This window comes from Ructibacterium sp. SJQ-7 (assembly GCF_054696575.1).
Genome location: NZ_CP195193.1, coordinates 2,825,164 through 2,882,834, shown reverse-complemented (window position 1 = coordinate 2,882,834; position 57,671 = coordinate 2,825,164). Strand labels below are relative to the sequence as shown.

Below are 57,671 nucleotides of genomic sequence, written 5' to 3'. Positions count from 1 at the left end.
TTTTGTTATAACAACAGTTTTAAATTTCATAATTTTATCCCTTTCATAGAGTGCTATTTTATAAATACGCAAGATTTTTTTAAATATGTCGAAAAAATTTTCAAAAAAAGCTTGCAATTACGCTTAAACTGTGGTATAATTTTGTAGTTATTACGGATAGTCCTCTGCCTCGGTCGGCACGAATGTCCCAGATTATTAAGGAGGATTTAATGATGAACACACAAGAAATCATTAACGCTTTGACAAAAGACCAAATCAGAACAGATTTACCTGAACTTGTAGTTGGTAACAACGTAAAGGTTTACCAAAGAATCGTCGAAGGTTCTCGTACAAGAACTCAGATGTTTGAAGGTACAATCATCAAAGTACAGGGCGGCGGTATCGCTCAAACTTTCACAGTAAGAAGAGTTTCTTACGGCGTAGGCGTTGAAAAGACATGGCCTGTTAACTCACCTAACATTGAAAAGATTGAAGTTTCAAGAAAAGGTAAAGTTAGACGTGCAAGACTATTCTATCTTCGTGACAGAGTTGGTAAAGCAGCAAAAGTTAAGGAAAGAATCTAATTTCCTTATAATACGAAAAGGGGCATTTCGGTGTCCCCTTTTTTGTCTTTAAAAATTAACATTTTATTCATTGTAACTTGAATATAAATGTAGTATAATCATTTTATATAGTATGTCAGGAGGAAGAAAAAATGAGTGAACAAGAAGGAAAGAACGAAAACGTAACAAAAACAACTGCTAAGGACGATAAAAAGACAAGCCTTGCAAGAGAAATTTGGGAATGGGTATATACACTTGCTATCGCAATAGTAATTGCTATGCTTATCAAAGGCTTTATATTTGACATTGTACGTGTAGACGGTTCAAGTATGTTCCCTACACTTGTAGATAACGACAGACTTATAGTTACAAAACTCGGCTACACTCCGAAACAAGGTGATATTATCATTCTTGACAGTGAATACAAAAACCGTGAAGAATACTTTGACAGATTGGCTGAATCAAAAGACAAAGAAGAACTTTCTTCATTTGAAAAATTCTTTGCACAAGGCAGTATGCCTTCAAATCTTAAGAAAAAGTATTATGTTAAGAGAATAATCGCCATGCCGGGTCAAACAATAGACTTGGTTGACGGTAAAGTATATGTTGACGGTGAAATGCTTGACGAGCCTTATTATGACGGTTTGACAACTTCAATAGATCCTACCGTTGAATATCCTATCACCGTGGACGATGACTGTGTATTTGTTATGGGTGACAACAGAACCCGCAGTAAGGACAGCCGTTCATCAGAACTCGGTCAAGTTCCTTTCAAAGCAATTTTAGGTAAGTCACAAGTCAGAATATGGCCTTTATCGGATATAGGTCTTACTAAATAATTAACGAGGTACTTATGCAGAATTTACAATGGTATCCCGGTCATATGGCGAAAACACGCCGTTTGATTGAGGCAAATCTTAAATTAATTGACGTTGTTGTTGAAATATTGGACGCACGTATTCCCTTTTCGGGACGTAATCCGCATTTTGACGATATTATAAAAAACAAACCGAGACTGCTTGTTTTAAACAAAGCCGACCTTGCAGATAAAAACAGAACAAAACTGTGGATTGATTGGTATGCAGAGCAAGGTCTTAAGGTTATTCCGATAAGCTGTACGACAGGTATGGGCATTAATACGGTGCTTGCAGAGGCTCGCGCACTTATACAGGATAAAATTGACCGTGAAAGAGAAAGAGGCCGAAACCGAACTTTAAAAATAATGATGGTCGGTATTCCGAATGTAGGAAAATCAAGTCTTATAAACCGTCTTATCGGTAAGGCAAGCACAAAAACAGGCGACAAACCGGGTGTTACACGCGGTAAGCAGTGGCTTAGAATTAAAGGTGACGCGGAACTTCTTGATACTCCCGGTATTCTTCCGCCGAAATTCGAGGACCAAACAGTTGCCGTAAAACTTGCTTACACAGGCGCTATAAAAGACGAAATAATGAACACTGAACTTCTTGCCTATTCCCTATGCGATTATCTACGTGACAATTATCCGAACGAACTTTGTACACGATACAAACTTGATACGGTCGAGGGGCTTAAGGGATATGAAGTGTTGGAGAAAATCGGTAAAAAACGCGGCTTTGTTATTTCGGGCGGTGAAATTGATATGGAGCGTGCCGCAAATATGGTACTTGACGAACTGCGCGGTGCAAAAATCGGTCACATAACCCTTGAAACTCCGTCACAATTAAATGAACAGGAATAAACGAAAAAGAGGAACGCATCAAAAACGTTCCTCTTAAAATTTGTTTTCAAAAGAAAAACGCCCTTTTTCTTAAAGGACGCTTAATTTTCAAGCTACATTATTTAATGATAAACTTATCAAGTTCTTCCATAAACTTATCGCAGTCATCAGAATGTACTTCAACCTTAATAGGCTTAGACAAATCCAAGCTGAAGATACCCATGATAGATTTTGCATCAACGACATATCTACCTGATGTCAAGTCTACATCGAAGTCATACTTACTTACGATATTCACGAAATCTTTTACGTCATTAATAGAGCTTAGTAATAAATCAAATGTTTTCATAATTTTATTCCTCCTTATTTCATGCGTGAAGCCTATTTGTATATGTAATCTCTTACATTACCTATAATACAATTTTTTTCTGAAAAAGTCAATAGCTATTGCGTTTTTAAAAAAAATTTTATATAATAATACTAATGTCGTTAAGGTATTTTTAACGATATTGTCAAAAGATATACTTGAAAGGTTGAAAAGATGAAAAAAGCAGCATTTTATACACTTGGTTGCAAGGTTAATCAATATGAAACAGAGGCTATGGCGGAATTATTTGCCGATAGCGGCTATGAAATAAAAGAATTTACCGAAGTTGCGGACGTGTATGTTATAAACACCTGTTCCGTAACAAATATGGGTGACAGAAAATCACGTCAAATTATTCGTCGTGCAAAAAAACTTAATCCGAATGCAGTTATAGCCGTTACGGGCTGTTATGCTCAAACCGCGCCTGACGAAGTTCTTGCCATTGAGGGTGTTAATCTTGTACTCGGCACAAAAGACAGAAAGAACATTGTTACGCTTGTTGAAGAACTTAACACCGAATCAAACATTAATCACGTTTCGGATATAATGAGTAACCACGAATTTGAAGAACTTCAAATAAAGCAATATTCAAACAGAACCCGTGCATTTATTAAAATTCAAGAGGGCTGCAATCAGTTTTGTTCTTACTGCATTATCCCATATGCCAGAGGTCCTGTTCGCAGTAGAGCAAAAGATGATGTTGTAAGAGAAATCAAGGAGCTTGCACACAACGGCTTTAAAGAGATTATCCTTGTCGGTATTCATGTTGCGTCATATGGTGTCGATCTCGGCAACACAACTCTTGAAAGTTTAATTATGGACGTTGACAAGATTGACGGCGTTGAGCGTATACGTCTTTCTTCTATTGAGCCGATGACTTTAAATCAGGAATTTATAGACAGTATTAAGGATTCTAAAAAGCTGTGCCACCACTTCCATATATCGCTCCAATCCGGTTGTGACGAAACATTAAAACGTATGAACAGAAAGTATACAACAGCTCAATTTAAAGGCATTGTGGACGGTTTAAGAGAGGCATTTAACGATGTTGCAATCACTACCGATATAATGGTCGGTTTTCCTGATGAAAGTGATGAAGAATTTAATAAAACAGTTGAATTTGTACGCAATATAAAATTTGCCGACGCCCATGTTTTCCAATATTCGCAACGTCGCGGAACACCTGCCGCAAAACGTCCAAACCAAATTTCACCTGACGTAAAAGAAAAGCGAAGTAAAATAATAATCGCCGAAACACAGAAAACGCGTGATGAATTTATAAATCGTTTTATAGGCAAAACAATGCGTGTACTTTTTGAACAACCTGCAAAAGACGGACTTTTTGAGGGTAAAACAGATAATTACATTACAGTCCACGCACCGTCCGATATAGATTTAAACGACCAATTCAGAAATGTTCTTCTTGAAAGAAACGAAAACGGAATTGTTATCGGAAAAATAGTTGAATAGTAAAAGGCTGATGATTTTGAAGTGAACCCCAAAATTTAGACAAAATTAAATATTAACTTGCTTGTGAATGAGTTCGGTATTGAGTGTGTGAGATTATTTCTGTAAATTTGAGTGTGTGAGATTATTTCTGTAAATTTAATTTTTCTATGATAAAATACTTAGTTTTATTTTGGCAGATAAGCAAAATTCAGCTTATCTGCCTTTTTGTAATATAGCACGGATTTTCTTCCGCGTCAAGAGCGGTCTTGTAAAAGACCGTATTTTTTACACTATATAAATATAAAAATATATGCTAAACAAGTCGTCCATCATACATAATTGACAGTTCTCCGTAAACTCTGCCCCAATTTCTAAGTGGCATTGTCCACTTCTTTGTTGCTTCAAAGGTTGCCAAATACAGTGCCTTTAAAAGGGCTGTATCGCTCGGAAATACGCTCCTTTGGCTATTCAATCGACGAAGTACGCTATTAAGGCTTTCTATTGCATTTGTTGTATACATAACTTTTCTGACTTCTGCTGAAAATTTGAACATCGGTGATAAAACATCCCAATTTTCTTCCCATCTTCTCATCGCATTAGGATACTTTTCTTGCCATTTTTTTGTGACACTCTGCATACGTTCGTATCCGCTTTCTTCGTTCGGTGCATGGTATATACTCTTTAAATCATTTGCAAATGCTTTTTTGTCTTTTTCCGCTACATATTTCAATGTATTGCGCACTTGATGGACAATGCAACGCTGATACTCCGTATTTGGATAGGCTGCTGCTATTGATTCCTTTATCCCTGATAAACCGTCTGCACATAATATTAATATATCTCTAACACCACGATTTTTGAGTTCATTTAAAACTCCCAGCCAATATTTCGCACTCTCATTTTCGCCAATGGTTATGCTTAAAACTTCCTTCTTACCCTCGTCATTTACACCAAGAATTATGTATGCAGCTATCTTTTTCACTATATGCTCATCACGAACCGAAAAGTGGATTGCATCAATGAAAACTATCGGATACACAGCTGATAAAGGGCGTTGTTGCCATTCTTCTATTTGAGGTAATATTTTATTTGTAACTGCGGTTACCATACTTTCGCTTACCTCAAAACCATATATATCTTCCACAATATCAGAAATTTGTCTTGTTGTCATGCCCTTTGCAGACATAGCAATGATTTTTTGTTCTATTGCTGATATGTCCTTCTTTCGTTTAGGGACTATCTGCGGTTCAAAATCACCGTCACGGTCTTGTGGAACATCAATAGGTATCTCGCCATAAGAACTACGAAGTTTTTTGTGTTTTACTCCATTTCGATAATTCGGATTGTCACTGCGTTCATATTCGTCATAGCCTAAATGTTCATCCAGTTCAGCTTCCATCATTTCCTGAATAGTACCGCCTAACAGATCCTTTAGTGCCTCTTGAATATCTTCTGCTGTCTTGATGTTGTATTCCTGAATCAATCCGGCAATGATATTCTTCTTTCCTTCACTCATTCTTTCTCGTCTACGTCTTGCCATAAAAAAATTCCTCCTATGATTTATTTATATTCTATCATAGAAGGATTATTTTTTACAGACTTTTTCTCACACTCTCTCGGTATTGTACCGGACTCATTCCTTTTAGCTTTAAAGAAATTCTTTCATTGTTGTAATAATCAATATATCTTTTTAATTCATCTATGAAAGCTTTGACACTTTCAAATTTTTCACCATAAAACATTTCAACTTTCAATCTTCCGAAGAAGTTTTCCATCGCACCGTTGTCCATACAATTTCCTTTTCTAGACATACTTTGTACAATATTGTGTTCTGACAGTAAACGTTGATATTCCGAATGTTGGTATTGCCAACCTTGGTCAGAATGGAATAATGGTTTCGCATTAGCGGGCAGCTTTTTGAATAAACCATCAAGCATTTCTCTAATTTGCTGCAAATTTGGACTTAATGAAATTGAGTATGACACAATTTCTCGATTATACAAATCCATTACAGGTGACAAATATACTTTATCATTACACACTTTAAATTCAGTTACATCAGTTGCTAGTTTTTCAAAAGGTTTTGTAGCTGTAAATTCTCTTTTAAGTAAGTTGTCGGCTATTTTGCCGATTTCTCCTTTGTATGAACGATATTTACTGTTTTTGCGTTGTTTTCCTTTGAGATTAAGTTCTTTCATCAGTTTCAACACAGTTTTATGGTTAATTGTATATCCTTTTTGTCTTAATACAATTAAGATTCTGCGGTAGCCGTATCTGCCTTTATTAGCTAAAAATATATATAGTATTTCTTGTTTCTCTTTCTTGTATTTATCTTTGATTGGATGTTGTATATAGTAATAAAAGGTACTACGGGCTAAACCTGATAATTGCAGCAAGTCTTTTAACGGATATTTTTGCCTTAATTCATTGACTATTGCTGCTTTTTCTCTTCTTTTAACATTCTTTTCCGAACTAAGGCACTGAGTTTTTTTAAGTATTCATTCTCCATTCTTAATCGCTGATTTTCGGCAATTAAATCTTCTTCAATTTTCTTATCAAGTTTGGGTGGACGACCTTTTGCTATTCCATCTACTTTACTGGCTCTACCTCGTCTTTCTTTCATCAGACCTTCGGCTCCTTCTTCCAAGAATATGCGTTCCCATTTCGATATTACATCATGTTTAACATCGTATTTTCTCTCTGTTTCCATTATACCCAAATGGTTTTCTCGCATATCCATTATAACAGATAGTTTGAATTCTGGCGAGTGTTTTCTATATTTTTGCCCTTTCTTTGCCATAAAAATATGCACCTCCAAAAGTGTCTAACTTTTGGGGTGCATATCATTTTTGTCATCAGCCTTTATTTTATATCTCTGCAAATTCAAATACAACAGTTGAAAAATCTTTCATTTCATAATTGGCTCTTATACCGTGATACATCAGAAAATCACCGCTGTAAACTTTACCTGTAAATGTATTTCTATATTGTTTATTCGTATCAAGTCCCTGTAATTTAACTTTTTCACTCTTTGTTTGTGCAACCGCAAGCACTTTGCAAGCCATAACAAATATATGCTTTTTATCCTTTGAAACCACTTCCCAACTGCAATAATTCGTTTCATACGGATTTATCAATCTGTACAAGTCACCGTTACACATAAGGTCTTGTATTCTCTTTTCAAATTTAATCTGTGCTTTGATTTCTTCAAATTCTTCATCGGACATCTTTGTAACGTCAAGCTCATATCCGAATGTTCCGCAATATGCAACATCTGCCCTTGTTTTTAAAGACGTATCACGTCCGCATTGATGATTTGGCGACGCTGTTACATGAGAAGATATGCTGTAAACAGGATAACACATTGAAGTCGAATACTGCATTTTAAGTCTTGCTATTGCGTCCGAATTGTCACTCGTCCATATTTGCGGCATATATGCAAGCACTCCCGCGTCAAATCTACCGCCGCCGGCACTGCAGCCCTCAAATAAAATATTAGGGAATTTTTCGGTTATTGCGGACATTATTTTATAGTAACCGAGCGTGTATTCGTGATTATATCCCAATCTCGGCATATCTGTAAGCTGTCTGTTCATATCCCACTTCACATACTCAATATTTGCATTTGCAAGTATATCGCTCACCGCATTTATAACATATTCGCAAACCTCATCTCTGCTCAAATCAAGCACCATTTGATTTCTTGACTGAACTCCTTCTCTTTCGTCAATATGAATTGCCCAATCGGGATGTTCTCTGTATAAATCCGAATCCGGACTTATCATTTCAGGTTCAAACCACAAACCGAATTTCATACCGATTTTATTTATTTTTTCCGCCAATCCGTCTATACCCGACGGTAATTTATCATAATTAACTTTCCAATCGCCCAGACTGCACGTATCATTGTTCCTCTTTCCGAACCAACCATCATCAAGCACGAACAGCTCAACACCCGCCTGATGAGCCTTTTCAGCCATTTGAAGTAACTTTTCTTCGGTAAAATCAAAGTATGTACCCTCCCAATTATTTATAAGGATAGGACGTTTTTTGTTTACCCATTTACTTCTCATCAAATTGTTTCTGAAAACGTCGTGATACTCTCTTGTCATAGCACCGATACCGCTGTCGGAATAACAAATTACAGACTGCGGTGTACAAAAGCTTTCGTTCGGTTCTAAAATCCATTCAAACTGATGCGGATTAATTCCCTGTTGTACTCTTAAATTGCCGAATTGGTCTATTTTTGCGACTGTGGAATGATTACCGCTGTATACAAGTGAAAATCCGTAAACTTCGCCATGTGTTTCGTCCGCGCCAACCGAAGTAATCATTGAAAACGGATTTAACTGATGTCCGCTTCCGCCTCTTGCATTTTCGACTTCAGCTTTCATTCCCATTTCAAGCTTTGTTCTGTGCATTGCTCTCTCACGTCCCCACGAACCTGCAAAATGTATCATTTCATAGTCGTCCATAGGTAAATCAATACTTGCCGAATACGCACTCAAAAGCTTAATATCGCTGTCTGATTTATTTATAATTACAGTATGTCTGGCGATTATATTGTACTCGTCAAATACCGTATAATACAAATGCACTTCCAAGTCGATAATTTCATCATATAATACAACTTCAAGCGTATCAGCTTTTTTATTCTTATTGAAAAGACAAGGCATACCGTCGGTTTGAACCGCACATTCGTTATGAATTATATAGTCTTTCACCGCAAGTCTTGAAACTGCATTTCCGAATTTATTTACAACTTGATATGCCGGATTTCTCAAGTCAGAATAGCCGTAAGACGGATATTCCTGCGGATAATTGTCAAGACAAAATCTGTTTGAAACAAACCCCCACTTTTCTTCCCATTCTTCTTTCATTTGCGAATAATCAATATCCGTTATCTTTTTTCCGAAATGAAAATTCAAAAGGTCTCCGTCCTCGTTTTCAAACATTATATAACTTATATCTCTGCCGATAAGGTGCGTTGTTTTTCCGTTTCTGACAATCATTTTTATATCCTCCTGTGTTTTTTGTGATATTATAATATCACTTTATTTACGAAAACAGAATATCAAAGTGTTGACAGTATGTGTCTAAATGTGATATTCTACAAATAGGAGTTGAGTAAAATGAATTGTTTTATAAATACATATTACGCATATACAAAGTTTATTCCTACCGATATTTATCCCGTACAATACGGCGAAGAACAATGCAATAGAAATCATTCGTTCGGACCATGTGTACGAAGTAACTATCTGTTGCATTATGTTTACAGCGGTAAAGGTATTTTTCAAACAGAAAATAACACATATCATCTTCATAAAGGGCAGATGTTCCTTATATCGCCAAATCAGCTTACATATTATAAAGCCGATGACAGCGACCCTTGGTTGTATCGATGGATTGAATTTAACGGAAGTATGTCGCAGTCAATTTTAAAGTCTGTCAGTCTTAATGAAAGCACACCGATTTATACCGATGATGAGAATAATTCGGTCGGCAATGCACTCTGTAATATTATTTCGTCCGGAGAAATGTGTTTTGAATTGCTCATGCAAAAATTTTGGAATTTCATTTACTGCCTTACAGACGGCGAACAAATTAATACCGTCAGCAATGCCGAAGAATATATTCAAAAAGCAGAAACATTTATAAAAACAAATGTTCATAAAAAAATATCCGTTTCGGATGTCGCAAAATATATCGGAATTGACAGAAGTTATCTGACAAGACTTTTTAATGAATATAAAAAAACAAGTCCGCAAAACTATATTATTTCACTTAAAATGAATACCGCGGCATTGTATTTAAAAAACACAAACGCGTCCGTGACCGAAACTGCCCAAAGCGTGGGCTACTATGATACTCATATCTTTAACAAAACTTTCAAAAAACAATTCGGTGTTCCCCCTACCACCTGGCGTCAAAAACAAATTTGGGAACAATCTATTATTGGGAAATAAAAAAATCGGAATGGAGCGTAGTCCATTTTGAACCATTTGTGCCACAGTCACTTTCTCGCAAAAAAGGTGGTAGCGACTGTGAGCCGTCGTGAGTGCGTTTACAAGCGAACAGGTGAACCGAGCGGGCGTTTTTGCGACTAAGGAGGAATGACGCAGTGTTATGACTGATTTTTCTACATAGAAAAATCGGAATGGAGCGTAGTCCATTCCGATGTGGTACTCCCGACCAGAGTCGAACTGGTGACTAACCCTTAGGAGGGGTTTATTATATCCACTTAACTACGAGAGCAAAACACTATTAACATACCAATATATTATATAATATTTCAAAGCCGATTTCAAGTATTTTCTTATTTCTTTCTTGCAATCACGACAAATCTTTCATTTGACGTATGATACGCACACGTTGAAAGTGTTATAAGGCTATCGCCGTACACTGTATTTACGCCTGTATCATAAAACGAACGTGACTTTGCCTGAGTGACATATTCATTAAATCGCTCCTCCGACTCTATATCCGCATAATCGTAATACTTAAATTCATTACTTGCACCGACTTTAGTCGTAAACGCGGACACAATCTCATATTCGCCCTTATCGTACAAAGTATCATACATTATATTTTTATGAGCGTCATAAAAGCTTTTATCCTCATAATCGGCAAGTGACGCAAACATTGTACCGTTCTTCATATTATGTGCATAAATAATTTTATTCACCGATTCGTCATTCGACTGATAATCAAGAAAAGGTATACCGCTGAATTGATATTCCTTATTAAAATTCTTATGCAAATAAAATTCATTGTCGCTATACTTTACCACAGGATAATCGACAGGTGTATCGGGAATTTTTATCCACCCTGCCATATCATTATTCTGCTGATATAACGAGTAATAACATTCAAGCATACCGTTATCTGCACGTTTATCAATATAACCGTCCGTTGCGTCTGCACGTTCCGTTTTCTCAACCACTTTTTTCAATTCATCAAAACCGCTTTCAGCCTTATGTGAATCATAAAAATATTTTCCGAGATAACCGCAGCACCCTACAAATATCAAAATTAAAAGGACCTGTATGACAGTAAGTCGTTTTTTCACTATCATACACGCCCTTTCACTTTAGTTTAGTTGTTTTTTCTCTTTTTAATTTCGATAAACACAAAAGCACCTGCCGCAAGAATACCAACTGAAACCAATGCTACGATAGGAGTGTTGTCCCCTGTCTTAGGATTGTTCTTTGACGGTTTAGCCGTTGTTTTCGGTGTGGCTGTCGGCTTTGTTGTAGCTTTTGTCGATGAACTTGCTGTTGAGGTTGCTTTCGGTTTTGCGGTCGCAGTTGCAGTATACGGTGTGAATTTAGTTTCAGATTCAACCTTTATCTTTTCACCGTCTGTCAAATTTATAAGATATTCCTCAACCCCATTTGCAGATGAATTTTTATCCTTTAATGCGATTGTTGATTTTAATTCACCGTTTTCTGTGTAAACATGAACTTTTCCGTTACCTGTCATAGTATATCTGCCCGGGTCAATATCTTCACCGCAAATATATTCGCCCTGTGCCAATGTAACAACACCGTTTTTATCCTCTTTTACAGACGGATTAGTTGTTTCCTTTGCTGTTACTTCCGTTGTCGGTGCAGTTGTTTCTTTTGCAACTTCTTCTGTAGCCTTTGGTGTCTCGGCAGTCTCTGTTTTTTTCACGCTTGAAACAATGCTCCAATCAAGTTTTTCAGCATATTGTGCCGCGTCAGAATTTTTCAAGGACTTATTTACCGATACCGTTACATTTATAATTTTGTTTTCAGTATTCGCAGAACTGTTCATTGTTCCCAACGGAATATCTTTATATGTACCGTTATCCGTTTTAGAGTCGTCATTCGCATACGAATAAATAAGCTTATTGTTTGAATCCGTTACTTTTATATTATAATAATTCAAAGCGTTGTATTCGTCAGGTGACGGTGTTTTTAACGCCTCAGGTTTTACATCGTTTGACGTTTTTTCCGACATAGACAATCTCAATTTAAAATCTACCGGATCACCCTCTGCACTTTCGCTTGATATTGTAAGAGTCTGAACAACAGACGACTGTTTAGACAAATCGTCAAGTTTTGTCATCAACGGCTTTATCGATCTCACAGTTTCGCCCAACTGATCGGGTGCATATTCATATGTAACAGGGGTTGACTTACTGTCATTATTTTTTATAGATACGCTTGAATTTGGTGACGCAAATACAGATACCGACATACATATTGTCATAACTGCCGCAATCATACCCGAAAGCACTTTTTTCATAATTCTCGCTCCTTATATTTACTTTAATATTTTCTTCATACTACATATAGTATATCACATTCTTTTTTAATTGTCACTACTGTAATTGTTAATTTATTGTTACGAATATTGTTATATTCCGCATTTTATGGTATAATCAATTAAAACGAGGAGGTATAAAATGAGTTCAGATTCAAATTACGAAAAACTTTCCGATGAATTACAAAACAAAATAAATACAGAACTTTTTGACGGCAACGGTTTTAAGGATAACGCAATCCGACGTATTGACAAGGAACACGACAGAGCCACTCTTTGGCGGCCTGCGTTTGTGCGTGACGTTGAAAAAATTATGCACAGTCCGTATTACAACCGCTATGCCGACAAAACACAGGTATTTTCTTTCTATAAAAACGATGATATTTCGCACCGTGCTCTGCACGTTCAGCTTGTTTCAAGAATTGCGCGAAATATAGGCAGAATGCTTGGTCTTGACCTTGATTTAATAGAGGCTGTCGCACTCGGTCATGACATAGGTCACACACCGTTCGGTCACGCGGGCGAAAAATTCTTAAACGAATCATATCATGCAAATACAGGACGATATTTCAATCACAACGTACACAGTGTGCGTGTGCTTGATAAAATATTTAACCTCAACATCAGCCTTCAAACACTTGACGGAATACTTTGTCACAACGGTGAGTTCGAGTGCAAAGAATACCGTCCGTCAAAGCTTGATAATTTCAAGGATTTTGACGCAAAGGTTGAAGAATGTTATATTGACCAATCCGCAATAGACCGACTTGTACCGTCTACGCTTGAAGGTTGTGTTGTCAGAATTTCGGATATGATTGCTTATATCGGAAAAGACCGCCAAGACGCTATAAAAACCAAGCTGATTGACAGTGAAAGTGTTTTTGCCGAAAGTGAAATAGGCAAATACAATGCGGCTATTATAAATAATCTTATTGTAAATATCGTTGAAAACAGTTACGGCAAAGATTTTATACAACTTGACGAAAAGCACTATCAAGCACTAAAAAACAGTAAAAAAGACAATTTCCGCGTTATATATCAAAACAGCAAAATTTCTGACGTATACGACAAAACTATTGAACCGATGTTTGAGGAAATATACAATAAGTTGCTTTATGATTTAAAAAATGACATAAAATCATCGCCGATATTCAAACATCATATTGAATTAATCGACTACTCAAACAGATTTTCGGGATACGAATATACAAAAAACAGTGATTTTAATGATATTGTGACGGATTATATCGCAAGTATGACAGACGACTATTTTATCGACTTATATGAGTATTTATTTAATAAACAAGCACCCGTAAAATATATATCATACTTCGATAATGTTTAAAAATCAGAGATATTTTTAAAAAGATTTTATTTTTCTATTGAATTTTTACAATTAATAGTGTATAATATATTTAACATTGTTTGAATACAATGTTACGTTCATATACAATAACGCCACCGATAATAAAATCGGTGGCGTTATTGTTTTATCTTATTTTTTCCCAAGTTCTTTTGACTTATTCATACAACCTACCATTGCGTCAATGATACTGTTTCTGAACCCGTCTTTTTCAAGTATTGCAACTGCGTCTATTGTAGTTCCGGCAGGTGAGCAAACCATATCTTTCAATTCACCCGGGTGTTTGCCTGTTTCAAGTACCATCTTTGCACTTCCAAGTACTGCTTGTGCGGCGAATGTATATGCCTGACTTCTCGGCATACCGCCTATAACAGCTGCGTCTGCCATTGCCTCAATCATCATAAACACATAAGCAGGTGACGAACCGCTGACAGCCGTTACGGCGTCCATAAGATTTTCCGATACTACTTCACCTTTACCAAAGCTGTTAAACACGTTTACAACTACATCTGTTTCTTCTTTTGTAACATTGCTGTTCGGTGTCAATGCCGCCATTCCCTCGCCGACTAAAGCCGGTGTATTAGGCATTACACGCACAAGTTTAATATTATGTTCAAAAGCCTTTTCAATCGTTTCTATCGCCTGTCCTGCGACTATTGAAACGATTACTGTATTATCTGAAACACTGTTTTTGATTTCATCAATCACACCATATAAAAACTGCGGTTTTACACACAAAAACAATACATCAGCTTTATCTGCCGTTTCTTTATTGTCCGATGTCACTTTAACACCGTATTTTTCATTAATATTCTTTAATGCCTGCTCATTTTTATCCGAAACAATTACGTTTTCAGGACTTGCTATATCAGAATTAATAATTCCGCCGATTATAGCACCGCCCATATTTCCGCTGCCTATAAATCCAAAAATCATAATATCCTCCTGTATTTAAAAATTTTTATAAAAAATACCGGACGAAATATTTCGTCCGGTACTTAAACACGCAATTAAACCGGATATGTCTTATTTTCCATATCCACTAAATCTGCATCAATTTTATATTTCTGAGCACGTCTATATTCAAAGAATTTAACGGCAACTTGACCGAACAATGCATATGACAATACGTCTTCAGGCTGTTCAATCCATTCTGCACATTCTTTCTTCATCTGTTCAAGCTCAGGCTTTAATAGGTCAGCCGGACGACAAGTAATTCTCTTTTCGTCGCCGATAATCTTCTTAACGATTTCGTCAGAGATTTCAGCAGGGCACTTACCATATTCGCCTCTTACAAGACCTTTTGATTCCTTAGAAACCATTTTGTATCTTTCACCCATAAGCACGTTAAGTACTGCCTGTGTACCGACAATCTGTGATGACGGTGTAACAAGCGGAGGATAACCGAAGTCTGCACGAACACGAGGTACTTCTTTAAGCACTTCATCATATGCGTCTTCTCTGCCCTGTTGCTTAAGCTGTGATACAAGGTTTGAAAGCATACCGCCCGGAACTTGATACTTAAGAGTATTAACGTCAACACCCATAACCTTAGTGTTCATAAGACCGCTCTTAATGTATTCTTCTCTTAGCGGCTTGAAGTAGTCGCAGATTTCGATAAGCTTATCCAAATCGTAACCTGTATCGTACTCTGTACCTTGAAGAGCCGCAACCATAGGCTCTGTAGGCGGTTGTGATGTACCCATAGCCAACGGTGACATAGCACAGTCGATTACGTCTACACCTGCCTCAATAGCCTTTAGGTAAACCATTGAAGCCTCACCGCTTGTGTAGTGAGTATGAAGTTGAATAGGAATCTTAACTTCTTCTTTCATCATCTTTACAAGGTCATATGTTACATATGGTCTTAAAAGACCTGCCATATCCTTGATACAGATTGAGTCTGCACCCATTTCTTCAAGCTGCTTAGCCATTTTAACGAACTTTTCGTTTGTATGGAATTCACTTGTTGTGTAACAAACTGTAGCCTGTACATGACCTTTTTCTTTCTTACAAGCCTTGATAGCACATTCAAGGTTTCTGACGTCGTTAAGAGCGTCAAAAATTCTTAGTATATCAACACCGTTTGCGATTGACTTTTGAACAAAATATTCAACTATATCATCAGCATAGTGTCTGTAACCAAGTATGTTTTGTCCTCTGAAAAGCATTTGGATAGGGGTCTTTTTAGCTCTATCCTTAATCTTTCTCAATCTTTCCCAAGGATCCTCGTTAAGGAATCTTAGGCAGGCATCGAATGTAGCTCCTCCCCATGCCTCAAGCGAATGATAACCGATGTTATCAAGCTTTTCTACAATAGGAAGAATCTGCTCTGTTGTCATTCTTGTAGCAATAAGTGACTGATGAGCATCTCTTAGGACTGTTTCTGTAATTTCTACAGCTTTCTTTCCCTTTGCCATTTATATTTCACTCCTTTATTATCTGTTTAATTAAAGATTTCCGAACATTGCAAGGAATACACCTGCCGCAACGGCAGAACCGATAACTCCGGCAACGTTAGGACCCATAGCGTGCATCAAAAGGAAGTTAGAAGGATTTTCCTTCTGTCCTACTGTTTGAGATACACGGGCAGCCATAGGAACGGCTGAAACGCCGGCACTTCCGATAAGCGGATTAACCTTACCTTTTGTTACCCAGCACATAATATCACCCAAGAACAAGCCGCCTACTGTTGAGAAACAGAATGCGATAAGTCCAAGTACGATAATACCGATTGTCTGTGCTGATAGGAAGCTTGACGCTGTTGCAGTAGCACCTACTGTAACACCAAGGAACAAAGTTATGATATTCATAAGTTCGTTCTGTGCCATCTTTGTAAGTCTTTCAACAACGCCTGATTCTTTCATAAGGTTACCAAGCATTAGACAACCTACAAGTGACACTGCGTCAGGGATTATAAGTGCAACGATAATTGTAACGATGATTGGGAACAAGATTTTTTCTGTTTTTGAAACAGGTCTTAATTGTTCCATAACAATCATTCTGTCTTTTTTACGAGTCATAAGTTTCATAATAGGCGGTTGAATTACAGGAATCAATGCCATATATGAATATGCCGCAACGGCGATTGCCGGCAGCAATGCCGGTGCAAGTGATTTTGTAACGTAAATAGCCGTAGGACCGTCGGCACCACCGATGATACCTATTGATGCCGCTTCTTTGATACCGAAATTGATTGACGGTACAAGAGCGCTTAGAACAAGAGCACCTACAAATGTAAAGAATACACCGAACTGCGCAGCCGCACCAAGAAGAATACTCTTTGGATTGGCAATTAGCGGACCGAAGTCTGTCATACAACCGATACCGACGAAAATAAGCGGAGGATAAATACCAAGCTTAACTCCGAGATACAATAGGTCAAGCAGACCGCCATGCTGACAGATATATCCGACATTAATATATTTTCCGTCCGTCATATACTCCGGATTCGTAAAAAATTCCGTGTGCATCATAATAGCACTTGAATCCTTAATCATCGGTAAGTTTGACAAAAGCATACCGAACGCAATCGGAAGTAGCAATAACGGCTCGAATTTTTTTACTATTGCAAGATACAGAAGTACGCAAGCTATCGCAATCATTATAATTGTCTTAACGGCGTCAATGCCACCGCTTGAAATAAGTGCGTAAAGACCTGTATTCTGCAAAAAGTTTGCAAAACTTTCTAACACTTTATTGTCACCACTTTCTATAATTTAGTCGTGACTGTATTAGTTTACTGAAACTATTACGTCACCGCTGTTTACACTGTCACCTGCTGATACGCTGATACCTGCAACTGTTCCGTCTACACCGGCGAAAATTTCGTTTTCCATCTTCATTGCCTCAAGTACGGCAACAAGTGTTCCGGCCTCAACTTTATCACCAACGTTTACCTTTACAGATACGATTGTACCAGGCATTGGAGCAGTTACTTGCTTAGCACCTGCAACAGGAGCAGCTTTCGGTGCAGCCTTTGGAGCCGGTGCAGCTTTTGGTGCAGGAGCGGCTGTTTGAACAGGAGCCGGTGCAGGAGTTGATACTCCGCCTACTTCTTCTACGTCAACTTCGTATGATTTTCCATTTACTGAAATATTAAATTTTCTCATTTAGGTTTTGCCTCCTTTAGAATCTATTATTAATTGTTTCGGTTACACCCGCCTTATTCCAAGCAGGCATTTTATTGTCTGTTCTTCTGTATGACTTAATTCTTAGGTTATACGTTGAAGTATTTAGACTTGCGGCAACTGCGGCTGTCAATACTGCGATAAGTTCTTCTTCGTCTGTATCGTCTGCCGTTTCTTCCTCTACAGGTGCGGCTTGAGCCGGTGCTGCAGCAGGAGCTGCCTGTGTTTTAGGCTTTTTATAGAATATAACCTTGAAAAGCGAAAGCACTATCATAAGTATGATAAGTACGGCGAAAACTATTGCCAAACCTATAACTGTTGTTTGTCCTCCCATTGCCAACGCTTCACTTAATGACAGGTTCTGACCTGTCAATAATGCTTCTGAATACATACTAAAAATCTCCTTTCACAATTAAACAGGAAGATTTCCATGCTTTTTAGCCGGTCTTGAATCACGCTTTGATGCAAGCATTTCAAGTGCGGCGATTATTCTCGGTCTTGTTGAATCAGGTTCGATTACATCGTCAACATAACCACGCTTTGCAGCCTCGTAAGGTGATGCAAACTTATTTCTGTATTCCTGAATCTTTTCATTTCTTGTAGTAACAGGATCAGAGCTTTCCTTAATATCATTCTTGAAAATGATGTTAGCTGCACCTTCAGGACCCATAACAGCGATTTCTGCCGTCGGCCATGCCATTACTATATCAGCACCAAGATGTTTTGAATTCATTGCTATGTATGCACCGCCGTAAGCTTTTCTCAAGATTACGTTAATCTTTGGAACTGTAGCCTCTGAGAATGCGTAAAGCAACTTAGCACCGTGTCTGATAATACCGTTTTGTTCCTGTTCAACGCCAGGGAAATAACCCGGTACGTCTGTAAGAGTAACAAGAGGAATATTAAAGCTGTCGCAGAAACGTACAAATCTTGCTGCTTTGTCTGATGAGTTAACATCAAGTGAACCTGCCATAACCTTAGGCTGATTTGCAACGATACCGATAACCTGTCCGTTCATTCTTGCAAAACCTATTACAATATTCTTTGCAAAGCCTTCCTGTACTTCAAAGAAGTCGCCGTTATCAACAAGTTCGGCGATAACTTCCTTAACGTCATAAGCCTTACCCGAATCGTCAGGAACGATTGTTGTAAGTTTTTCTGAAAGACGATTAATTTCGTCATTTGTAGGTTCGTAAGGAGCCTCTTCAAGATTGTTTGCAGGTAAGTATGAAAGCAACTTTCTGATTTTTGCGATACATTCTTCGTCATTTGCCGCCTTAAAGTGTGCAACACCCGACTTTGAAGTATGTGTATCAGCGCCGCCAAGTTCTTCGCTTGTTACATTTTCACCTGTAACAGAACTGATTACCTGCGGACCTGTTATAAACATCTGACTTGTCTTTTCAACCATAAAGATAAAGTCTGTAATAGCCGGTGAATAAACAGCACCGCCTGCACATGGTCCCATAATTACAGAAATCTGAGGAATTACACCGCTGTTTACAGTGTTTCTGAAGAATATATCTCCGAAACCTGAAAGAGCGTCTATACCTTCTTGAATTCTTGCTCCGCCCGAATCGTTCATTCCGATTATCGGAGCACCCATCTTTGCCGCCATATCCATGACTTTGCAAATTTTCTTTGCGTGCATTTCTCCAAGTGAGCCACCGATTACTGTAAAGTCTTGAGCGTAAACGTAAACAAGACGTCCGTCAACCGTACCGTAACCTGTAACAACTCCTTCACCCGGAGCCTCAACACAATCCATACCGAACTCGGTACATCTGTGAGTTACAAAAGCATCAATTTCAACGAAACTGCCTTCATCCAAAAGAGCATTAATTCTCTCTCTTGCTGTCAGCTTTCCGGAATCATGCTGCTTTTTGATTTTTACTTCTCCGCCGCCGTTATTTATTACACTTCTGCGGTATTGAAGTTCAGTCAATTTATCAACTGTTCCCATGTTTTAACCTCCATTGTTTGTAGATTAGAGATAAATTTTAAAAAAATATACCTAAAGTATATTATACCTTAACCGCAATTTTTTTTCAATCATTTTTATTTCTTTTTTCACAAGTTAGCTTTCAAAAAATATCGACAAATATCCCCTTAAATTTGTATATGATACACAAAAGAGGCTGTTGACAAAATGTCAACAGCCTCTTTTTAAGAATTCATCAAATAATTTACTTCGTGACTTGTCAGATGACGCCATCTTCCAAGCGGAAGATTACCGAGTTCCACGTTGCCTATCTTAATTCTCTGCAAGCCGACAACCGTACAGCCGATTGCCGCAAACATTTTACGAACCTGTCTGTTTTTACCCTCGTGAATTGTTATTTTAATATATGTGTGTCCGTCTACCGCGTCAAGTATTTCAGCCTCCGCCGGTGATGTTTTGAAATCATCAATATAAACACCGTTTCTCAGCTTATTGATACCGCTTATCGTTATACCGCCCTTTATCGTTGCAATATAAGTCTTATCGGTATGGAACTTAGGGTGCGTGACTTTGTATGTGAAGTCACCGTCATTTGTAAGCAAAAGCAATCCCTCGGTTTCATAGTCAAGTCGTCCGACAGGAAAAATTCTTACGTCACCCAAATCTTCTTTTATAAGGTCAACAACAGTCGGTCGGTCAAATTGGTCTTTTGCGGTTGAAACATATCCGACAGGCTTATTAAGCATTATATAATACTTCTTGTTTTTAAGCTTTATCGGCTTATCGTCAACGGATACATTGTCTGCACCGATTTCGATTTTTACGCCTTGTTCCGTTATTTTCTTGCCGTTTACCTTAACTCTGCCCTCTTGTATCATAGTTTCTGCGGCACGTCTTGACGCAACACCGCTCATTGCTATATATTTTTGTAATCTTACTATCTCTCCCATTTTTTCTCCTTTCATTTATACCAACAATATTTTCGCAACTCTTATAAAACTGCTGAAAAAACTGTTTTTCAATCTTATATTGCTTACTCCGTAAATATCGTTTTCCGAAATAATATCAACTTCACCGATGCTCACTCCGTCACACACAATTTCAAGCCACCCCACTTTTTCGCCTTGATTTATAGGTGCTTGTAAGTCATTTGATATATGCGATATAACTTCTACCTGCGTTTTCTGATGTTCTTTAAACGGTATTGTAAAGTCACTCGCCGCAACCATTGAATAATCTTTTCCGTCAATATTCGTAACCTTTACTGTATCGCCCTGCTCTATAAGTTTTTTCGGATAATGTTCCGAAAATGCGTAATCAAGCATTTTCGCGTGGTCATTCCAATCGTTCGGATCATTCAAAGTCACCGCTATAAACTCCATTCCGTCCCTCTGTGCAGACGATACAAGACATCTGCCCGTTGACTTTGTAAAGCCTGTTTTTATGCCGTTTGCTCCCTCATACAGACTTAGCATTTTATTGTGGTTTGAAAAATAAAGTATTTCATCTGAATTTAATGCCTGTACTTGCGCAGTCTGCGTTGCGACTATTTCCCGAAACTGCGGCAGCGTCATTGCATATCTTGCAATAAGTGCAAGATTGTAAACCGTTGTGTAATGTTCCGGATTGTCAAGTCCGCTCGGATTCATAAAATGCGTATTGCCGAGTCCGAGTTCTTCCGCTTTTTCATTCATCAGCTCCGCAAATGATTCCTCACTTCCCGCCACATGTTCGGCTATCGCTACCGCCGCGTCATTTCCGGAATTAAGCATTAAACCGTAAAGCAAATCTTTCATATAATATTGATTTCCCTCAGATATGTATGCCGCCGAACCCTCTTGATTTGCCGCCGTCGCACTCACACCAACAATTTCGTCCATATTACAACGTTCAATAGCAACAATGGCTGTCATTATTTTAGTTGTGCTTGCCATTGCATGTTTTTGGTTCATATTTTTTGAAAATACAACATCACCCGTCAACGCATTTATAACGCACGCACACTCGGCAGATTCCGCCATTGCAAAAGCACTTAACTGTGAAAAAGTAATTATAGTCATAATAACAAGTGCCAAAATTTTTTTCATTAAAAAACATCTCCACAAAAAATATTTATTTTAATTGACAAAACTCTTTTTTATTGGTATAATAAATCACGTTAATGCGAGGGTGGCGGAATAGGCAGACGCGCACGTTTGAGGGGCGTGTGGTTTAACCGTGCCGGTTCAAGTCCGGTCCCTCGCACCATTTTTTTAGATTAATTAATAATATATATTCTATCATATAAAATTATATTTATCAACAGCAAAAAAACTTTTTAAAAAAACTGTTGACAAAAGTTAGATTATATGGTATTATATCATTTGTCAGTTATCGTTGCGGATTTGTGTAAAGGTAGCACTAACGACTCTGACTCGTTCTGTCCGGGTTCGAATCCTGGATCCGCAGCCACAAAAAAAGTTATCCTTTATGGATAACTTTTTTATTTTTATTCAAATACACATTCGCCCATATTCTCTGACGGACAGCCCTCTATTACTTCCGCAACAGCGCTTGAATGTGTTATTAAAATAATTTTCGCACACGCACATTCGCCTATTTTATCATATAAACGTCCCGCACTGTATGTACCAGAATAAACCGTATATGTACTGTTTGCGATGTAACCGACTGTACCGATATACGGCAGTTGTGCTCTTATCGCCTCGTCATCATATTTGTTATCATATTCCTTTTTCAATTTTATTACCGCTCCGACTTTGAACGGCTTCGTTCCGTAATAATGAGCAAGTCCCGTTATTGTGACTAAAACCGAATTTTTCATTTCTCCCATCTCCTTTTCTACTTAAATTATACATTCACCTATGTCCAAAAAACTGTACAAAAAAACTCTGACCGCCATTTTTTTGACTGTCAGAGTTTATATTATTTATTCTTCAAATATAGCCTTTGCAAAATCATCGCTGTTAAATTCCTGCAAGTCGTCGATACCTTCACCGACGCCGACAAATTTAACCGGAACATTCTGTTCTTTTGCTATTGATATTACAATACCGCCTTTTGCCGTACCGTCAAGCTTTGTAAGGATAATTCCCGTAATATCCGCCGCCTCGGAGAATAATTTTGCCTGACTTACCGCATTTTGACCTGTTGTCGCGTCAAGGACAAGCAATGTTTCTCTTGCCGAATCAGGCAGTTCACGTTCAATTACACGGTTAATCTTCGCAAGCTCCGCCATAAGATTTTTCTTATTATGAAGTCTGCCGGCTGTATCACATATAAGAATATCAGCACCACGCGCCTTTGCCGCCGTACAAGCGTCAAACACAACTGCCGCCGGATCACTGTTTTCTTGGTGCTTGATTATATCACAACCGCTTCTCTGCGCCCATATGTCAAGCTGGTCTATCGCCGCCGCTCTGAATGTGTCAGCCGCCGCAAGAAGTACCTTTTTACCCATCGACTTATAATGTGATGCGATTTTTCCGATACTTGTTGTTTTTCCGACACCGTTTACGCCAATCACCAAAATAACAGACGGTGTTGTTGACGTATTCACCGTTGTATCAAGCGCACTGAGTATTTCGCTTATTATGCTCTTTAATTCCTCTTTTACAAGGTTTCCGTCTGTGATATGCTTGTGTTTAACATTATCACGAAGTTTTTCAATAATGTATGTTGAAGTTTCTACACCTATATCTGCCATAATAAGTGCCTCTTCAAGATTTTCAAAAAGTTCGTCGTCAACTTTTACGAACACACTGAATACATTATTAACTTGTTTTGCGATTGATTCACGGGTTTTTGTCAAACCGTTTTTTAACTTATCAAAGAATCCCATATACTACTCCTAACTGACCATATCGTCTGCGACATCATCTATATGAAGTGACAACAACTTAGAAACGCCTTTTTCCTGCATTGTTACGCCGTATAAAATATTTGCCGCCTCCATTGTACCACGTCTGTGAGTGATAACAATGAATTGTGTCTGTTCAATATAATTTTTTAAATATGTTGCAAATCTCGAAACGTTTACATCGTCAAGTGCCGCGTCAATCTCGTCCAAAATACAGAACGGAGCCGGCTTTACTCGAAGTATTGCAAACAGAAGTGCAATAGCAATAAACGACTTTTCACCGCCCGAATACAGATTGATATTCTGCGAACCTTTACCCGGAAGCTGTGCGATAATTTCAATACCGCTTTCAAGAACATTGCTTGGGTCAGACAAAGTCAATTCACCTTTACCGCCTCCGAAAAGTTCACTGAACACCAGACTAAAACTCTCATTGATTTCCTGAAATTGTTTCCCGAAATGCTCTTTCATCAATTCTTCCATTGACTCTATTATTCCGTTAAGTTCGTTTTTCGACTTTTCAAGATCGCTCTTTTGCTCTGTCAAGAACACAAACCTCTCCTCTACCGCTTTATATTCTTCGATAGAATCGACGTTTACACTGCCGAGTGATTTTATCTGCGACTTCAATTCCGACAACCTTGCAAACGATTCTTTCTCATTTTCAACTTCTGTCTTAATTTCGCACGCACTGTTATAAGTCAGTTCGTAGTCCTCCCACAATCTGCCTATAATATTTTCAATATCGTTATTGAGTTTTTCACGTCTGTTTTCAAGTCTTGAAAGTTCCTGTTGCAAGTTCAGCAATTTATCCGTTAAATCCTTATTTGAATTTTGGATATTTTGAAGTGACGTTGAAATATCGCTTTTCTTCTTCTGAATACTCTCGATATAATCATTTATATCCGCCGTACTCTTTGCGATTTCTTCCGTCAGCTTGTTTTTGTCCTCAATCTGCTGTTTTAAACTTTCGTTTTCAGCACATATTCTTGTTTTATCCTGCTCTTTTTGTGCTATATCTTTTACGGAATTTGCAATATCATTCTTCTTTGTTTCAATATCTTTTTCGATAACTTTAATGTCCCTTTGCATATCTGCAAGCTTCATTGTGTTATCCATCAAGCTTTGTGACTTCTCGTCTTTTTCCTCTGAAATTCGATTAAATTCTTCATTCAGTTTTTCCGCTTTGCTCTGTAAGTCATTACTTTCCTTTTCAAGATTTCTGACATTCTGCAAAAGCTCGGCAATATCATCCGAAGATTCCGACAGTTGCTTTTCAATCTGTTCAAGCTCTGCTTTATAGTTTTTCTCTGTATTACTTCCCGATTCAATCTTTTCTTCAAGATGTTTTTGCGTATTTTCCAGACGAAGTATCTCGTCCTCATACTCTCTCACAAGCGGAACATATGACGACAACTGATTATTTATAGTTCTCATATCATTTTCAATCTGCTGTTTTTTGTCACCAAACTCTTTTATTTTAACTGACAAATCGTTTAATTCCGATGTAAGCGTTTTTATTTCAGTAGCTCTCGACAAAAATCCACTTTGCTTATTTACACTACCGCCCGACATCGAACCGCCTGCGTTCAATATTTCGCCCTCAAGTGTTACAACTCTGAATTTGTATCCGAAATGTCGGCTCATAGCAATGGCATTATCTACATTATCAACCACAACAACTCTGCCGAGCAAGCTTTTTATAATACCGTCGTACTTACTGTTATACTTTATAAGTTTACTTCCAAGTCCGATAAAGCCTTTTTGCTTACTTATTTCGCCAACATTATCAAGTTCTCTTCCTTTTACAGCCGACACCGGCAAAAATGTTGCACGACCTGCATTATTTCTGCGAAGATAATTAATCGCCGTCTTTGCGTCCTCTTCGCTCTCTACTATAATATTCTGCAACGCTCCGCCAAGTGCGATTTCAATAGCCGTAACGTATTCCTTTTTTACGTCCACAAGTCCCGATACAGTACCGTAAATTCTGATTTTTTTCAGTTCTTCGGCTTTAAGCACCGCCTTTACGCTCTTTGAATATCCGGCATAATCGTTTTCCATACCCTCAAGAATTTTCTTCTTTGAAGATTTTGAATTATACTCGACATTCATATTGTTAAGACTTGATGTAAGTTTATCGTTTTCGGATTTTAACTTATTTATGTTTTCGTTATGGCGGTTTATGGTTTCTTTCATTTTGCCGCACTTTTCAGACTTTTCCGATATTTCCTTTTTGCAGTTTTCTATCTCCTGTTTTGTGTTTGAAACGCCCTCGTTAAAGGTCTTTATTTCGGTTTCAACCACTTCTCGTCGTTCTATAAAACTGCTCCTCAAATTTTCAACACCGTTTATTTGTGCACGCTTTGTCGCAATCAAATTCTGCTTTTCGATAATATCGCCCTGCAGACTGTCGATTTCTTTTGAAAGAGTATCTTTCTGCTTTGCAATTTCATCCTGTTCCTCTTTCATAGAATCGAACGCAGTAAGCATTTCTTCAGCATCTTTATTCTTTTCTTCAATCTCTGCCTTTTGCTTTTCTATACTGTTTTCGCGTTCAATATTTTTATCTTTTATGCTTTGAATTTCGTTATCAATTCTTTTAAGCATAAGCTCATTATTCTTTATGTTGTTTTCAAATAAAGAAATATGATTTTTGGTTTCCATATTCTTTGACTCAGCCTCACGAAGAAGTTTGTTCTGTTCCGCTATTTCGGTATCGGCTTGTTCACTTTCATTATAAAGCGATGTGATTTTTTGTTCTGTTTCCGATTCCGTTGCTCTGAGCTCGGCAAGTTCTTCTTCAACACTGTTATAAAGCCTGTCTGCCTCTTTGGCGGCAAGTCGGTTTTTGTCTATCGTTATAATGCTTAAATTTACGTCAAGTCCTTTATATTCTTCATAGTATGTCAAATACTTTCTCGCTTTTTCCGACTGACGTTTAAGAGGTCCTCGCTGACCTTCAAGTTCAGTCGTTATATCGGAAATTCTTACAAGGTTTTCTTCAACACCCTTTAGCTTTCGTTCCGCCTCTTCACGTCTGTACTTGTATTTTGATATACCTGCAGCCTCCTCAAACAGACTTCTTCTGTCCTCGGCTTTGGTTGACAATATCTGCGACACATTACCCTGTCCGATAATAGAATAACCGTCACGTCCAAGACCCGTATCCATAAACAGCTCATGTATATCTTTCAAACGACAGTTTGAGCGATTAATCTGATACACACTTTCACCGCTTCTGAAAAGTCGTCTTGTTACAACAACTTCATCATAATTTATATCAAACAAATGACTGCTGTTATCAAGTACAAGACTCACTTCCGCAAAATTGACAGGCTTTCTCGTTTCTGTACCTGCAAAAATGACATCTTGCATATTAGAACCTCTGAGAGATTTTGCACTCATTTCACCGATAACCCAACGAATAGCGTCGGAAATATTACTTTTTCCGCTGCCGTTCGGACCTACGACCGCCGTTGAGCCTTCGACAAATTCAAGAATTGTTTTATCGGCAAACGATTTAAAACCTTGCAGTTCAAGTCTTTTTAATAGCAAGTACATCTCACCTCTCTTTTTCCCAAATTTTCATCTGTACATATCTTTACATCAATATTTTTCTCTTGTTTTAATTTAATTATATTGCAACGCTTATTACCGACCGCTTTTGAAACTTCTCTCGGATTTACATAAACATCTGCTCTTTTACAGTCGTCTTTCAATTTACCGCATATAATGTCATAATAAATACTGCTTTCGACAAGTTCACGAAATGAGCTGTGTACAGGTCCTGCAACAACAGAACCGTTCTCGCTTATTTCATCGGTTGACTGCAAACCCACTCTTATAACGGTTATACTATTCTTTTCAAATTTCAATAAAAGCTGTTTGGCAAGATTAACCGCCTCATCAACCGACTGCGGTTTATATTTACCCGTCAAATACATTTTTTCAAGGAATGTGTCCTTTATGGTAAGCGTCGGATATATGCGTACAATATCAGGTTTCAGCTTTATTATTTCGTCTGCCGTATAAAGCGATTTTTCATCGGTATCCCCCGGCAAGCCTGTCATCATCTGAAGTCCGAGTGTGAACGGATATTCCTTTATCAGCTTTACCGCATTTATGACATCTTCTCTTGTGTGTCCCCTGTTTGACGATTTCAAAACACTGTCGTCCATAGACTGTACACCGAGTTCAATCGTTGTAACTCCGTATTTAAGCAAATTGTCAAGTATTTCTTTGTCTATATAATCGGGTCTGGTTGAAAGACGTATTCCGTCAATATCTCCTTTTTTAAGATATTCATTCGCGGCGGCTAAAAGTTCGCTTTGTTCGTTAATCGGTATACCGGTAAAACTGCCGCCGAAAAACGCCGCCTCGATACGTCTGTTTTTACTCGGTAATGTTTGAAGATATTCACCTATAATATTATGAACATCATCAGCCTTGACTTCTTTTTGTGTCCCCGTTATACGTTTTTGATTGCAAAAAACACAATCAAACGGACAACCTCTGTGCGGTACAAATATCGGTATATTATACGTTTTCATAGTCACTGTACTTTTCCCATTGATTTAAGCAAAGTATGTGCCGCATTTTGTTCAGCCTCTTTTTTGCTGTGACCTGTTCCTTTATTTTTAGGAACATCATCGACAAGCACTTCAACTTCAAACACTTTGTTGTGGTCCAAACCAGATTCGCCGATTGTTCTGTATGTGACTTTGCCCTGTGTACCTTTTTGAAGTGCCTCTTGCAGCATTGTTTTATAGTCGGCATATCCGTGACCTGTCACAACTTCGTTAATCGCCTCACGCATAAGGTCGATTACCCATTTTCTTGCCGTTTCCATACCGCCGTCAAGATAAATTGCCGCCAAAACCGCCTCAAATGCGTCCGAAACGATAGACGCTCTCTGACGTCCGCCTGTCATTTCTTCACCCTTACCGAGCAATATAAATTTGCTAAGCGAAATTTTCTTAGATATTTCGTTAAGCGACTGTTCGCAGACAAGCGTTGCACGATATTTTGAAAGCCAACCCTCGTCAACATTCGGCAAACGTCTGAATATATAGTCACTGATTATAACACTCAAAACAGAATCGCCCAAAAATTCAAGACGTTCGTTATTTTCTTTTTTACACTCATTCGCATATGAGCTGTGCGTAAGTGCCGTTTCTAAAAGATTAACATTTTTAAATGTGTAACCGATTTTCTCTTGTACGTTTTTCATAACAGCTTTCCTTTCTCTGTACATACACTGCTCTAAAGAGTGAACCGTTCACCGCTTAGAGCAATCCACATAACAGTAGAGGGTGCCTTAAAAAGACATCCTCTATTGTTTAAGTTTATTTAATTAATCTTCGTACTTTTTCATTACGATAGTTGCATTATGACCGCCAAATCCAAGTGAATTTGACATTGCAACTTTAACTTCCTGTTCTCTGCCCTTATTCGGAACTATATCCAAATCACAAGCAGGATCAGGTGTATTGTAATTGATTGTTGCAGGAATGTAACTGTCCTTGATAGCCAATGCACAAACGATTGCCTCGACACCGCCTGCCGCACCCAAAAGGTGACCTGTCATTGACTTTGTTGAGCTTACTGCAACGTTCTTAGCCGCCTCGCCAAGAGCCTCTTTTATGGCTTGTGTTTCAAACTCGTCATTGTACTTTGTTGATGTACCGTGAGCGTTGATGTATGTTACATCTTCAGGCTTTAAACCTGCATCTTCGATTGCAAGTGACATAGCCTTTGCACCGCCGACACCGCCCGGAATAGGGCTTGTGATGTGGTAAGCATCATCAGTTGCACCGTAGCCGACAAGTTCACAATAAATATGAGCTCCTCTCTTCTTTGCGTGTTCAAGTTCTTCTATAACTATAAAGCCTGCACCTTCACTTAGAACAAATCCGTCACGTTCTGCGTCAAACGGTCTTGACGCTGTTTTAGGATCGTCATTTCTTGTTGACATAGCTTTCATATTACAGAAGCCTGCAAATGCAAGCGGACTTACAGCCGCCTCTGCACCGCCTGCGATGATAACATCGTTAGCACCGTGCTGAATGTGTCTTAAAGCGTCACCGATAGCGTTTGTACCCGAAGCACAAGCTGTAACGATATTTTCATTTACACCTCTTGCTCCGTACTTAATTGCAATCTGTGCAGCGCCCATATTACCTATCATCATAGGAATAAAGAACGGACTTACACGTCCCGGACCTCTGTCAAGAAGTGACTTATGCTGTTCCTCAAGAGTATGGATACCGCCGATACCCGAACCTGTTATAACTCCGACTTTCCAAGGGTCTTCGTCTTCCATATTAAGACCCGAATCCTTAACAGCCTCATCAGCCGCTACCATTGCAAGCTGAGTATATCTGTCCATTTTACGAGCGTCTTTCTTCTCGATAAAATCAGTCGGCTCAAAATTCTTAACTTCACCGGCAATCTGTGTCTTAAAATCAGTTGCGTCAAAAAGTGTTACTTTATCAATACCGCATTTACCTGCTTTGATACCGTTCCAAAATTCTTCAACGTTATTTCCTATAGGGGTTACAGCACCTAAGCCTGTTACAACAACTCTTCTCATTTAGTTACCTCCTATTGTTTATCCTTATCTATATAATAAAATTAATTTCTTTTTTCAAAAAAATTTCATGCCTTGCACCAAGAGTATTGATACAAGGCACGACTTCGTATCTTACGCATGACTCTTAATATATTCAACTGCGTCGCCTACTGTGCTGATCTTTTCAGCATCTTCATCAGGGATTTCGATATCAAATTCTGTTTCAAGACCCATGATAAGTTCAACAACGTCCAATGAGTCTGCACCCAAATCGTCAACGAATGATGCTTCCAAAGTTACTTCATCTGCATCAACACTTAGTTGGTCAACGATAACGTTCTTTACTCTTTCAAATTCCATTATTCACTTGCACCCCCTTTCAGTAATGTCTATATAAATTCTAAACGAATTATATACATATTATATTACATAACAAGTCCGCCGTCAACATTTATTACTTGACCTGTAACGTATTTTGACATATCAGATGCCAAAAATGCAACAACATCTGCAATATTTTCAGTTTCTCCGAATTCCCCAAGCGGAATTGAGTCAAGATATTTCTTCTTTACATCGTCAGACAATACGTCTGTCATAGCAGAACGGATAAAGCCAGGTGCTACTGCGTTACATCTGATACCTCTTGATGCAAATTCCTTTGCTGTTGTCTTTGTAAGACCGATAAGACCTGCTTTTGAAGCAACATAGTTCGCCTGACCCGGATTACCCATAACACCTACGATTGACGCCATATTAATTATAGCACCGCTTCTTTGTTTCATCATAGGTCTTGCAACTGCCTTGATACAATTAAATGCACCCTTTAGATTTATATCCATAACAAGATCCCAATCATCTTCTGACATTCTAATCATAAGACCGTCTCTTGTAATACCTGCGTTATTAACAAATATGTCGATATGACCGAATTTATCCATAGTTTCCGATACAAGTTTCTGAACATCTTCGGTATTTCTTACATCGCCTTTAACAACTATACATTCTACACCAAGCTTTTTAACTTCTTCACAAGTTTCGTCTGCATAATCCGATGAAGGAATATCGTTTATAACGATATTTGCACCGTGTGACGCAAGTTTTAGGGCGATTGATTTACCTATACCTCTGCCTGAGCCTGTAATTACCGCTGTTTTACCTTTTAACATTTCTTTATCTCCTCTCTGTTATGCGTTAAGACCTTCAAGAGTCTTTTCAAGTGACGCCATGTCCTCTACGTTAAACACCTTTACATCTCTTGAAACTTTCTTTATAAATCCGCTAAGTGCCTTACCCGGTCCGACTTCAACGAATGTATCAACTCCGTCTGCTATCATTCTTCTGATAGTTTCTTCCCATTTAACAGATGAAGATACTTGCTTGATTAAAAGCGGTTTAATATCTTCCTTTGAAGAAACGTAATCAGCAGTTACGTTTGTGATTACAGGAATTTGCATATCCTTAACTTCTACATTTTCAAGTTCTTTTGCAAGTTTTTCGCCTGCGCCTATAAGCATAGCACAATGGAACGGAGCTGAAACAGGAAGTTTTAAAGCACGTTTTGCGCCCTTTTCCTTTGCCAATTCACAACACTTATCCACTGCCTCAACTTCCCCTGATACAACGATTTGACCAGGACAGTTAAAGTTTGCAGGTGAACAAATACCGACTTTTGATGCCTCTTCGCAGCAAGCGATAACGTCCTCTGCGGAAAGTGCGATAATAGCCGCCATAGCGCCTTTTCCTACAGGCACTTCCTCCTGCATATACTTACCGCGTTTTTTTACAAGTCTTACACCGTCGGCAAATTCCATTGAACCCGACGCAATGTGTGCAGTATATTCACCAAGGCTAAGTCCGGCAACAATGTCAGGCTTAACACCTTTTTCTTGCAATACTCTAAGTGCCGCAACACTCATTGTAACGATTGTCGGCTGCGTGTTCTCTGTAATCATAAGAGTTTCACTGTCGCCGTTCCAAATCATATCCTTTATATCAAAGCCAAGTGCCTCACTTGCCTCGTCAAATGTCTTATCTGCAATCGGGAAGTTTTCGGCAAGTTCCTTACCCATTCCGACAGCTTGTGCGCCTTGTCCTGCAAATACAAATGCTAATTTACCCATTATATTTATTTTCCTTTCTTAATTTATCTAATAAGAAATTCTTATTTAAGTTTAGAAGTAATTGTTTCAATAACTGCCTCTGTACCGTCAAAATAACTCTTGATTATGTCTGCACAAGGTTGAATTTCGTGTACCATAGCGGCTGATTGACCAGCCATAAGTGAACCGGTTTGTGTGTCACCTTCTTCAAATGCACGTCTTAGACCGCCAACGCCAAGTGCTTCTATTTCTTCAAAGGACGCACCTTGCTTTTCAAGTTTGTCATATTCACGAGTAAGTTTGTTTTTAAGTGCTCTTACAGGCGCACCTGTTGATCTGCCCGTAACAACCGCATCTCTGTCTTTTGCCTTTATAACGGCTTGCTTATAGTTATCGTGTGCGATACACTCTGTTGAGCAGATAAATCTTGTACCGACTTGAATACCGTCTGCGCCAAGTGCAAATGCCGCAACAGCACCTCTGCTGTCAGCTATACCGCCTGCCGCTACAACCGGAATACTTACCGCGTCAACAACCTGCGGTACAAGTACCATTGTTGTAAGCTCACCGATATGTCCGCCTGCCTCTGTACCCTCTGCGATAATTGCGTCTGCACCGTCTTTTTCCATCTTCTTTGCCATTGCAACACTTGCAACAACCGGCATAATCTTAATTCCTGCCTCTTTAAGTGACGGTATGTATTTACCCGGATTACCGGCACCTGTTGCAACTACTGCCGGCTTTTCTTCTATAATAACCTGCATAACTTCTTCAACGAACGGTGACATCATCATTACGTTTACGCCAAAAGGCTTATCTGTCAGTGACTTTGCCTTTTGAATTTGCGTTCTTACAACGTCTGCCGGTGCATTTCCTGCCGCGATAAGTCCGATACCGCCGCCGTTTGAAACAGCTGCCGCAAGTTCGGCTGTAGCTACCCACGCCATACCGCCTTGAATAATAGGATATTCAATACCAAGCAATTCACATAATCTTGTCTTCATTTCTCTTCTCCCTTTCTTATTTAACGTATTTGTTTTACCACTCAATAAGTGCCGCACCCCATGTAAGTCCGCCGCCGAAGCCTACAAGTACAACCTTGTCGCCTTTTTTAATTCTGCCTTGCTGAACTGCCTCTGTAAGTGCAACAGGGATACAAGACGCTGATGTGTTACCGTACTTTTCAAGGTTCAAAAATACCTTTTCATCAGTGATACCCATTCTCTTTACGGCACTTTCAACAATTCTGTAGTTAGCCTGGTGAGGTACAACAAGTGCAATATCGTCCCAAGTCAATCCTGCACTGTTTACAACTCTTGCGCTTGCGTCTGCCATTGCTTTGACGGCAAACTTCATAACAGCTTGTCCTGCCATCCAAATAGTATCTTTTCTGTGGCTTATTCTCTTTTCTGTTTCTTCATCATCATTTCTGTATGCAAGACTTGTTATAGCGTGACCGCTTGAGCCGTCTGCACCGATGTCTGTTGCGATAATACCCTGTTCTTCACTTGCAGACACAACTGCCGCACCTGCCGCGTCACCGAACAATACGCAAGTTGCTCTGTCTTTATAATCTGTAGCCTTGCTTAATGTGTCGGCACATACTACAACGATATGCTTGTATGTTCCTGCTTTTATAAACTGTTCTGCGATAGTAAGACCTGTAACAAATCCCGAGCAAGCCGCATTATAGTCAAATGCCGCCGCATTTACCGCGCCAAGATTGCTTTGTACAACACAAGCACAAGCCGGTGTGAAGTAATCAGGTGTAACTGTTGCAAGCATTATAAGGTCAATATCCTCAGGTGTAAGTCCTGCATTTTCAATAGCACGCTTAGCGGCGATTGTTGCCATATCCGTTGTATATTCGTTGTCGGCCGAAATATGTCTTTCCTTTATGCCTGTACGTCTTGTTATCCATTCGTCGTTTGTATCAACAATACTTTCCATATACGCATTGTCATATACCTTTTCCGGAACATATCCGCCTACACCTGTTATCTTTGCATTAATCATTACTCTTTTCCTCCATACAGTTTATATTATTAACTATTTCTTCTATTAAGTTTGTTTCAACAAATTTCTTTGCCTGTCTGATTGCAGAAAATACCGCTTTACCGTCTGACGAGCCGTGTCCTTTTATAACGGGTCTTTTTGTACCCAAAAGCGGTGCGCCGCCGTATTCACGGTAATCCATAGACTGTTTAAACTCATTCAAGCCACCCATTACAAATATTGCACCGAGCTTTGTAAACAAGTTTTTCATAAATATATTTTTTACTTTCGTACTTACGACGTGTCCCATACCCTCAACGGTTTTAAGTATTACATTTCCGACAAAACCGTCACAGGTAATTACGTCAGCCGTACCTTCCATAACATCTCTGCCCTCAATATTGCCGATAAAGTTTATAGGTGCTTTTTTCAAAAGCGGGAATGTTTCCTTCGTAAGTTCATCGCCCTTGCCTTCTTCTTCACCGTTTGACATAAGTCCGACAGTCGGACTTTCAATTCCGAGTACATTCTTCATATATATACTGCCCATAATACCGAACTGAACAAGATTTTCAGGTTTGCAGTTTGTATTTGCACCGGCGTCTATGAGCATTTTCGGTCCTTTTGCACTCGGCAGAAGTGTTGCAAGTGCAGGTCTTAAAATTCCCTTTATTCTTCCGACAATAAGCAATCCCGATGCTAAGAGCGCACCTGTATTACCCATTGAAAGCATTGCATCACCCTCGCCTTTTTTCAGCATATTTGCCGCAACGACCACCGATGCATTTTTCTTACTTCTTACCGCCTTTGCCGGTTCTTCGTGGTTTGTTATCACCTCATCAGCATTCGCTATACTGATTTTATCATTAGGGTAGTCATATGCCGAAAGTTCCTTTTCGACAACCTCTTTTTTGCCGACAAGAACTATTTCCACATCAAGTTCCTTTACCGCTCTTACAGCCGCCTCGACAGGTGCCATAGGAGCATTGTCACCACCCATTGCATCTACTATAATCTTCATCTTTCCTCCGACTATTTCACATCAGTCATAACAAGGCTGAATTTTCCTCTGAATACTTCGTTCATATTTGCCTTTATGACAACACGAACGATATATCCTCCGTCTTTTACTCTCATAACGTCCGACTTGGCAATCAATCTTTCACCTGCGTGTGCCTCGTGCATATATTTCACATTTGCTACTTTCACCAGTGCCGCCTTCGCGTCAATAACGCTTAGTGCCAAATTTTCTGCAAAAGCATATATACACTGTCCTTTTATTATGTCAGTACCGTCAAAGGTCATTGTATCATCGGTTTTAAGCACCGATATTCCGTCATGATACAAGTTAAGGTCAAGCACTTCGCCAACCGCTGTATCCGCTACCAAACCTTCTTCCGCCACCGACTTTATTCTTTCACGATATTCTGCTATACCAAGTTCCGCTCTGTCAAAACGAATAGTGGACACGCTCACGTTACAAGCCTGTGCAAGTTCTTCGTCTTTCAAAAACGGATTTTGTTTTATTTTTCTGAGCAAATACTCATGACGTTTCTTTTTCAATATTGTTCTTGTCACTTTCAAGCGTTCCTTTCTATGTTTTTCGACATTTTATTAATTATTGTTAGTAGTAGGTACTAAATCAATAACCTCAATGATTATATACTATCGTTAATAACTTTGCAATATTTTCTTGCAAATAAACATAAACATTGTACAATATGTTTAAATATATTGTTCTAATATGTTCATAATTACCCAATAGATACAAAATATTGTGCTGTGCAGTCTGTTTAACACCTGCTACTAACACCATATTGTATCCGTAAATCATCATTTTTTTATGATTATAAACACAAAAACAGACAAAACAATAATGTTTTGTCTGTTTTTATATTGTATTTTATGGGATTATTTATCTGAATTGTCACATTTCTTGTAACAGAAGTCACAATTATTTTCAAGCGGTGCTTCACCCTTTTTGCTTCTGTAATCGTTGATTGCAGACTGAATAGCCTCTTCAGCAAGAACAGAGCAGTGAATTTTTTCTTTCGGAAGTCCGTCAAGTGCCTCCATAACCGCTTTATTTGTAAGAGCAAGTGCCTCGTCAACAGTCTTACCCTTAACCATTTCAGTTGCCATTGAACTTGTTGCAATAGCCGCACCGCAACCGAATGTCTTGAACTTAACGTCTTTTATAACATCGTCTTGAATATCCATATATATCTTCATAATATCACCGCACTTTGCATTGCCGACTTCACCGACTGCATTTGCGTTGTCTATCTGACCTACATTTCTTGGATTTGAGAAATGGTCCATAACTTTTTCACTGTACATAATTAATTATCTCCTTTCTCTACACCCTCATATAAAGGTGACATATCTCTTAATCTTTGTATAATCGGAGGAAGTACCTCTACTACGTAGTCAACATCCTCCTCTGTTGTTTCATCGCCTACACTGAGTCTTAGCGAACCGTGAGCAATTTCGTGAGGTAAACCGATTGCAATAAGAACGTGTGACGGATCAAGCGAGCCTGACGCACAAGCACTTCCGCTTGACGCCGCAACGCCTTTCATATCAAGCATCATCAATATTGATTCGCCCTCAACATACTGGAATGAGAAGTTTACGTTATTGCAAAGTCTGCCCTCGTCCTCAGGACCATTAAGACGGCAATAAGGAATATTCTTTCTGATACCCTCAATTAATCTGTTACGCATTTTCTTTGCGTGTTCGATATTTTCATCAAGGTTTTCCGTTGCAAGCTCAAGTGCCTTTGCAAGACCTGCTATACCTGCAAGATTTTCCGTTGCTGCTCTCTTTCCTCTTTCCTGTCCTCCGCCGTGAATAAGGTTGTCTATTCTTATACCGTTTCTGATGTACAACATTCCGACACCCTTAGGACCATGGAACTTATGTGCAGAAAGTGAAAGCAAGTCAACGCCTAAATCCTGCAAATCTATCTTCATATGTCCGATAGCCTGTACTGCGTCCGTATGGAAAATAACTCTGTGTTTCTTTGCAATTTCCGCAATTTCCTTAATTGGCTCAACTGTTCCGATTTCATTGTTAGCCGTCATTATTGAAATAAGTATTGTATTGTCCTTTATAGCGTCCTCAACAGCTTTCGGACTTACAAAACCGTATTCGTCAACATCAAGATAAGTAACTTCAAAGCCATGCTTTTCAAGATATTCGCAAGTGCTTAAAATTGCGTGATGTTCGATTTTGCTTGTTATAATGTGGTTGCCCTTCGACTTGTTTGCAAGTGCAATACCTTTTATCGCCCAGTTGTCAGCCTCGCAACCGGAACCCGTAAAATAAATTTCGTTTACGTTTTTTGCATTAAGACTTTTTGCAACGCTCTCTCTAAGCTTATAAAGTGCCTGTTCGGCATCTCTGCCTATTTTATAGAATTTCGATGACGCATTGCCGTATATATCTGTATAATATGGCATCATTGCATTAAGAACTTCTTTTTTAAGGCTTGTAGTAGCATTGTTGTCCATGTATACTGAATTCATTAAAATCATCTCCTGTATTAAAGTTGAACATTTGAATAACTGTTCAAACATATTTTACTTTATATTTCCTACTTTGTCAATAGGTTTTGTAGATTTTCTTTCTTTTATTCTATACAAAATTTATGTCTGTTTTACATCATTGCTTTATTTAATATTCCAATTTTATTTATTGCTATACTTCTTATTTTGAGATATAATATATATTAACAATGTAATTTTGAGGAGATAAAAATGAACATTACCGGTATTATAACAGAATACAATATTTTTCACAACGGACACAAATATCAAATTGACGAAATAAAAAAACATTCGGACGCAGTGATTGCCGTAATGAGCGGCAGTTTTGTACAGCGTGGTGACGTTGCGATAACGGATAAATGGTCACGTGCAAAAACGGCACTTTTGGGCGGTGTTGACCTTGTTATTGAACTTCCTGTATGTTATGCATTAAATGCCGCACCGAATTTTGCGACAGGCGGTATTAATATTTTAAACGCACTCGGTGTTGTCAACAACATTTGTTTCGGCTCCGAATCAGGCAGTATCGATGAACTTATGTCTGCCGCAGAATTGCTTGAAAACGAAAACAGCGAAATATCCGAAAAAATAAAAAAATACGTTATGGGCGGTATGAGTTATCCAACCGCGCTCACAAAAGCATATTCCGCACTTATCCCGTCAGATATATTGTCTGAGCCAAACAACATTCTTGCAACGGAATATATTCGTGCATTAATCCGCTCTGACAGCAAAATCAAGCCTATGACCGTCAAACGTCACAAAGCAGGCTATCACGACAGAAATTTGTATCAAAATATAGCAAGTGCGACAAAACTTCGTGAAATGAAAAGAAACAATGAAAATATAAATGACTTCATACCATATAAATTAGAAGATATTAATTGTGACATTCCGTACGACATATCGAATTTGGACAGTGCAATCATTTCAAAATTACGTCTTATGACCGCTGAAGAATTGCAAAATATCAGTGAAGTTACAGAGGGGATTGAAAACAGAATTTTAAGCAGTGCAAATATGTCATACAGTTTTGAAACCCTTGTCGAAAACGTTAAAAACAAGCGGTACACCACAAGCAAAATCAGACGTATGATAATCTCAGCTTTGATAGGCTTTACAAAGGATATATACTCCCCTATGCCACAGTATATCCGCATTCTCGGTATGAATAAGGTCGGTATGACGATTTTAAAACAGGCAAAAGACATCTGCAAAGTTCCGATAATCACAAAAACAGCTGACTTTAAAGAACAAAGTCCGCAATTTAATCTTGATGTGCGTGCCACAAATATAGCAATGCTATGCAATCCCATACCGACACACCGTATCGGCAATGCGGATTTAAAGAAATCTCCTATTATAATGAAATAAAAATATTTTTTTCTTGCATTTGAACGCATTTTTTTAATATTTTTTAATTTTTTTGTAAAATACCCTTGCACAGTATGTTAAATTCTGATAAAATATATGTAATGGTTACGAAAAATTTGTAATAATATTTACGAATGTTATTCGTTTAAATATTATTCTATAATCGAAAGGATTGATATTTAATAATGGATAGAACTATACTCATTATTGAGGACGAACAGAAAATTAATGATATTCTTGCATTTTCACTTGGCAAAGACGGTTATAAGACTTTGTCTGCATTTGACGGCGTAAAAGGTCTTGAAATGGCACTTAAAGAAAACCCTGACTTAATTTTACTTGACGTAATGCTACCCGGAATGGACGGTTTTGAAGTATGTCGAAAAGTTCGTGAAAAATCACAAGTTCCTATTATTATGCTTACTGCCCGTGAAGACGAAGTTGACAAAGTTTTAGGTCTTGAGCTTGGTGCGGACGACTACATAACAAAGCCGTATTCAATGCGTGAACTTACCGCAAGAGTTAAAGCCAACCTAAGAAGAAGTACGGCACAGCCTGTTGTTGAGGAAGAACCTGAAAATCAAAATACAATTAATTCGGGTGAGCTTTCAATCAATGTTGAAAGATACGAAGTTGCTAAGAACGGCGAAATTATCGACATAACACTTCGCGAATTTGAACTTCTTAAATTTCTTGCCATGCAGCCGGATAAAATTTTCTCACGTGAGAAATTGCTTGAAAATGTATGGGGTTACGAATATTACGGAGATGTTCGTACTGTCGATGTTACGGTAAGACGTCTTAGAGAAAAAATCGAAGATGATCCGAGTATGCCTAAATACATTATCACAAAACGTGGCGTAGGCTACTATTTTAACAAATAATATTGAACTCATACACCCGAAACATTAATTTGTTTTGGGTGTTTTGTAGTATTTAAGTATTTAAGTATTTATTATAGAAAGGTTTTTATTTTATGTTTAAAAGTATACGTTGGAAAATAACAGTTATATTTGTACTTCTTGTACTCGCCACGGAATTATTTATAGGCGGTTTCAATATTTTAGGCGTTATGAAACATTATCACGATGATTTTTCAAACAGCATTAATGAGGTATTCACCGAAGATATTAAAAACGACCTTCTTGCCGCCGCAAACGAAATAAGTATTCCTGCCGAAAGTACGGATACATCTATTGTTATAGAAGAAAATTCCCAAAGCAATATTAATTTAATCAACAATATCCTATCTTCCCACTCAGGCAAACTCGGAATTACATCATCAAGATATTACAATATTGTTGACGGTTCATCGGGCGAGATTTTATTTTCATCAAACGGCTCTACAACCACCGACGCAACTCCGTCACTTATGAATGCCCTAAACGGTACGGAATCGAAAGAAACAAAGCTTACTCAAAGCTATATGGACTACGCATTTCCGCTACACAACGGTGACGCGGTAAAGTATGTTATATACATCAAAGACACTTGCCAAATGCAAAACAGCGTAACTCACAGTATGGTGACAATTCTTTTGATTTTATTGTTGGTATCTCTTATTATATCATCAATCGCGGGAAGTATTATTTCAAAGTCTATCACCGACCCTATCAAACAGCTTTCGGTACAGGCAAAAAAACTTGCGGCAGGTGATATAAACGCACTTCAAAAATCAGATTCAAAAGATGAAATTGCCGACCTTACAAACTCGCTTATCAATCTTGCTCACACAAGAAAGCAGTCCTCCGACCAAGCAAAAGGCGAAAAAATTAAGGTTGAAACCATTCTTCAAAATATGAATGACGGTATTATCGCATTTGACTTAAAAGGCAATCTAATCCATTTTAACCGTGAAGCAAAAAAACTTCTTAACCGCCAGTATCTTGACGATATTAGATTTGACCGTTTCTTTAAAGAAATCAATGCAAACATCACGCTTGGCGATTTGCTTTATATGAATCCCGACGGTTCTGTCGAACGTGAAATCAAGCTTGCAAACCAATATTTACGTTTAAACTTTGCACCGTTCAAGGCTGATAACAAAGTCGGCGGTATCATTGTCGTTATACACGATGTTACAAAGCAGGAAAAACTTGAGCAGTCACGTCGTGACTTTGTTGCGAACGTGTCGCACGAACTTCGTACACCGCTTACAACAATCAAGTCTTACTCCGAAACACTTGCCGATATGCCCGATGTTGACAGAGAATTGCAAGTACGTTTTCTTGACGTTATCGCGTCCGAATCTGACAGAATGGCAAGAATTATAAGCGACCTGCTTACCCTATCGGAGCTTGACGAAAACCAAACATTCACAAAACCGCCGGAGCCGATCGACATTCGTCAAATGCTTGAATCAATCGTTGAGCGTATGTCGCTTACGGCAAAGAAGAAAAATCAGACTTTAACATATCACCCTATTAATGAAGTGCCTGTTATATCCGGCGATCACGACGGTTTGGAACGCGTTATTATAAATATCGTCAGCAACGCGATGAAATACACACGCGAGGGCGGTACTATCGAAGTATATTCAAGCAAGGTTTATAACGACATTTGTATCAAAGTAGCCGATAACGGTATCGGAATACAAGAAGATAAACTTCCGCACATTTTCGACCGTTTCTACCGTGTAGACAAGGCTCGTTCGCGTGACACAGGCGGTACAGGTCTTGGTCTTGCCATCGCAAAACAAACGCTTGAATCATCATTTAACGGTAAGATTAAAATATCAAGTGAATTCCACAAAGGAACTGAAGTAACTATCACTATTCCTGTCAGTGAATAAGGAGGCTTGTTGAAGTGAAACGTTTTCCTATAAAAGTTATTTTACTTTCATTGTTTATAGTAATAAACCTGACCGTTATTTGTACATTCCCCACTTCTATGTCCGATAACGATTCTGAAGAGGTTGTAAACAATCTTGTTACTTTTTTGAACAAAAACGATATGACCGTTTCTCCGACAATTATCGATAAAGAAACAAAAAAAGTTTCTTCTGCCACACTGCAAAATTTTATTGAAGACAGAGATGCTTTTGCAAAAAATATTTTAGGAGCAAAAAAAGAAGTAACAAAAAATGGCGAAACATACATAGCAAATGGAAATCAAGTTATTTTTGACGGCAATAAGTTTTCTTTTGTACCGAAAACACCTGTTGCATTGTCCGAAACGCACGGCATAGATGCGGTTAATGCCTCAAAGAAAGGTAAAAAAATCGCCGCTTATTACGGTTTCGACAGCCAAAACGCTTTGATTGTTTCATCTGATGACAACGGAAAATATCATATTTTTATGACTTACACAATAGAAAATTTACCTGTCTTTAATGACTATATGACATTTGATATAACTTCCGACGGTCTTATAGGTTTTAGCGGTGTATGGTTTACGCAAAATTCACTCGGCGAATATCGCAACGCAAAAAGCGTTGCCGACGCTCTGCTTGAATTTTCGGCAAGCAAAGATAAACCCAACGGCAAAATCGAAATAAGTGATATTACTCTCGGATATAATATCGTTGATTTTGACACCTCCCCTACCGAACTTCAGCCCGTATGGAGAATAACATTGAAAGACGGCTCAAAATATTATATAAACGCATAAAAAATGCACATCTGACAGATGTGCATTTTCTTTATTATTACTCAAACAAAATATCTTTCTTCTCTAACAATTCATCATTTTCAAGAACATCTTTTTCAAACTTTTCAACACCCAAGCGGTCTATCGCAACGCCAAGACGTTCTTTTTGATTTGCGTTAAGTTTAAACCAAATCATTGTCTTTTCAAGTATCGGTGCAATTTCTTCTTCCGAAACGAACTTTGAAAGCGGTGTACCCATTCTTGATTTTTTACCCCATGTACCGCCTACATATATTTGATAAACGACTTCATTATGCGGTTTCACTGCCTTAAACGGACATTTGTTTTCACTGCACACTCCGCAAGTCTTACAGACATTTTCATCTATAACCATTTTACCGTCAACAAGTTTAGCGGCTTTTGACGGACATGATTTTTCAATCATACAAACCTTACAGCCTTTGCAATTTTCCGAATTGTACTTAGGTATTCTGTGTCCCTCGATACCAAAATCGTTCAACGCAGGCTTTACGCAACTGTTCGGACAGCCGCCTATACCGATTTTAAACTTATGCGGCAATTTTATATCAGCCCAGCCTATGTAATATTCATCATAAAGTTTTGTGGCAAGTGCGTGAGTGTCATAATTGCCGTAAACACAAGTTGTACCTTTACATGATGTAATCGGACGGATTTTATTTCCCGTTCCGCCGAATTTAAGTCCGTGACTTTCGGCATAATCAATCGCGTCTTGTACGTTTTCATAAGAAATACCCTGAATTTCAAGCCCAAGACGTGTTGTAGGAATTACTTTACCGTTACCGAATTTACTTGATATTTCCGATACGGTTTTTAAATCGTCCGGAGAAAATACAGTTCCGCGCGGTACAATTCTTCCCGAAAAATTTTCAGTACCTCTGTTAATCAAAAAGCCTTTTCCCTTTACCTCCGCTATCTGTGCAGGTTTCAATTTTGCCATACAAACACCTCTCTCATTTTCTCTTATAAAATTACAATAATTTTATCACGGCACAAATTTCTTGTCAATCAATATTCGGCTTAATCTAAATTTTTTCCATAGAAAAAGCATAGTTGATAATTATTTCCCAAATTATCTCTATGCTTTTTTTACTATTTCACTTTGATATTAACCGTTGCATTTGTTCCTATAATATTTTCAAGCGGTATATCGGAATTTACCAACTTTATCTTAATCGGTATAAGCTGAGTTGTTTTTGTGTATGTACCGGAAGTTGAGAAACTTGTTGTCTGTCCCGTAAGTGCATTATTTGTAATGCTGTTCACCTGCGTTACAATGCCATCAAATTTTTGTGAACCGTATGCGTCAAGCGTTACTTTGACCGACTGACCTTCTTTTATTTTGGTTATATCCGTTTCTTCGATATTCGCACCGATATACATATCGTATGTATTTGCCACATAACCCATAACATCGGTTGTAAGAACATAGTCACCCCTCTCGGCGTCAACTTCTATGAACTTTCCGTTTGACGGCGATTTAATATGCTGACCGCCGTCCACACGTCTCAATATCTCACCCGACTCAACGTATTTGCCGACATAGGCATTAAACTTAAGTACCTGTGTCTTTTAAATCTCCGTTAGCCTTGTCAAATCGTTTAAATTCAAAATTCTGCGAATTAAATGCTCTTGTTACAAGCATACCTTCTATATTTTCACGGCTGACCAAGTTAAGCTTATCAACAAGTTTTTGCATAAGTGTCATTTTAGGCATTGCCACAAGGAATATAAACACTATCAAAATCACTATTGCCGACAGTGAAACAATGATTATCCACGAAAGCTCCTTACTGTTTTCAAGAACCTTAACAGCACCGCCGACACCCAAAATCGGTGCATAAAACACCATCCTGATAAGCATAACAAGCAAATTTTGAATTTGCGTAATATCGTTTGTCGTACGCGTTATAAGTGACGCGGTAGAGAATTTATCAAATTCGGCATTTGAGAACAGTTCCACCTTTTTATACACGTCTTTTCGCATATCTCTCGAAACCTTAGCCGCAACATTTGCCGCAAGATAGCCGACAAATACAGATACCACAGTACCCAATAATGTCACGCCTATCATTTTCAAACCGTACTTAGCTATAATCGGAACACTTCCGCCCATAACACCGTCATTAACAATATCAGACATATAATCGGGAAGTGCCAAATCACACATTGCCTGTATAAAAAGCATTACAACCGCTACTATAAGCCAGAGATAATACAGCTTCATATATTTACTCAATTATTTTCTCCGCCTCCTGTTTTCTTGCTTAATTCATCTATCGTTGCACTCAACACCTCCCTAAATTCAAATATCTTTTTTATAGCCTCTCGAAATTCGTATATATCAATTTTCTCAAACACTTTATTTTTCAACAACACAAATTCCTGCGTTGTAATTTCAAAAACCTTTTCGCCTTTGTCCGTTAAGTTTATCATCACGTTACGTCTGTTTACTTTATCGTTCACACGTTCGATATATCCCTTGTTTTCGCACGTTCTAAGATGTTTTGAAAGTGCCTGTGCCGACGCAGGAAACTTTTTTACAATATCCGACACATACGCAACACCCGAATTTTGAGCCATATTTTTGTACATCCAAAGAACCGCATATTCCGATCTTGTTATGTCGTTTGTCAAAACTTTTGTAAAATCTATTCGCTTATTAGGATCAAATATACTTATAAATCTTTGTATTTCTTCATCCATTTAATCATTAACCCCATTAATAATTAGTTGTCTTAATATAGACTTTCACTCCGTAATGTCAATACTGTTTACTGAATATTTTATGGTTTTGATAAAAAAAAATAACAGCACATCAAAAGTGCTGTTATTTTCATAATTTTTTAGTGTTTGCCGTGGCATTTACCTGCCATGGCACAGTTGCTGCAACCGCAGCCACAGGAGGATTTGCCCTTCTTTTTATCTTTTATCATCTTATTGATGATAAGTACAACTACCGCAACAAGTGCAATACACACAATTATTGTAGATAAATTATTCATTAACCATGTCATTTTAAAACCCTCCTTATATCATTTGTCTTATATTGTTTTACGCTGATACTGATCTTTGAGTCTTTAAAGTGTTTGATTCTTTATAAGGCTTAAACAGCATATAGCAGATAAATGCAATTACTGCGATTGCAAATATAAGACCGATTACGTTTACACTGCCTGTAACAAGCAAACCTATTTGATAAATTACAAGTGCGATTGCGTAAGCGAATACACACTGATAGCCGATTGCGAATGCAGTCCACTTAGCGTTATTCATTTCACGCTTGATAGCTCCCATTGCGGCGAAACAAGGTGCGCAAAGCAGGTTGAATACAAGGAATGAATATCCGCTGATTGGGATAAATTTCTGAGCCATATTCTGATAAACAGAACCGTCGCCTGCACCGTAAAGAATACCCAATGTACCAACGATATTTTCCTTAGCAACAAGACCTGTAATTGATGCAACTGTTGCTTGCCAGTTACCCCAGCCAAGAGGAGCAAATATCCAAGAAATTGCTTTACCGATTGTTGCTAGAATTGAGTAGTCGATTTGGTCTTCTGTAAGCATTGTGAATGCTCCGTCTACAAAACCGAAGTATGTCGTAAACCATACAAGGATTGTTGAAAGAAGAATAATTGTTCCGGCTTTCTTAATGAATGACCAGCCTCTTTCCCACATTGAACGAAGTAGGTTTATAACTGTAGGCATATGGTATGCAGGAAGTTCCATAACGAACGGAGCAGGATCGCCCGCAAACATCTTTGTCTTCTTTAGCATAATACCAGAAATGATAATTGCAGCCATACCGACGAAGTATGTTGATGTAGCAACCCAAGCCGAACCGCCGAAGATAGCACCGGCAATCATTGCAATAAACGGAGTCTTAGCACCGCAAGGTATAAATGTTGTTGTTATTATAGTCATTTTTCTGTCACGGTCATTTTCGATAGTTCTCGATGCCATAATACCCGGAACACCGCAGCCTGTACCGATAAGAATAGGGATAAATGATTTACCCGAAAGACCGAACTTACGGAATACTCTATCCAATACGAATGCAATACGAGCCATATAACCGCAAGATTCAAGGAATGCAAGCAAGATGAACAATACAAGCATTTGTGGTACGAAACCAAGTACGGCACCGACACCGGCAACTATACCGTCAAGAATAAGTCCCTTTAGCCAGTCTGCACAGTTGATTGCGTCAAGTCCGTTTTCAACAAGTACAGGGATACCCGGTACCCATACACCGTAATCGGCAGGATCAGGTTCTGCACATTCGTACTTATCATAAACGTCAACCGAGTCAAGAAGATCATCATATGTAGCAGTATCTTCTTCATCAGCCATTGTTTCTTCATCGACTACTGTATATTCGATTTCATCAATGTTTTTTACATCTTCAACAAATGCAGCAAGTTCTGTCTTAGCAACTTCAGGATCAAAATCTTCTGATTCTGTATCAAGTACCTCTGCAACTGCGTCTGTATCAATGCCCTGTTCGCTCGCAGCGTCAATATAACCGTTTACTATATCTGACGCACTTGTGAATTCGTCAGCAGCCTCTGTGTAAGCAGAAGAACCAATACCGAACAAATGCCAGCCGTCACCGAACAATCCATCGTTTGCCCAGTCTGTAGCACTTGAACCTACTGTTACCATTGCTATGTAATATACAAGGAACATTACAACTGCGAATATCGGAAGTCCCAACCATCTGTTTGTAACAATTCGGTCAATCTTATCAGATGATGAAAGCTTACCGGCACTCTTCTTTTTATAACAGCCCTTAATAAGTTCTGCTATGTAAACATATCTGTCGTTTGTTATGATACTTTCTGCGTCATCGTCAAGTTCATCCTCTGCCGCTTTAATATCATTTTCAATATGTGACAATTTTTCCTGCGGAATATTAAGTTGTGCAAGCACCTTTTCGTCACGTTCAAAAATCTTTATTGCATACCATCTCTGTTGTTCTTCCGGCATATCATGAAGAACAGCCTCTTCGATATGTGCTATTGCGTGTTCAACAGGGCCCGAAAACTCGTGCTTTGGAATTGTCTTACCGTTTTTAGCGGCTGAAACAGCTTCTTCGGCAGCCTCCATAATACCTGTACCCTTTAGAGCAGATATTTCAACAACTTTACATCCAAGCTGACGGGACAATTCCTGAATATTAATCTTATCGCCGTTTTTCTTGACAATATCCATCATATTGACTGCGATAACAACCGGAATACCCAATTCTGTAAGCTGAGTTGTAAGATACAAGTTTCTTTCAAGGTTTGTACCGTCTACAATATTAAGTATTGCGTCGGGTCTTTCGCCGATAAGATAATTTCTTGCAACAACTTCTTCCAATGTATATGGAGAAAGTGAATAAATACCCGGAAGGTCAGTAATGACAACACCGTCATGTTTCTTTAATTTACCTTCTTTTTTCTCGACCGTAACACCCGGCCAGTTACCTACGAATTGATTAGAACCTGTAAGAGCATTAAATAGTGTTGTCTTACCGCAGTTCGGGTTACCCGCAAGGGCAATTCTTACATTCATTCTTAAATTCCTCTCTTTCACAATTTAATTCAGTACATTAATGAATATACCAAAATTATTCAACTTCAATCATTTCTGCGTCGGCTTTTCTCAATGAAAGCTCATAACCTCTTACTGTGACCTCAATCGGATCACCAAGCGGTGCAACCTTACGAATATGCACTTCAGCACCTCTTGTGATACCCATATCCATAATTCTGCGTTTTACCGCACCTTCACCGTGCAATTTGACTACCTTTACAGTATCGCCGATTGCTGCCTGTTTAAGTGTTTTCATTTGCGCTGTACCTCCCTTTAATTAAATCATAATTTTTTGTGCCAGTTCGTTGCTGATTGCAACTCTGGTTTCTTTTACATTTACAATTACGTTTCCGCCAAGTTTACTGATTATCTTGACGTGTCCTCCTACAACAAAACCAAGATTTTCAAGATGTTTTTTTACTTCCGGCTTTCCGCCAATCTTTTTAATTATGTTGTCTTCATCAACATCTACCAGTGTTAAAGGCATCATAAATTTACCTCCGTTCTGGTTAGCATTCGTATAAATAAAAACTAACCCCAAGAATATAGTTTTTGGTTAGCACTTTCTAACCATTAGTTAGTTTATCAAAACTAACCTTTCTTGTCAAGTGTATATGTCATATCTTTTTTACGCGTCAACTTTAAAAATTGTTGTTCACTTTGCACAAAATGTTGTATTTCTCCTTATGTTTGCTCATTTTTTATTCGTTCCTAAAATTTGTTAGCCTAAACTTACTGTTTTCACTTAAAAAATTATCGAAAATTTTTTTAAAATATTCAATATATTTTTTGACAATCGCAATTTATTGTGATATAATATCTTTACTACTACAATATGTACACATTTTCACACAGAAAGGTGTTAAACTATGATAATCAAAGAGTCGGCTGAAAATTATTTGGAGGCCATACTTATGTTAAAGAACAAAAACGGTTATGTTCGCAGTATTGATGTTGCTCATCACCTTAACTTCACAAAGCCGAGCGTATCCGTTGCAATGAAATCCTTTCGTGAAGAAGGCTATGTTACCGTTGATACCGACGGCAATATCACCCTTACCGACAAAGGTATGGAGATTGCTCAAAAAATCTATGAACGTCACCAGGTTATCGCCAAGGCTCTTATCGCCCTCGGTGTCGATGAAGAAACCGCGTATGATGACAGTTGTAAAATAGAGCATGATTTAAGTGATATTACTTTTCAGAAAATCAAAGAATATTTTCTTAGTCACACAAATGAAAATATATGATTTGTTTTAGCAATATTATCTAAATTATTTTGTCTTTTATCTGCTTATTAATGTACTTCGACAAATCTCATACCAATATAGTATGAATCGTTGACAAAAGTATGTTTAATATGGTATAATCAACGTGGTTAGAAACAGCTAACCATACAGTAAAAACTTACTTTTAGCTAACTTTTTGCTAACTGTAAAACACTATCAGTTCACAACTGTTTACAAAACAGTTGAATATATTATGGGAGGTCAAAACAAATGACAGATTTCGAACAATGGAAAGGATTTGAACAAGGTAAATGGTGCGATGATATCGACACTCGTGATTTCATCCAGAAGAACTACACACCATATGATGGCGACGAGTCATTCCTTGCAGGTCCAACAGACGCAACAAACAAGCTATGGGGTAAACTTCAAGAGCTTCAGAAGGAAGAAAGAGCTAAGGGCGGCGTACTTGATATGGATACTCATATCGTTACAGGTATCAACGCTCATAAGCCAGGATATATTGACGAAAGCATGAAAGACCTTGAAAAGATCGTAGGTCTACAGACAGACAAGCCTCTTAAGCGTGCATTTATGCCTTTCGGCGGTATTAAGATGGCAGAAGAAGCTTGCAGCACATACGGTTATGAGCCGGACCCTGAACTTCACAAGATTTTCACTCAGTATCACAAGACACATAACCAAGGTGTTTTTGATGTATACACACCTGAAATGCGTGCAGTTCGTAAGAATAAGATTATTACAGGTCTACCTGACACATACGGCCGTGGCAGAATCGTAGGCGACTATCGTAGAGTTGCTCTTTACGGTATCGATATGCTTATCGCAAAGAAACAAGAAGATTTCGTTGAATGCCAAAGTGAATCAATGTTTGAAGATGAAATTCGTCAACGTGAAGAAATCACAATGCAAATCAACGCTCTTAAAGAAATGAAGACAATGGCTGAATCATACGGATTCGACATTTCAAAGCCTGCTAAGGACGCAAGAGAAGCTTGCCAATGGCTATACTTCGGTTATCTTGCAGCTATCAAAACACAGAACGGTGCTGCAATGAGTGTTGGTAGAGTATCAACATTCCTTGATATTTATATCCAACGTGACCTTGACAACGGTACTCTAACAGAAGAAGAAGCTCAAGAACTTATCGACCATATGGTTATGAAGTTCCGTATGGTTAAGTTCGCTCGTATCCCATCATACAACGAACTATTCTCAGGTGACCCGGTTTGGGCTACACTTAATGTCGGCGGTAAAGGTGTTGACGGCAGATCAATGGTTACAAAGAACGACTTCCGTTTCCTTCACACATTGGAAAACATGGGTCCTTCACCTGAACCAAACCTAACAGTTCTTTACTCATCAAAGCTTCCTGAAGCATTCAAGCGTTATGCTGCTGCTATTTCAGTTCGTACAAGCTCAATTCAATACGAAAACGATGACGTTATGCGTGTTACTTGGGGTGACGACTACGCTATCTGCTGCTGCGTATCTGCAACACAGACAGGTAAAGAAATGCAATTCTTCGGTGCAAGAGCTAACCTTGCTAAGTGTCTTCTATACGCTATCAACGGCGGTATAGACGCAAGAACAAAGGTACAAGTCGGTCCTGAATACAGACCAATCACTTCTGAATATCTTGATTATGACGAAGTTCTTGACAAGTATGACAAGATGATGGATTGGCTTGCAGGAGTTTATGTACGTACACTAAACGTAATTCACTATATGCACGACAAGTATTACTATGAAGCAGCTGAAATGGCTCTTATCGATACAGATGTACGTCGTACATTCGCAACAGGTATCGCAGGTTTCTCACACGTTGTTGACTCACTTTCAGCTATTAAGTATGCTAAGGTTAAGACAGTTCGTGACGAAAACGGCGTTGTAGTTGACTTTGAAACAGAAGGCGACTTCCCTCGTTACGGTAACGATGATGACCGTGCTGACGAAATCGCAGTATGGCTACTAAAGACATTTATGGCTAAGATTAAGAAGTGCCACACATATCGTAACTCAGAGCCTACAACATCAATCCTTACAATCACATCAAACGTTGTTTACGGTAAGGCTACTGCATCACTTCCTGACGGACGTAAAGCAGGTGAACCACTTTCACCGGGTGCTAACCCATCATATGGTGCAGAACAAAACGGTTTGGTTGCATCACTTAACTCAGTTGCTAAATTGCCATATGAGTACGCTCTTGACGGTATTTCAAATACACAAACAATTAACCCTGACGCTCTTGGTCACGAAGAATCAGAACAGGTTACAAACCTTGTAAACGTTCTTAACGGTTACTTTGATCAAGGTGCTCACCACCTAAACGTTAACGTATTCGGTAAAGAAAAGCTTATCGACGCTATGGAACATCCTGAAAAGGAAGAATACGCTAACTTTACAATCCGTGTATCAGGTTATGCAGTTAAGTTCATTGACCTTACTCGTGAGCAACAGCTTGACGTTATCTCAAGAACTTGTCACGCATCAATGTAATTTGATATGATAGGACACATTCATTCAACTGAAAGTTTTGGTGCCGCTGACGGACCCGGCGTAAGATTTATAGTCTTTATGCAAGGCTGCCATATGCGGTGCCGCTACTGTCATAATCCGGATACCTGGAAAATGGACGGCGGAGATGAAGTAACTGCCGATGAGATTTTAAAACGTGCATTGCGTTTTAAACCTTATTGGGGCAAAGACGGCGGTATTACCATAAGCGGCGGCGAACCGTTATTACAAATTGATTTTGTAATTGAATTGTTCAAAAAAGCTAAAGAGCTTGGTATTAATACTTGTATTGATACTGCCGGTAATCCTTTCACAAAGGAAGAACCTTTCTTCAGCAAGTTTGAAGAACTTATGAAATATACCGATTTACTGCTTCTTGATTTGAAAGAAATCAACCCTGCTCGCCATAAAGACTTAACAGGTTTTGATAATTCAAATATTATCGAAATGGCAAAGTATCTTTCTGAAATCAATAAGCCTGTTTGGATAAGACACGTTCTTGTTCCCGAACACAGCGATTTTGATGAAGATTTAGACGCTTTGGGTGATTTTATTGATACACTTTCAAATGTAGACCGTGTAGAGATTTTACCTTATCATACACTTGGTAAATTCAAGTGGGAGAACTTAGGTATTCCTTACTCATTGGAAAGTATATCTCCCCCATCTGCCGAACGCATTGAAAATGCTAAACAGCGAATCCATGCAGGTATCAGAAAACAGTAATATATAAGACGGAGCATATGCTCCGTCTTTTTTATTGCTATTAAAACGATTGGGTATTGTTGTTCATTATAACACCCAAAACTTTTACGCATACAAAAAGCCGTACAGCTTTAAACTGTACGGCTCATATTTAGCTATAAATTCAATTATTTAATAACTCTGACTCTTATAACAGCGTCAATTTGATTTAGCTTTTCAATAGCTTCTGCAGGGATTGCGTGGTCAGTATTGATGATTGTATATGCAAGCTCACCCTTTGACTTATTAATCATATCTGAGATATTCACACTTGAAAGTGCCTCTGTAAACTTAGCGATAACATTCGGAATATTTTTATGTGCAATAGCAATTCTTCCGATATTGTCTTCAGGAAGTGAACAATTCGGGAAGTTTACCGAATTTAGGATATTACCGTTTTCAAGGTAATCAGCCAATTCCTGAGCAGCCATAACTGCACAGTTATCTTCCGATTCGGCAGTTGACGCACCAAGGTGAGGAATGTTTATAATACCCGGTTGGTTGACTGTTTCACTGTCAGCAAAGTCAACAACGTACTTAGCAACCTTACCGTCAGCCAAAGCCTTTTTAATATCCGCATTATTTACAAGACCACCTCTTGCAAAGTTAAGAATTATAACACCGTCTTTCATTTGTGCGATTGTTTCGGCGTTAATTGTATTTCTTGTTGAATCCATTAGCGGAACGTGAATTGTTATGTAATCTGCTGCCGCATAAACTTCTTCAGGGCTGTTAGCCTTTTTAACGTGTCTTGAAAGTTTTAAAGCAGAGTCAACCGACAAATAAGGGTCATATCCGATAACTTCCATACCCAAAGCATAAGCCGCATTTGCAACAAGAATACCGATAGCACCCAAACCGATTATACCAAGAGTCTTGCCCTTAATTTCGCAGCCTGCGAAGTTTGACTTACCCTTTTCAACCTGCTTGTCAACGTCATCGCCGGTAAGTGTATTTGCCCAAGCGACACCGCCGATAACATCTCTTGATGCCAACAACATACCTGCAATAACCAATTCCTTAACAGCATTTGCGTTTGCACCCGGAGTATTGAATACTACGATACCCTTTTCACTGCACTTGTCAATCGGAATATTGTTTGTTCCCGCACCTGCTCTTGCAACTGCCTTTAGTGATTCAGGCAATTCCATATCGTGCATTTTAAAACTTCTAAGAATGATACCGTCTGCGTCAACATTGGCATCATCAGTTATTTTATAATTATCGTTAAGCTGGTCAAGACCACATTTAGCTATCTTATTAAGTGTCAATATATTGAACATTGTCTAATCTCCTTTTCATTTATATAAAACACCCGAATAGCTTCGGGTGTAATATAATTACATATTCTCTGACTCGAATTTCTTCATAAATTCGACTAATTTCTCTACTCCCTCTACAGGCATAGCATTGTAAATGCTTGCTCTCATACCGCCGACTGTTCTGTGACCCTTTAGGTTTACAAAACCGGCAGCTTTTGCCTCTGCAACGAACTTAGCATCAAGTTCTTCATTACCTGTTACAAACGGTGCGTTCATAAGTGAACGATCCTCCGGAACTACTGTACCCTTGAACATCTTTGATAAATCAAGATAATCATAAAGAATTTTAGCTTTCTTTTCGTTGATTTCCTGAAGTGCCTTAACTCCGCCTTGTTCCTTTATCCATTCAAGAACAAGCTTTAGTACATATATTCCGTATGTCGGAGGAGTATTGTACATTGAGCCGTTGTCGGCATGTGTCTTATAGTCAAGCATTGTAGGAGTAATATCCATTGCGTCGCCTATAAGGTCCTCACGAACGATTACAAGTGTTACACCTGCAGGGCCAAGATTTTTCTGTGCACCGGCAAACAGTAAACCGAACTTTGAAACGTCGATTTCCTCTGACATTACGCATGATGAAATATCTGCGATAAGAGGAACGTCGCACTGTGGAAGTTCTGTATATCTTGTTCCGTAAATTGTGTTGTTGTAGCAGATATAGAAGTAATCTGCATCGCTTGAAAATTTTGATTTATCAAGCTTTGGTATGTATGAAAAAGTTTTATCGGCAGAAGATGCAACTCTGTTGACTGTAATGTATCTTTCAGCCTCGGCAGCTGCTTTCTTCGCCCACTGACCTGTTATAACATAATCAGCTTTCTTATTCTTGGACGCAAGATTTAGCGGAATCATAGCAAATTGTGTTGAACCGCCGCCTTGCAAGAACAATACTTTGTAATTATCAGGAACGTGCATAAGTTCTCTTACAAGAGCTTCAGCACTGTCGATAATATCTTGATAGTCCTTAGATCGGTGGCTCATTTCCATAACGGACATACCGCTTGTACCGTACTCCAGCATTTCAGTTTGCGCCTTCTTCAATACTTCCTCAGGCAGCATTGATGGTCCGGCTGAAAAGTTATAAACTCTACTCATTTTTTTTAGCCTCCAATATATATAATATACTTATTATTATATATCAAAATTCCATTTCCGTCAATACATATTGACCAAACTCCGATAAAAATTTAACATAATTTCTCTTTATTTTTACATCACTTTGTATAATTCTCTATTGCACTTGCGATTGCCCACGCAATTTTTGACTGATATTCGTCACTTGCAAGTTTTTTCTCCTCGTCCGGATTTGACAAAAAACCACATTCTACAAGTATTGCGGGCATAGGCGGATTTTTCATTAAAAATAATCGTTCATCTGCGGTCTTTACCGCGTGCATTTCCGCCCCCGTCACCTCGCTCATTTTATTTTGAATACTTTTTGCAAGCCTCTCGATTTCGGGGTGATTTTTGTCGTAAAATATGTGCAGACCGCTCACTTTTTGGTCACCGAACGAATTCATATGTATGCTCACAAAAATATCTGCGTGACTGTTTTTCATAATATCTAACCGTTTGTTCATATCCGATACTTTCATTTTGCGAATAGTCTCGGCATTTTCGTCCTGTAACCCGCTGTCGCCGCTGCGTGTTAAAATCACTTCAAAACCTTTGCTTTCAAGCACTTCCTGCAATTTTTGAACAATCGCAAGATTAATGTCCTTTTCCACCACTCCGCTCACACCCACCGCCCCACCGTCAGGCTCGCCGTGTCCGGCGTCAAGCACAACCTTTATATCGGAACTTGAAAAGGTCTGCAATGTTTCATAATGTTTTATACCTATACCAATCACAATACCCACAACCGCAAATAATACCGCTATCACAATATGTTTTCTTGTAAATATCATACTACCCCTCACCTTTCAAGTAAGAATAATACATTAATATGTGATAAACGGCATTGTTATACACAAAAACAGAGCAGACAAAACATTTCTATGCTTTATCTGCTCACATATTATTTTCCGTCCAAAACGTCTTGAAAAGTTATTTTAGACATTTCATCTGCCAAAACTTTTTGTACTTTGTACAGCTTACGCTGTACTTTACATATGCCGTTATTTTTGCACGACTCGGGATTTTCCATACATTTATTTATCGCAATTTTACCGTCTATCGTTTCAATCACGTCTTTAAGAGTTATCTCCGACGGCTTTTTATTCAAAACATATCCGCCGTTTACGCCTCTGTACGATTTAATTATTCCGGCTTGAACGATTTTTCGCAAAATTTTTAATGTAAATCGGTACGGAATATCGTTTTTTTCGGCAATCGCTTTTGCCTCTATCTGTCTGTTTTCATCAGCCAACATAGCAATAATTCTAAGTGCATAATCTGCCTCTCTCGTTATTTTCATTGCTTTCCTGCCCCCTGACTGCTCTCCATAATTTCTAATATTTCCATAGCATACGAACGCGGAGTACGGCCGTGTATAACCTTGATTTTGTAATCGCAGTTATCATAAAACGGTTTTCTGTCGTCAAATCTTTTTTTGATGTTTTCAATGCTGTCCCGCTTTAAAAGCGGTCTTGTTTTTCTTGCTTCTTCAAGACGTTCCCGTATAACCGAAAAATCTGGCGACAGATTAAAAATAACACCTGTTTTTCTGAGATTTTCTATATTCTGTTCATTTAGTACAACGCCGCCGCCTGTTGCGATAACAACATTTTTCATTTCCGCCGCTTTTTTTATAACTTCACATTCAGTTTTTCTGAAATATTCTTCTCCGCACTTATCGAAAATTTCGTTAATTGTAATTCCCTCTTGTTCCACAATCATATCGTCCGTATCAACAAGATTATACTTTGAAATTTCAGAAATAGCCTTGCTTATTTCGGTTTTACCCGTAGCCATAAAACCTGTAAGCACTATATTCATCTTCCGAAAACCTCCTTTTTGATTCTCTCACACATATCGTCAGGAAGTTTTGTGTCTGTAAATAATTCATATGCAATAATTCCTTGATATATTAGCATACCAAGTCCGTTTAGGATTTTTGCGCCACGTTTTTCTGCCTCTTGCAAAAACAATGTTTTGTCGGGATTGTATATCATATCGACAGCCGCCGTATTTTCGTTTATAAATGATAAATCATTGATTTCTTCAATATTGTCAATCGGCATTACGTTTTCCTGCGGCTCCATACCTGCCGAGGTTGTATTTATGACTATATCAAATTCAAGCTTATCTATTTCAGTATTAACCTCAAATCCCGTACTCTTCAAAATATCCTCTGCAAGTGTCTTAGCCTTGCTCTTAGTTCTGTTCACAACAGTTATGCTTTTCGGCTTATTGTCAATTAATCTTATAAGCGTAGGGCGAACCAC

58 protein-coding genes and 3 tRNA genes (2 of these 61 only partly in view) are annotated in these 57,671 nt (G+C 38.4%); 15 read left to right on the top strand and 46 right to left on the bottom strand.

The genetic code is table 11. From position 1 onward, the window contains the following. On the bottom strand, nucleotides 1-30 hold the 5' end (the start) of the coding sequence (gene spoIIP, locus ACSAMO_RS12750) for a stage II sporulation protein P (protein WP_412295102.1). The gene continues 1,110 nt to the left of window position 1, outside the view; the window shows 30 of its 1,140 coding nt (coding positions 1-30); the start codon lies at nucleotides 28-30; its stop codon lies beyond the left edge, outside the window. Between the two features lie 182 nt (nucleotides 31-212). Between spoIIP and rplS the strand changes: the two genes are divergently transcribed. The 3 genes from rplS (at nucleotide 213) to ylqF (ending at nucleotide 2,262) form a co-directional block, all read left to right on the top strand. Next, a complete protein-coding gene (gene rplS, locus ACSAMO_RS12745) occupies nucleotides 213-563 on the top strand; it encodes a 50S ribosomal protein L19 (protein ID WP_117965767.1) in 351 nt (116 codons plus the stop codon). A 131-nt stretch (nucleotides 564-694) separates the two neighbouring features. After that, nucleotides 695-1,381 carry a signal peptidase I gene (lepB, locus tag ACSAMO_RS12740; protein ID WP_412578716.1) on the top strand — a complete coding sequence of 229 codons (687 nt, stop codon included), beginning with the start codon at nucleotides 695-697 and terminating at the stop codon, nucleotides 1,379-1,381. Between the two features lie 14 nt (nucleotides 1,382-1,395). Beyond that, entirely contained in the window at nucleotides 1,396-2,262 is an 867-nt protein-coding gene (ylqF, locus tag ACSAMO_RS12735; RefSeq protein ID WP_117965772.1) for a ribosome biogenesis GTPase YlqF, read from the top strand. A gap of 97 nt (nucleotides 2,263-2,359) precedes the next feature. On the opposite strand, the gene ACSAMO_RS12730 is transcribed toward ylqF, so the two are convergent. Beyond that, nucleotides 2,360-2,590, bottom strand: a complete 231-nt coding sequence (locus ACSAMO_RS12730) for an HPr family phosphocarrier protein (protein WP_022229204.1) — start codon at nucleotides 2,588-2,590, stop codon at nucleotides 2,360-2,362. A 192-nt stretch (nucleotides 2,591-2,782) separates the two neighbouring features. On the opposite strand from ACSAMO_RS12730, the gene mtaB reads away from it, so the two are divergent. Continuing rightward, nucleotides 2,783-4,078 carry a tRNA (N(6)-L-threonylcarbamoyladenosine(37)-C(2))-methylthiotransferase MtaB gene (mtaB, locus tag ACSAMO_RS12725; RefSeq protein ID WP_412578715.1) on the top strand — a complete coding sequence of 432 codons (1,296 nt, stop codon included), beginning with the start codon at nucleotides 2,783-2,785 and terminating at the stop codon, nucleotides 4,076-4,078. A gap of 292 nt (nucleotides 4,079-4,370) precedes the next feature. On the opposite strand, the gene ACSAMO_RS12720 is transcribed toward mtaB, so the two are convergent. The 4 genes from ACSAMO_RS12720 to ACSAMO_RS12705 form a co-directional block, all read right to left on the bottom strand. After that, a complete protein-coding gene (locus tag ACSAMO_RS12720) occupies nucleotides 4,371-5,597 on the bottom strand; it encodes an IS256 family transposase (protein ID WP_499209445.1) in 1,227 nt (408 codons plus the stop codon). Between the two features lie 52 nt (nucleotides 5,598-5,649). Beyond that, the gene (locus ACSAMO_RS12715) at nucleotides 5,650-6,555 is read right to left on the bottom strand and encodes an IS3 family transposase (RefSeq protein ID WP_499210103.1); all 906 of its coding nucleotides are present in this window, start codon (nucleotides 6,553-6,555) and stop codon (nucleotides 5,650-5,652) included. After that, nucleotides 6,489-6,857 (bottom strand): helix-turn-helix domain-containing protein, encoded by a 369-nt coding sequence (locus ACSAMO_RS12710; RefSeq protein ID WP_176813169.1) that lies wholly within the window; start codon nucleotides 6,855-6,857, stop codon nucleotides 6,489-6,491. The genes ACSAMO_RS12715 and ACSAMO_RS12710 overlap by 67 nt, the downstream gene beginning before the upstream one ends. Before the next feature lie 67 nt (nucleotides 6,858-6,924). Further along, nucleotides 6,925-9,069: an alpha-galactosidase gene (locus tag ACSAMO_RS12705; RefSeq protein ID WP_499209444.1), complete on the bottom strand. Its 2,145-nt coding sequence runs from the start codon at nucleotides 9,067-9,069 to the stop codon at nucleotides 6,925-6,927. Between the two features lie 120 nt (nucleotides 9,070-9,189). Between ACSAMO_RS12705 and ACSAMO_RS12700 the strand changes: the two genes are divergently transcribed. Further along, entirely contained in the window at nucleotides 9,190-10,026 is an 837-nt protein-coding gene (locus ACSAMO_RS12700; protein ID WP_499209443.1) for an AraC family transcriptional regulator, read from the top strand. A 214-nt stretch (nucleotides 10,027-10,240) separates the two neighbouring features. Here ACSAMO_RS12700 and ACSAMO_RS12695 read toward each other — a convergent pair. From ACSAMO_RS12695 to ACSAMO_RS12685, 3 genes are all read right to left on the bottom strand, one after another. Beyond that, nucleotides 10,241-10,315 (bottom strand) — tRNA-Arg (locus tag ACSAMO_RS12695). A 61-nt stretch (nucleotides 10,316-10,376) separates the two neighbouring features. Continuing rightward, nucleotides 10,377-11,135: a class B sortase gene (gene srtB, locus ACSAMO_RS12690; protein ID WP_499209442.1), complete on the bottom strand. Its 759-nt coding sequence runs from the start codon at nucleotides 11,133-11,135 to the stop codon at nucleotides 10,377-10,379. A gap of 20 nt (nucleotides 11,136-11,155) precedes the next feature. Then, nucleotides 11,156-12,331 (bottom strand): hypothetical protein, encoded by a 1,176-nt coding sequence (locus tag ACSAMO_RS12685; RefSeq protein WP_412615677.1) that lies wholly within the window; start codon nucleotides 12,329-12,331, stop codon nucleotides 11,156-11,158. A gap of 160 nt (nucleotides 12,332-12,491) precedes the next feature. Here ACSAMO_RS12685 and ACSAMO_RS12680 point away from each other — a divergent pair, with 160 nt between their 5' ends. Continuing rightward, a complete protein-coding gene (locus ACSAMO_RS12680) occupies nucleotides 12,492-13,694 on the top strand; it encodes a deoxyguanosinetriphosphate triphosphohydrolase family protein (protein WP_022228759.1) in 1,203 nt (400 codons plus the stop codon). A 150-nt stretch (nucleotides 13,695-13,844) separates the two neighbouring features. Here ACSAMO_RS12680 and proC read toward each other — a convergent pair whose 3' ends face one another. From proC to ACSAMO_RS12640, 8 genes are all read right to left on the bottom strand, one after another. Beyond that, complete coding sequence (proC, locus tag ACSAMO_RS12675) at nucleotides 13,845-14,648, bottom strand: pyrroline-5-carboxylate reductase (protein WP_022228758.1); 804 nt, start codon at nucleotides 14,646-14,648, stop codon at nucleotides 13,845-13,847. Nucleotides 14,649-14,722: 74 nt separating this feature from the next. After that, nucleotides 14,723-16,132 (bottom strand): oxaloacetate decarboxylase subunit alpha, encoded by a 1,410-nt coding sequence (locus ACSAMO_RS12670; RefSeq protein WP_022228757.1) that lies wholly within the window; start codon nucleotides 16,130-16,132, stop codon nucleotides 14,723-14,725. A 30-nt stretch (nucleotides 16,133-16,162) separates the two neighbouring features. Then, the gene (locus tag ACSAMO_RS12665) at nucleotides 16,163-17,317 is read right to left on the bottom strand and encodes a sodium ion-translocating decarboxylase subunit beta (RefSeq protein WP_117965841.1); all 1,155 of its coding nucleotides are present in this window, start codon (nucleotides 17,315-17,317) and stop codon (nucleotides 16,163-16,165) included. A 129-nt stretch (nucleotides 17,318-17,446) separates the two neighbouring features. Continuing rightward, nucleotides 17,447-17,824, bottom strand: a complete 378-nt coding sequence (locus ACSAMO_RS12660) for a biotin/lipoyl-containing protein (RefSeq protein ID WP_022228755.1) — start codon at nucleotides 17,822-17,824, stop codon at nucleotides 17,447-17,449. Nucleotides 17,825-17,840: 16 nt separating this feature from the next. Further along, the gene (locus tag ACSAMO_RS12655) at nucleotides 17,841-18,233 is read right to left on the bottom strand and encodes an OadG family protein (protein ID WP_117965807.1); all 393 of its coding nucleotides are present in this window, start codon (nucleotides 18,231-18,233) and stop codon (nucleotides 17,841-17,843) included. 21 nt (nucleotides 18,234-18,254) lie between these two features. Continuing rightward, on the bottom strand, nucleotides 18,255-19,805 hold the full coding sequence (locus ACSAMO_RS12650; protein ID WP_022228753.1) for an acyl-CoA carboxylase subunit beta: 1,551 nt from the start codon (nucleotides 19,803-19,805) through the stop codon (nucleotides 18,255-18,257). Between the two features lie 203 nt (nucleotides 19,806-20,008). Then, complete coding sequence (locus ACSAMO_RS12645) at nucleotides 20,009-20,734, bottom strand: pseudouridine synthase (protein ID WP_022228752.1); 726 nt, start codon at nucleotides 20,732-20,734, stop codon at nucleotides 20,009-20,011. Nucleotides 20,735-20,749: 15 nt separating this feature from the next. Then, the gene (locus tag ACSAMO_RS12640) at nucleotides 20,750-21,871 is read right to left on the bottom strand and encodes a D-alanyl-D-alanine carboxypeptidase family protein (protein ID WP_499209441.1); all 1,122 of its coding nucleotides are present in this window, start codon (nucleotides 21,869-21,871) and stop codon (nucleotides 20,750-20,752) included. 76 nt (nucleotides 21,872-21,947) lie between these two features. On the opposite strand from ACSAMO_RS12640, the gene ACSAMO_RS12635 reads away from it, so the two are divergent. Together ACSAMO_RS12635 and ACSAMO_RS12630 are read left to right on the top strand one after the other, a co-directional pair. Further along, a tRNA-Leu gene (locus ACSAMO_RS12635) sits at nucleotides 21,948-22,031 on the top strand. Nucleotides 22,032-22,161: 130 nt separating this feature from the next. Then, nucleotides 22,162-22,235 (top strand) — tRNA-Gln (locus tag ACSAMO_RS12630). Between the two features lie 37 nt (nucleotides 22,236-22,272). On the opposite strand, the gene ACSAMO_RS12625 is transcribed toward ACSAMO_RS12630, so the two are convergent. From ACSAMO_RS12625 to nifS, 15 genes are all read right to left on the bottom strand, one after another. After that, nucleotides 22,273-22,608: an HIRAN domain-containing protein gene (locus tag ACSAMO_RS12625; RefSeq protein ID WP_337869172.1), complete on the bottom strand. Its 336-nt coding sequence runs from the start codon at nucleotides 22,606-22,608 to the stop codon at nucleotides 22,273-22,275. Between the two features lie 105 nt (nucleotides 22,609-22,713). Beyond that, on the bottom strand, nucleotides 22,714-23,625 hold the full coding sequence (ftsY, locus tag ACSAMO_RS12620) for a signal recognition particle-docking protein FtsY (RefSeq protein ID WP_117965819.1): 912 nt from the start codon (nucleotides 23,623-23,625) through the stop codon (nucleotides 22,714-22,716). Nucleotides 23,626-23,634: 9 nt separating this feature from the next. Further along, nucleotides 23,635-27,207 (bottom strand): chromosome segregation protein SMC, encoded by a 3,573-nt coding sequence (gene smc / locus ACSAMO_RS12615; protein ID WP_337869170.1) that lies wholly within the window; start codon nucleotides 27,205-27,207, stop codon nucleotides 23,635-23,637. Next, nucleotides 27,192-28,196: an elongator complex protein 3 gene (locus tag ACSAMO_RS12610; protein WP_499209440.1), complete on the bottom strand. Its 1,005-nt coding sequence runs from the start codon at nucleotides 28,194-28,196 to the stop codon at nucleotides 27,192-27,194. Before ACSAMO_RS12610 ends, smc begins: the two co-directional genes overlap by 16 nt. Before the next feature lie 2 nt (nucleotides 28,197-28,198). Next, a complete protein-coding gene (gene rnc / locus ACSAMO_RS12605; RefSeq protein WP_412578111.1) occupies nucleotides 28,199-28,876 on the bottom strand; it encodes a ribonuclease III in 678 nt (225 codons plus the stop codon). 123 nt (nucleotides 28,877-28,999) lie between these two features. Beyond that, entirely contained in the window at nucleotides 29,000-30,238 is a 1,239-nt protein-coding gene (gene fabF / locus ACSAMO_RS12600; RefSeq protein WP_499209439.1) for a beta-ketoacyl-ACP synthase II, read from the bottom strand. Nucleotides 30,239-30,349: 111 nt separating this feature from the next. Beyond that, nucleotides 30,350-30,577 carry an acyl carrier protein gene (gene acpP / locus ACSAMO_RS12595; protein ID WP_022229298.1) on the bottom strand — a complete coding sequence of 76 codons (228 nt, stop codon included), beginning with the start codon at nucleotides 30,575-30,577 and terminating at the stop codon, nucleotides 30,350-30,352. Between the two features lie 65 nt (nucleotides 30,578-30,642). Further along, on the bottom strand, nucleotides 30,643-31,383 hold the full coding sequence (gene fabG, locus ACSAMO_RS12590) for a 3-oxoacyl-[acyl-carrier-protein] reductase (protein WP_117965830.1): 741 nt from the start codon (nucleotides 31,381-31,383) through the stop codon (nucleotides 30,643-30,645). A gap of 18 nt (nucleotides 31,384-31,401) precedes the next feature. After that, nucleotides 31,402-32,337: an ACP S-malonyltransferase gene (gene fabD, locus ACSAMO_RS12585; protein WP_499209438.1), complete on the bottom strand. Its 936-nt coding sequence runs from the start codon at nucleotides 32,335-32,337 to the stop codon at nucleotides 31,402-31,404. Nucleotides 32,338-32,378: 41 nt separating this feature from the next. Next, nucleotides 32,379-33,320, bottom strand: coding sequence for an enoyl-[acyl-carrier-protein] reductase FabK (fabK, locus tag ACSAMO_RS12580; protein WP_337869165.1), 942 nt, complete (start codon nucleotides 33,318-33,320; stop codon nucleotides 32,379-32,381). A 34-nt stretch (nucleotides 33,321-33,354) separates the two neighbouring features. Beyond that, complete coding sequence (locus ACSAMO_RS12575) at nucleotides 33,355-34,332, bottom strand: beta-ketoacyl-ACP synthase III (RefSeq protein WP_117965833.1); 978 nt, start codon at nucleotides 34,330-34,332, stop codon at nucleotides 33,355-33,357. Continuing rightward, complete coding sequence (plsX, locus tag ACSAMO_RS12570) at nucleotides 34,325-35,332, bottom strand: phosphate acyltransferase PlsX (protein WP_022229303.1); 1,008 nt, start codon at nucleotides 35,330-35,332, stop codon at nucleotides 34,325-34,327. Before plsX ends, ACSAMO_RS12575 begins: the two co-directional genes overlap by 8 nt. A gap of 11 nt (nucleotides 35,333-35,343) precedes the next feature. Further along, nucleotides 35,344-35,889 (bottom strand): DeoR family transcriptional regulator, encoded by a 546-nt coding sequence (locus tag ACSAMO_RS12565; RefSeq protein ID WP_118446402.1) that lies wholly within the window; start codon nucleotides 35,887-35,889, stop codon nucleotides 35,344-35,346. A gap of 333 nt (nucleotides 35,890-36,222) precedes the next feature. Next, nucleotides 36,223-36,654 (bottom strand): Fe-S cluster assembly scaffold protein NifU, encoded by a 432-nt coding sequence (gene nifU / locus ACSAMO_RS12560; RefSeq protein WP_117965835.1) that lies wholly within the window; start codon nucleotides 36,652-36,654, stop codon nucleotides 36,223-36,225. Further along, nucleotides 36,654-37,841, bottom strand: coding sequence for a cysteine desulfurase NifS (gene nifS / locus ACSAMO_RS12555; protein ID WP_117965838.1), 1,188 nt, complete (start codon nucleotides 37,839-37,841; stop codon nucleotides 36,654-36,656). Before nifS ends, nifU begins: the two co-directional genes overlap by 1 nt. A 231-nt stretch (nucleotides 37,842-38,072) precedes the next feature. Here nifS and ACSAMO_RS12550 point away from each other — a divergent pair, with 231 nt between their 5' ends. The 4 genes from ACSAMO_RS12550 to yycI all read left to right on the top strand — a co-directional run bounded on the left by ACSAMO_RS12550 (nucleotide 38,073) and on the right by yycI (nucleotide 42,845). Beyond that, nucleotides 38,073-39,236, top strand: a complete 1,164-nt coding sequence (locus ACSAMO_RS12550; protein WP_337600006.1) for a nucleotidyltransferase — start codon at nucleotides 38,073-38,075, stop codon at nucleotides 39,234-39,236. Nucleotides 39,237-39,421: 185 nt separating this feature from the next. Next, on the top strand, nucleotides 39,422-40,120 hold the full coding sequence (locus ACSAMO_RS12545; protein WP_022229309.1) for a response regulator: 699 nt from the start codon (nucleotides 39,422-39,424) through the stop codon (nucleotides 40,118-40,120). Nucleotides 40,121-40,212: 92 nt separating this feature from the next. Continuing rightward, nucleotides 40,213-42,027 (top strand): ATP-binding protein, encoded by a 1,815-nt coding sequence (locus ACSAMO_RS12540; protein ID WP_147514101.1) that lies wholly within the window; start codon nucleotides 40,213-40,215, stop codon nucleotides 42,025-42,027. Between the two features lie 14 nt (nucleotides 42,028-42,041). Further along, nucleotides 42,042-42,845: a two-component system regulatory protein YycI gene (gene yycI / locus ACSAMO_RS12535; RefSeq protein WP_499209437.1), complete on the top strand. Its 804-nt coding sequence runs from the start codon at nucleotides 42,042-42,044 to the stop codon at nucleotides 42,843-42,845. Nucleotides 42,846-42,882: 37 nt separating this feature from the next. Here the strand turns inward: yycI and ACSAMO_RS12530 are convergent, their stop codons facing one another. The 8 genes from ACSAMO_RS12530 to ACSAMO_RS12495 all read right to left on the bottom strand — a co-directional run bounded on the left by ACSAMO_RS12530 (nucleotide 42,883) and on the right by ACSAMO_RS12495 (nucleotide 48,936). Further along, complete coding sequence (locus ACSAMO_RS12530) at nucleotides 42,883-43,803, bottom strand: ferredoxin-like domain-containing protein (protein ID WP_412615538.1); 921 nt, start codon at nucleotides 43,801-43,803, stop codon at nucleotides 42,883-42,885. A gap of 152 nt (nucleotides 43,804-43,955) precedes the next feature. After that, on the bottom strand, nucleotides 43,956-44,366 hold the full coding sequence (locus ACSAMO_RS12525) for an HlyD family secretion protein (protein WP_412615562.1): 411 nt from the start codon (nucleotides 44,364-44,366) through the stop codon (nucleotides 43,956-43,958). Nucleotides 44,367-44,418: 52 nt separating this feature from the next. After that, nucleotides 44,419-45,102 carry an ABC transporter permease gene (locus tag ACSAMO_RS12520; RefSeq protein WP_499209436.1) on the bottom strand — a complete coding sequence of 228 codons (684 nt, stop codon included), beginning with the start codon at nucleotides 45,100-45,102 and terminating at the stop codon, nucleotides 44,419-44,421. Then, entirely contained in the window at nucleotides 45,099-45,569 is a 471-nt protein-coding gene (locus ACSAMO_RS12515; RefSeq protein ID WP_412615540.1) for a MarR family winged helix-turn-helix transcriptional regulator, read from the bottom strand. Before ACSAMO_RS12515 ends, ACSAMO_RS12520 begins: the two co-directional genes overlap by 4 nt. Before the next feature lie 140 nt (nucleotides 45,570-45,709). Then, nucleotides 45,710-45,880, bottom strand: coding sequence for a FeoB-associated Cys-rich membrane protein (locus ACSAMO_RS12510; RefSeq protein WP_022229315.1), 171 nt, complete (start codon nucleotides 45,878-45,880; stop codon nucleotides 45,710-45,712). Between the two features lie 37 nt (nucleotides 45,881-45,917). Beyond that, nucleotides 45,918-48,425: a ferrous iron transport protein B gene (gene feoB / locus ACSAMO_RS12505; protein WP_499209435.1), complete on the bottom strand. Its 2,508-nt coding sequence runs from the start codon at nucleotides 48,423-48,425 to the stop codon at nucleotides 45,918-45,920. 55 nt (nucleotides 48,426-48,480) lie between these two features. Further along, nucleotides 48,481-48,702: a FeoA family protein gene (locus tag ACSAMO_RS12500; RefSeq protein ID WP_022229317.1), complete on the bottom strand. Its 222-nt coding sequence runs from the start codon at nucleotides 48,700-48,702 to the stop codon at nucleotides 48,481-48,483. A gap of 21 nt (nucleotides 48,703-48,723) precedes the next feature. Continuing rightward, a complete protein-coding gene (locus ACSAMO_RS12495) occupies nucleotides 48,724-48,936 on the bottom strand; it encodes a FeoA family protein (protein WP_022229318.1) in 213 nt (70 codons plus the stop codon). Nucleotides 48,937-49,315: 379 nt separating this feature from the next. Between ACSAMO_RS12495 and ACSAMO_RS12490 the strand changes: the two genes are divergently transcribed. The 3 genes from ACSAMO_RS12490 to pflA all read left to right on the top strand — a co-directional run bounded on the left by ACSAMO_RS12490 (nucleotide 49,316) and on the right by pflA (nucleotide 52,942). Continuing rightward, entirely contained in the window at nucleotides 49,316-49,696 is a 381-nt protein-coding gene (locus ACSAMO_RS12490; protein WP_022230432.1) for a metal-dependent transcriptional regulator, read from the top strand. A gap of 249 nt (nucleotides 49,697-49,945) precedes the next feature. Then, nucleotides 49,946-52,198, top strand: a complete 2,253-nt coding sequence (gene pflB / locus ACSAMO_RS12485) for a formate C-acetyltransferase (protein WP_117968227.1) — start codon at nucleotides 49,946-49,948, stop codon at nucleotides 52,196-52,198. Between the two features lie 6 nt (nucleotides 52,199-52,204). Further along, nucleotides 52,205-52,942, top strand: coding sequence for a pyruvate formate-lyase-activating protein (pflA, locus tag ACSAMO_RS12480; protein WP_482489787.1), 738 nt, complete (start codon nucleotides 52,205-52,207; stop codon nucleotides 52,940-52,942). 146 nt (nucleotides 52,943-53,088) lie between these two features. On the opposite strand, the gene ACSAMO_RS12475 is transcribed toward pflA, so the two are convergent. The 6 genes from ACSAMO_RS12475 to aroE all read right to left on the bottom strand — a co-directional run. Beyond that, complete coding sequence (locus ACSAMO_RS12475; RefSeq protein ID WP_022230429.1) at nucleotides 53,089-54,243, bottom strand: phosphoglycerate dehydrogenase; 1,155 nt, start codon at nucleotides 54,241-54,243, stop codon at nucleotides 53,089-53,091. A gap of 57 nt (nucleotides 54,244-54,300) precedes the next feature. After that, entirely contained in the window at nucleotides 54,301-55,380 is a 1,080-nt protein-coding gene (gene serC / locus ACSAMO_RS12470; protein ID WP_499209434.1) for a 3-phosphoserine/phosphohydroxythreonine transaminase, read from the bottom strand. Nucleotides 55,381-55,499: 119 nt separating this feature from the next. Next, nucleotides 55,500-56,192 carry an N-acetylmuramoyl-L-alanine amidase family protein gene (locus ACSAMO_RS12465; protein ID WP_499209433.1) on the bottom strand — a complete coding sequence of 231 codons (693 nt, stop codon included), beginning with the start codon at nucleotides 56,190-56,192 and terminating at the stop codon, nucleotides 55,500-55,502. Nucleotides 56,193-56,302: 110 nt separating this feature from the next. Next, the gene (locus ACSAMO_RS12460; protein WP_147514093.1) at nucleotides 56,303-56,701 is read right to left on the bottom strand and encodes an RrF2 family transcriptional regulator; all 399 of its coding nucleotides are present in this window, start codon (nucleotides 56,699-56,701) and stop codon (nucleotides 56,303-56,305) included. Beyond that, nucleotides 56,698-57,222, bottom strand: coding sequence for a shikimate kinase (locus ACSAMO_RS12455; protein ID WP_412275624.1), 525 nt, complete (start codon nucleotides 57,220-57,222; stop codon nucleotides 56,698-56,700). The genes ACSAMO_RS12460 and ACSAMO_RS12455 overlap by 4 nt, the downstream gene beginning before the upstream one ends. Further along, a protein-coding gene (gene aroE, locus ACSAMO_RS12450) for a shikimate dehydrogenase (RefSeq protein ID WP_499209432.1) crosses the window boundary here: on the bottom strand, nucleotides 57,219-57,671 show its 3' portion. Its footprint extends 405 nt past the window's final position; 453 of the gene's 858 nt are visible here — the last part of the coding sequence; its start codon lies off the right edge, out of view; the stop codon is at nucleotides 57,219-57,221. Before aroE ends, ACSAMO_RS12455 begins: the two co-directional genes overlap by 4 nt.

Excerpts from the sequence above, each read along its gene's own strand:
- ACSAMO_RS12730 (WP_022229204.1), bottom strand. The coding sequence starts at position 2,590 with ATGAAAACATTTGATTTATTACTAAGCTCTATTAATGACGTAAAAGAT.
- ACSAMO_RS12705 (WP_499209444.1), bottom strand. The coding sequence starts at position 9,069 with ATGATTGTCAGAAACGGAAAAACAACGCACCTTATCGGCAGAGATATA.
- fabD (WP_499209438.1), bottom strand. The coding sequence starts at position 32,337 with ATGGGTAAATTAGCATTTGTATTTGCAGGACAAGGCGCACAAGCTGTC.
- ACSAMO_RS12645 (WP_022228752.1), bottom strand. The coding sequence starts at position 20,734 with ATGGGAGAGATAGTAAGATTACAAAAATATATAGCAATGAGCGGTGTT.
- ACSAMO_RS12475 (WP_022230429.1), bottom strand. The coding sequence starts at position 54,243 with ATGTTCAATATATTGACACTTAATAAGATAGCTAAATGTGGTCTTGAC.
- fabF (WP_499209439.1), bottom strand. The coding sequence starts at position 30,238 with ATGAGAAGAGTTGTTGTAACAGGCTTAGGTGCTGTAACCCCTATAGGA.
- proC (WP_022228758.1), bottom strand. The coding sequence starts at position 14,648 with ATGATTTTTGGATTTATAGGCAGCGGAAATATGGGCGGTGCTATAATC.
- fabK (WP_337869165.1), bottom strand. The coding sequence starts at position 33,320 with ATGAAGACAAGATTATGTGAATTGCTTGGTATTGAATATCCTATTATT.
- ACSAMO_RS12640 (WP_499209441.1), bottom strand. The coding sequence starts at position 21,871 with ATGAAAAAAATTTTGGCACTTGTTATTATGACTATAATTACTTTTTCA.
- mtaB (WP_412578715.1), top strand. The coding sequence starts at position 2,783 with ATGAAAAAAGCAGCATTTTATACACTTGGTTGCAAGGTTAATCAATAT.
- ACSAMO_RS12510 (WP_022229315.1), bottom strand. The coding sequence starts at position 45,880 with ATGACATGGTTAATGAATAATTTATCTACAATAATTGTGTGTATTGCA.
- ACSAMO_RS12490 (WP_022230432.1), top strand. The coding sequence starts at position 49,316 with ATGATAATCAAAGAGTCGGCTGAAAATTATTTGGAGGCCATACTTATG.
- ACSAMO_RS12500 (WP_022229317.1), bottom strand. The coding sequence starts at position 48,702 with ATGAAAACACTTAAACAGGCAGCAATCGGCGATACTGTAAAGGTAGTC.
- pflA (WP_482489787.1), top strand. The coding sequence starts at position 52,205 with ATGATAGGACACATTCATTCAACTGAAAGTTTTGGTGCCGCTGACGGA.
- ACSAMO_RS12495 (WP_022229318.1), bottom strand. The coding sequence starts at position 48,936 with ATGATGCCTTTAACACTGGTAGATGTTGATGAAGACAACATAATTAAA.
- ftsY (WP_117965819.1), bottom strand. The coding sequence starts at position 23,625 with ATGGGATTCTTTGATAAGTTAAAAAACGGTTTGACAAAAACCCGTGAA.
- ACSAMO_RS12465 (WP_499209433.1), bottom strand. The coding sequence starts at position 56,192 with ATGATATTTACAAGAAAACATATTGTGATAGCGGTATTATTTGCGGTT.
- pflB (WP_117968227.1), top strand. The coding sequence starts at position 49,946 with ATGACAGATTTCGAACAATGGAAAGGATTTGAACAAGGTAAATGGTGC.
- ACSAMO_RS12610 (WP_499209440.1), bottom strand. The coding sequence starts at position 28,196 with ATGAAAACGTATAATATACCGATATTTGTACCGCACAGAGGTTGTCCG.
- ACSAMO_RS12515 (WP_412615540.1), bottom strand. The coding sequence starts at position 45,569 with ATGGATGAAGAAATACAAAGATTTATAAGTATATTTGATCCTAATAAG.
- ACSAMO_RS12720 (WP_499209445.1), bottom strand. The coding sequence starts at position 5,597 with ATGGCAAGACGTAGACGAGAAAGAATGAGTGAAGGAAAGAAGAATATC.
- ACSAMO_RS12655 (WP_117965807.1), bottom strand. The coding sequence starts at position 18,233 with ATGTATTCAGAAGCATTATTGACAGGTCAGAACCTGTCATTAAGTGAA.
- ACSAMO_RS12575 (WP_117965833.1), bottom strand. The coding sequence starts at position 34,332 with ATGATTAATGCAAAGATAACAGGTGTAGGCGGATATGTTCCGGAAAAG.
- ACSAMO_RS12680 (WP_022228759.1), top strand. The coding sequence starts at position 12,492 with ATGAGTTCAGATTCAAATTACGAAAAACTTTCCGATGAATTACAAAAC.
- ACSAMO_RS12530 (WP_412615538.1), bottom strand. The coding sequence starts at position 43,803 with ATGGCAAAATTGAAACCTGCACAGATAGCGGAGGTAAAGGGAAAAGGC.
- ACSAMO_RS12455 (WP_412275624.1), bottom strand. The coding sequence starts at position 57,222 with ATGAATATAGTGCTTACAGGTTTTATGGCTACGGGTAAAACCGAAATA.
- ACSAMO_RS12650 (WP_022228753.1), bottom strand. The coding sequence starts at position 19,805 with ATGGGAACAGTTGATAAATTGACTGAACTTCAATACCGCAGAAGTGTA.
- ACSAMO_RS12685 (WP_412615677.1), bottom strand. The coding sequence starts at position 12,331 with ATGAAAAAAGTGCTTTCGGGTATGATTGCGGCAGTTATGACAATATGT.
- nifS (WP_117965838.1), bottom strand. The coding sequence starts at position 37,841 with ATGAATTCAGTATACATGGACAACAATGCTACTACAAGCCTTAAAAAA.
- serC (WP_499209434.1), bottom strand. The coding sequence starts at position 55,380 with ATGAGTAGAGTTTATAACTTTTCAGCCGGACCATCAATGCTGCCTGAG.
- ACSAMO_RS12660 (WP_022228755.1), bottom strand. The coding sequence starts at position 17,824 with ATGAGAAAATTTAATATTTCAGTAAATGGAAAATCATACGAAGTTGAC.
- acpP (WP_022229298.1), bottom strand. The coding sequence starts at position 30,577 with ATGGAATTTGAAAGAGTAAAGAACGTTATCGTTGACCAACTAAGTGTT.
- ACSAMO_RS12710 (WP_176813169.1), bottom strand. The coding sequence starts at position 6,857 with ATGGCAAAGAAAGGGCAAAAATATAGAAAACACTCGCCAGAATTCAAA.
- srtB (WP_499209442.1), bottom strand. The coding sequence starts at position 11,135 with ATGATAGTGAAAAAACGACTTACTGTCATACAGGTCCTTTTAATTTTG.
- smc (WP_337869170.1), bottom strand. The coding sequence starts at position 27,207 with ATGTACTTGCTATTAAAAAGACTTGAACTGCAAGGTTTTAAATCGTTT.
- ACSAMO_RS12460 (WP_147514093.1), bottom strand. The coding sequence starts at position 56,701 with ATGAAAATAACGAGAGAGGCAGATTATGCACTTAGAATTATTGCTATG.
- ACSAMO_RS12665 (WP_117965841.1), bottom strand. The coding sequence starts at position 17,317 with ATGATTGCGATAGCTTGCGTACTTCTGTATCTTGCAATAGTAAAAAAA.
- ACSAMO_RS12700 (WP_499209443.1), top strand. The coding sequence starts at position 9,190 with ATGAATTGTTTTATAAATACATATTACGCATATACAAAGTTTATTCCT.
- ylqF (WP_117965772.1), top strand. The coding sequence starts at position 1,396 with ATGCAGAATTTACAATGGTATCCCGGTCATATGGCGAAAACACGCCGT.
- ACSAMO_RS12545 (WP_022229309.1), top strand. The coding sequence starts at position 39,422 with ATGGATAGAACTATACTCATTATTGAGGACGAACAGAAAATTAATGAT.
- fabG (WP_117965830.1), bottom strand. The coding sequence starts at position 31,383 with ATGTTAAAAGGTAAAACAGCGGTAATTACAGGCTCAGGCAGAGGTATA.
- ACSAMO_RS12550 (WP_337600006.1), top strand. The coding sequence starts at position 38,073 with ATGAACATTACCGGTATTATAACAGAATACAATATTTTTCACAACGGA.
- plsX (WP_022229303.1), bottom strand. The coding sequence starts at position 35,332 with ATGAAGATTATAGTAGATGCAATGGGTGGTGACAATGCTCCTATGGCA.
- ACSAMO_RS12670 (WP_022228757.1), bottom strand. The coding sequence starts at position 16,132 with ATGGCAAAGGGAAAGAAAGCTGTAGAAATTACAGAAACAGTCCTAAGA.
- rnc (WP_412578111.1), bottom strand. The coding sequence starts at position 28,876 with ATGAAAAACGTACAAGAGAAAATCGGTTACACATTTAAAAATGTTAAT.
- rplS (WP_117965767.1), top strand. The coding sequence starts at position 213 with ATGAACACACAAGAAATCATTAACGCTTTGACAAAAGACCAAATCAGA.
- lepB (WP_412578716.1), top strand. The coding sequence starts at position 695 with ATGAGTGAACAAGAAGGAAAGAACGAAAACGTAACAAAAACAACTGCT.
- ACSAMO_RS12625 (WP_337869172.1), bottom strand. The coding sequence starts at position 22,608 with ATGAAAAATTCGGTTTTAGTCACAATAACGGGACTTGCTCATTATTAC.
- ACSAMO_RS12540 (WP_147514101.1), top strand. The coding sequence starts at position 40,213 with ATGTTTAAAAGTATACGTTGGAAAATAACAGTTATATTTGTACTTCTT.
- feoB (WP_499209435.1), bottom strand. The coding sequence starts at position 48,425 with ATGAATGTAAGAATTGCCCTTGCGGGTAACCCGAACTGCGGTAAGACA.